Source organism: Enterobacter cloacae complex sp. P18RS (assembly GCF_014982105.1).
GTDB classification, from domain to species: domain Bacteria; phylum Pseudomonadota; class Gammaproteobacteria; order Enterobacterales; family Enterobacteriaceae; genus Enterobacter; species Enterobacter hormaechei_C.
This window is the reverse complement of the sequence record NZ_JADCKV010000015.1, coordinates 1-57,671: the sequence shown is the minus strand read 5'-3', so window position 1 is coordinate 57,671 and position 57,671 is coordinate 1. Positions and strand designations below refer to the sequence as shown.

The window sequence follows — 57,671 nt, the reverse complement described above, 5'->3', positions numbered from 1 at the left end:
TGCCCTGCGCCGGGTCATGGTTTTCCCAGAACACCTGGAGCAGCTGTTCATAGCTAATGACGCTCGGGTCATACACCACACGCACCGCTTCAGCATGACCGGTCTCACCGGAACAGACTTCGCGGTAGGTTGGGTTAGGCGTATATCCTCCGGTGTAGCCCGCAGCGGTGCTGTACACGCCCGGCAGTTGCCAGAACAGGCGTTCTACGCCCCAGAAGCAGCCCATGGCAAACAGGGCGATCTCCATTCCATCAGGAACGTTTGTCATTGAATGGTTGTTTACGGCGTGTAATGTTGCCACTGGCATAGGGGTGTTGCGTCCCGGTAACGCATCGGCTTGTGATACCAGATGCTTTTTATCGAATAAACTCACGGTGGGGCCTCCCGGGTAGCGTTGTTTCGGTTAAGGTTGTCACGAAGCGTTTAATTGAACACAATAAATGCGATGAATGAGTCTAGATTTAATCATAAGAAATATTTGGGTGTTACACCCTTTTTCAACCCGTAATTTGGGTTTTTGGCTTTCAGGCCGTATTTTGCCGCGGAGCGGCACTGCATTTGCTTCCAGGGTGGAAACAGGGATATTCAGGAGAAAACGTGACAAAGATCCGCCAGTTATGTTTAGTCAGTTTAATGCTGACCAGCGGGATTGCCAGCGCGGCGAATGTCCGTTTGCAGGTTGAGGGGTTATCCGGGGCGCTGGAAAAAAACGTGCGTGCGCAGCTTTCTACCATCCAGAGCGATGAGGTCACGCCGGATCGGCGTTTTCGCGCGCGCGTGGATGACGCCATCCGCGAAGGCTTAAAGGCGTTGGGGTACTACGAACCCACCATCGATTTCGATTTACGCCCGCCGCCGGCGAAAGGACGCCAGGTGTTGATTGCCCGCGTCTCGCCGGGCGAACCCGTCCTGATTGGCGGCACGAACGTGGTGTTGCGCGGCGGTGCGCGCACCGATCGGGACTACCTGGATCTGCTCAGCACCCGTCCGAAAGTGGGCACCGTGCTCAATCACGGGGATTACGATCGTTTTAAAAAATCCTTAACCAGCGTTTCGCTGCGCAAAGGCTACTTCGACAGCCGGTTCAACAAAAGCCAGCTGGGCGTTGCGCTTGAGCGACGTCAGGCATTCTGGGATATCGATTACGACAGCGGCGAGCGCTACCGGTTTGGCGATGTGACCTTCGAAGGATCGCAAATCCGTGACGAGTATCTGCAAAATCTGGTGCCGTTTAAAAAGGGCGACTACTACCAGTCCAGCGACCTGGGCGAGCTGAACCGTCGTTTGTCCGCGACGGGCTGGTTTAACTCCGTGGTGGTAGCGCCGGAATTTGATAAATCCCGTAAAACGAAAGTGTTACCGCTGCATGGCGTGGTCTCTCCGCGCACCGAGAACACCATTGAGACCGGTGTCGGCTACTCCACGGACGTCGGCCCGCGCGTGAAAGCCTCATGGAAAAAACCGTGGATGAACTCCTACGGCCACAGCCTGACCACCAGCGTCAGCCTGTCTGCGCCTGAACAGCAGCTGGACTTCAGCTATAAAATGCCGCTGCTGAAAAATCCGCTTGAGCAATACTACCTCGTGCAGGGCGGCTTTAAGCGTACCGATTTGAACGATACCGAGCAGGACTCGACGACGCTTGCGGTATCACGCTTCTGGGATCTCTCCAGCGGCTGGCAGCGCGCCATTAACCTGCGCTGGAGCCTCGACCACTTTACCCAGGCAAACGTCACCAACACCACCATGCTGCTTTATCCGGGCGTGATGATCAGCCGTACCCGCTCGCGCGGTGGCCTGATGCCGACCTGGGGCGATTCTCAGCGCTACTCCATCGATTACTCCAACACCGCCTGGGGCTCCGACGTAGACTTCTCCGTCTTTCAGGCGCAAAACGTCTGGATCCGCACGCTGTACGACAAACACCGCTTTGTGATGCGCGGTAATCTCGGCTGGATCGAAACCGGTGATTTCGAACGCGTCCCGCCGGATCTGCGCTTCTTCGCCGGGGGCGACCGCAGCATTCGCGGGTATAAGTACAAATCGATCTCACCTGAAAACGACAAAGGCCAGTTGACCGGGGCGTCAAAACTGGCGACTGGCTCGCTGGAGTACCAGTACAACGTCAGCGGCAAGTGGTGGGGAGCGATGTTCGTTGACGGCGGTGAAGCGGTGAACGATATCCGCCGCAGCGATTTCAAAACCGGCGCGGGCGTAGGCGTGCGCTGGCAGTCACCGGTCGGGCCCATCAAGCTCGATTTCGCCGTTCCGGTGGGCGACAAAGACGAACACGGTTTACAGTTTTACATCGGTCTGGGGCCTGAATTATGAGTTTATGGAAGAAGATAAGCCTCGGGGTGCTGATTTTTATCGTATTACTGCTCGGTACGGTGGCGTTTCTGGTGGGCACCACCACGGGCCTGCATTTGCTGTTTAACGCCGCGAACCGCTGGGTGCCGGGGCTGGAAATCGGCCAGGTAACGGGCGGCTGGCGCGATCTGCGCCTGAAAAATATCCGTTATGAACAGCCCGGCGTGGCGGTGAACGCGGGCGAGTTTCATCTGGCGGTCAAGCTCGGCTGCCTGCGGGACAGCCAGCTGTGCGTAAACGATCTGTCGCTAAAAGACGTTAACGTGGCGATAGATTCCAAAAAAATGCCGAAGTCCGAGCCTGTCGAAGAAGAGGACAGCGGCCCGCTGAACCTCTCCACGCCGTACCCGATTGCGCTTTACCGGGTCGCACTGGATAACGTGAATATCAAAATCGACGACACGACGGTATCCGTAATGGATTTCACCTCTGGTCTGCGCTGGCAGGAGAAAAACCTCACTCTGACCCCAACCTCCCTGCAAGGGCTGCTGATTGCGCTACCGAAGGTGGCCGACGTGGCGCAGGAAGAGATCGTCGAGCCGAAGATCCAGAACCCGCAGCCGGAAGAAAAACCGCTGGGCGAAACGCTGAAAGATCTCTTCTCGAAATCGGTTCTGCCGGAGATGACCGATGTGCATCTGCCGCTGAACCTCAATATCGAAGAGTTTAAGGGCGAGCAGTTGCGTCTGACCGGCGATACCGATCTGACGGTCTTCAACATGCTGCTTAAAGTCAGCAGTATCGACGGCAACATGAAGCTCGACGCGCTGGATATTGATACTAACCAGGGGTCGGTCAACGCCTCAGGCAATGCGCTGCTGCGCGACAACTGGCCGGTAGATATTACGCTGAACAGCGCCCTGAACATCGATCCGCTGAAAGGCGAAAAGGTGAAGGTGAAAGTCGGCGGCGCGCTGCGCGAGAAGCTGGAGTTCGGCGTGAACCTCTCCGGACCGGTGGATATGGTGCTGCGCGGGCAAACCCAGCTGGCAGAGGCCGGTTTACCGCTCAACCTTGAGGTTGTCAGCAAGCAGCTTTACTGGCCGTTCACCGGCGAAAAACAGTTCCAGGCTGACGATCTGAAGCTGAAGCTGAGTGGCAAAATGACCGACTACACGCTGTCGTTCCGCACAGCAGTGAAGGGGCAGGGGGTACCGCCCGCCGATATCACCCTGGATGCGAAGGGTAACGAGTTGCAGGTTAACCTCGACAAGCTGACCGTGGCGGCGCTGGAAGGAAAAACCGAGCTGACCGCGCTGCTCGACTGGCAGCAGGCGATCAGCTGGCGCGGCGAGCTGAAGCTGACCGGGATCAACACCGCTAAAGAGGTCCCGGACTGGCCGTCAAAACTGGATGGCCTGATCAAAACCCGCGGTAGCCTGTACGGTGGCACCTGGCAGATGGACGTGCCGGAACTCAAGCTCACCGGCAACGTGAAGCAGAACAAAGTCAACGTAGAGGGCTCGCTTAAGGGCAACAGCTATCTCCAGTGGGTGATCCCGGGCCTGCACGTGGCGCTGGGTCGCAACACGGCGGATATTAAAGGCGAGCTGGGCGTGAAAGACCTCAATCTGGATGCCACCATCGACGCGCCAAATCTCGATAACGCCCTGCCGGGTCTTGGCGGCACGGCGAAGGGGTTAGTGAAGGTTCGCGGTACGGTGGAGGCGCCGCAGCTGCTGGCGGACATCACCGCCAATAACCTGCGCTGGCAGGAACTTTCTATTGCCCGCGTACGTGTCGAGGGAGACGTGAAATCCACCGATCAGATCGGCGGAAACCTGAATCTGCGCGTGGAGCGTATCTCTCAGCCGGACGTGAACATCAGTCTGGTCACGCTGGCGGCAAAAGGTAACGAAAAGCAGCACGATCTCCAGCTACGCGTGCAGGGCGAGCCGGTCTCCGGGCAGCTGCACCTGACGGGCAGTTTTGACCGCCAGGCGACGCGCTGGAAAGGCGTGCTGGATAACACCCGCTTCAGCACGCCGGTCGGCCCGCTGGTGCTGTCGCGGTCTGTCGCGCTGGATTACCGCAACGCGGAGCAAAAGATCAGCATTGGGCCACACTGCTGGACCAACCCGAATGCTGAGCTGTGCGTGCCGCAGACCATTGATGCGGGCGCGGAAGGACGCGCGCAGATCAACCTCAACCGTTTCGACCTGGCGATGCTGAAACCGTTTATGCCGGAAACCACCCAGGCCAGCGGGGTCTTCAGCGGTAAAGCGGACGTCGCGTGGGACACCACCAAAGAGGGACTGCCGCAGGGCAGCGTTACCCTCTCCGGGCGTAACGTGAAGGTGACGCAGGAGGTCAATGACGCGCCGCTGCCGGTGGCGTTCGACACCCTGAATGTGAACGCTGACCTGCGTAACAATCGTGCGGAACTGGGATGGCTGATCCGCCTGACCAACAACGGTCAGTTTGACGGACAGGTGCAAATTACCGATCCGCAAGGGCGGCGCAATCTCGGCGGCAACGTCAATATTCGCAACTTCAACCTGGCGATGGTGAATCCGATCTTCTCGCGGGGAGAAAAGGCGGCGGGGATGCTCAGCGCCAACCTGCGTCTGGCGGGGGACGCGCAAAGCCCGCAGCTGTTTGGCCAGATGCGGTTAAACGGTGTGGACATTGACGGTAACTTTATGCCGTTCGATATGCAGCCAAGCCAGCTGGCGATGAACTTTAACGGCCAAAGCTCAACCCTCAGTGGCTCAGTACTGACGCAGCAGGGACAAATCAACCTGAGCGGTGACGCAGACTGGAGCCAGCTCGACAACTGGCGCGCCCGTATTGCGGCCAAGGGCAGCAGGGTGCGTATCACGGTACCGCCGATGGTGCGCCTGGACGTGTCGCCAGACGTGGTCTTTGAGGCAACGCCGAGTCTCTTCACCCTGGACGGCCGTGTTGACGTACCGTGGGCGCGCATCGTGGTTCACGAGGTGCCGGAAAGCGCGGTTGGCGTCTCCAGTGACGAAGTTATGCTCAATGAAAATCTGAAACCTGTTGAACAGAAGAGCGCTGGCATACCGATCAATAGTAATCTTATCGTGCACGTGGGGAATAACGTGCGTTTGGACGCGTTTGGGCTGAAGGCGAGACTCACGGGTGACCTGAAAGTGGCGCAGGATCAACAGGGACTTGGCCTCAATGGACAAATCAATATTCCTGAAGGGCGCTTCCATGCCTACGGGCAGGATTTGATTGTGCGTAAAGGCGAGCTGCTGTTCTCCGGTCCACCGGATCAGCCGGTACTCAATATCGAAGCGATCCGTAACCCGGAAGCCACCGAAGATGATGTGATTGCAGGCGTGCGCGTGACGGGCTCCGCCGATGAACCTAAGGCAGAGATCTTCTCTGACCCGGCCATGTCGCAACAGGAAGCGCTCTCTTACCTCCTTCGCGGCCAGGGTCTGGATAGCCAACAGGGCGATGGTGCGGCAATGACATCAATGTTAGTCGGTCTGGGGGTTGCACAAAGTGGTCAGGTTGTGGGTAAAATCGGCGAGACGTTTGGCGTAAGCAATCTGGCGCTGGACACTCAGGGCGTGGGTGACTCTTCGCAGGTAGTGGTCAGCGGCTATGTACTGCCGGGTCTACAGGTAAAATATGGCGTGGGGATCTTTGACTCACTGGCTACACTCACGTTACGTTATCGCCTGATGCCTAAGCTATATCTGGAAGCAGTGTCCGGCGTAGACCAGGCACTTGATCTGCTCTATCAGTTTGAGTTTTAGCAATGCGAATATTTGTTTACGGCAGTTTACGAACCAGGCAAGGCAACAGCCACTGGATGACCAACGCCCAGTTGCTGGGAAATTACACAATCGAAAACTACCAGTTGTACAGTCTGGGCCACTATCCAGGCGCGGTTCCGGGGAACGGAACGGTACAGGGTGAGGTTTATCGTATTGATAATGCCACGCTGGCCGAACTTGATGCCTTGCGCACCAGGGGCGGTGAATACGCTCGCCAGTTGATCCAGACGCCTTACGGCAGTGCATGGATGTACGTGTACCAACGTTCGGTCGACGGGTTAACGTTGATTGAAAGCGGTAACTGGTTAGACAGAGACCAGTTCTGAAAAACGACAACGCCACCGTAAGGTGGCGTTGTCGTTTTGCGCCGTAGGCCCGTGCAAGCGTAGCGCCGCCGGGCGATACTCCTCAATCGCACGGGTTACCAGGAGCGACAGGCACAAAAAAGCCCCGACGCGCGAGGCTTAGTCTCAGCAGTAAGAATTACTTCTTAGCAGCACGTTCGAAAGAGGCGATGATTTCTGCTTTCGCCGCTTCTGCGTTATCCCAGCCTTCAACTTTAACCCATTTGCCTTTTTCGAGATCTTTGTAGTGCTCGAAGAAGTGGGCGATCTGCGCTTTCAGCAGCTCTGGCAGGTCGTTCACATCTTTAATGTGATCGTACTCTTTGCTCAGCTTGGTGTGCGGTACGGCAACCAGTTTCGCATCTTCACCCGCTTCGTCAGTCATTTTCAGCACGCCAACAGGACGGCAGCGAATGACGGAACCTGGCTGCAATGGATATGGCGTTGGGACCAGTACGTCAACCGGGTCACCGTCCAGAGACAGAGTGTGGTTGATGTAGCCGTAGTTGCACGGATAGAACATGGCGGTAGACATGAAACGGTCAACGAACAGCGCACCGGTGTCTTTGTCGATTTCGTATTTGATTGGATCTGCGTTGGCCGGAATTTCGATCACAACGTAGATGTCTTCTGGCAGTTCTTTACCCGCAGGGACGTTGAGTAAGCTCATGTCGGTGTCCTTTAAAATGGATGGTAAACAAGTGGCAGGTATTATAGCCAACTGGCGCTGAAAGTCTCCGCCTGTTTTCGTCTTCTCTCCCTCGCGCCTTCACTTTTCAGACCGTTTCCATGACAGGATAATCCATAAACTCAGCCGCATTTTAAATGTTGAAATGAAAGCGATTACAAACTTGTGATTAACGTTTTATTCACTTTTCTGAAGTGTGATGTAACGCAATCCGTAACATATTCCATTGGCTATAGTTCATCCGCGGAACATCTTTTAACCAACAATAACCTACCCTACGAGGACGTTCATATGTGGAAGCGCTTACTTCTTGTTACAGCAGTTTCGGCAGCCATGTCGTCTATGGCGATGGCCGCACCCTTAACCGTTGGATTTTCGCAGGTCGGATCTGAATCTGGCTGGCGCGCCGCTGAAACGAATGTGGCGAAAAGTGAGGCCGAAAAGCGCGGTATTACGCTGAAAATCGCCGATGGTCAGCAAAAGCAAGAGAACCAGATTAAAGCGGTGCGCTCGTTTATCGCTCAGGGCGTGGATGCCATCTTTATTGCCCCGGTTGTCGCCACGGGCTGGGAGCCGGTGCTGAAGGAAGCCAAAGATGCTGAAATTCCGGTCTTCCTGCTTGACCGTTCCATCGACGTAAAAGACAAATCTCTCTATATGACCACCGTCACCGCCGATAACGTGCTGGAAGGCAAACTGATTGGTGACTGGCTGGTGAAGCAGGTGGATGGCAAGCCGTGTAACGTGGTTGAGTTGCAGGGCACCGTCGGGGCGAGCGTGGCTATCGACCGTAAGAAAGGTTTCGCGGAGGCCATCGCCAAAGCACCAAACATTAAGATCATCCGTTCTCAGTCCGGCGACTTCACCCGTAGTAAGGGTAAAGAGGTCATGGAAAGCTTCATCAAGGCAGAAAATAACGGCAAAAATATCTGCATGGTTTACGCCCACAACGACGACATGGTGATCGGCGCCATCCAGGCCATCAAAGAAGCGGGCCTGAAGCCGGGCAAAGATATCCTCACCGGCTCGATCGACGGCGTACCGGACATCTACAAAGCGATGATTGACGGCGAAGCGAACGCCAGCGTGGAGCTGACGCCAAATATGGCGGGCCCGGCATTCGATGCGCTGGAGAAATTCAAGAAAGACGGCACCCAGCCTGAGAAGTTGACCATCACCAAATCCACGCTCTACCTGCCGGACACGGCGAAAGAAGAGTTAGAGAAGAAGAAAAATATGGGCTACTGATCCAGTGAAATTGCCGGGTGGCGCTGCGCTTACCCGGCCTACGATACGCTCTTTTGTAGGCCGGATAAGCGTAGCGTCATCCGGCCTGATGCAGGGGGAAACCATGACCACCGAACAACACCAGGAAATCCTCCGCACAGAGGGCCTGAGTAAATTTTTCCCTGGCGTTAAGGCGCTGGATAACGTTGATTTCAGCCTGCGGCGTGGGGAGATCATGGCGTTGCTCGGCGAAAACGGGGCGGGGAAGTCGACGCTGATTAAAACCCTGACCGGGGTCTATCACGCCGATCGCGGCGCTATCTGGCTGGAAGGTAACGCCATTTCGCCCAAAAACACCGCGCATGCCCAGCAACTGGGGATCGGCACGGTCTACCAGGAAGTGAACCTGCTGCCAAACATGTCGGTAGCGGATAACCTGTTTATTGGCCGCGAACCCAGACGTTTTGGCCTGCTGCGCCGCAAAGAGATGGAAGCGCGCGCCGCGAAGCTGATGGAATCGTATGGCTTCTCTCTCGACGTGCGCGAACCGCTGAACCGTTTTTCCGTAGCGATGCAGCAAATCGTCGCGATCTGTCGCGCTATCGATCTCTCGGCGAAAGTGCTGATCCTCGATGAACCCACCGCCAGCCTCGATACCCAGGAAGTGGAGATGCTTTTTACCCTGATGCGCCAGCTGCGTAATCAGGGCGTCAGCCTGATTTTCGTGACGCATTTCCTCGATCAGGTTTACGAGGTGAGCGACCGTATAACGGTGCTGCGCAACGGCAGCTTTGTCGGCTGCCGGGAAACCCGCGAGCTGCCGCAGATAGAGCTGGTCAAAATGATGCTGGGCCGCGAGCTCGAGACCAACGCGCTTCAGCGCGCGGGCCGTACGCTGCTGAGCGAAAAACCGATCGCCGCGTTTCACGATTACGGCAGAAAAGGGACCATCGCGCCGTTTAACCTCGAGGTACGCCCCGGTGAAATTGTGGGTCTGGCGGGGCTGTTAGGCTCCGGGCGCACCGAAACCGCCGAAGTCATCTTCGGGATCAAACCTGCCGACAGCGGAACGGCGCTGATCAAAGGCAAACCACAAACGCTACGTTCACCGCATCAGGCGTCGTGCCTCGGCGTGGGCTTCTGCCCGGAGGACAGGAAAACGGACGGGATTATTGCCGCCGCCTCGGTGCGGGAAAACATCATTCTGGCGCTACAGGCCCAGCGCGGCTGGCTGCGTCCGATCCCTAAGCGCGAGCAGAACGCGATTGCCGAGCGCTTCATCCGCCAGCTCGGTATACGTACCCCGAGCGCGGAACAGCCCATCGAGTTCCTCTCGGGCGGTAACCAGCAGAAGGTTCTCCTCTCGCGCTGGCTGCTCACCAGGCCGCAATTCCTGATCCTCGACGAGCCCACGCGCGGTATCGACGTGGGCGCGCACGCCGAAATCATCCGGCTTATCGAAACGCTCTGCGCCGACGGTCTGGCGCTGCTGGTGATCTCATCTGAGCTGGAGGAGCTGGTCGGCTATGCCGATCGCGTCATCATCATGCGCGATCGCAGGCAGGTGGCAGAGATCCCGCTGGATAAACTGTCGGTTCCGGCGATCATGAATGCCATCGCGGCGTAAGGAGTCAAATGTGATGTCCCGTTCTCTTTCGCAAACTGGCGAAGCGAAGCGCCGCTTCACCTGGCCGACCGGCACGCCGCAAATCGTGGCGCTGCTGCTGGTGCTGCTGGTGGATAGCCTGGTGGCTCCGCATTTCTTTCAGATCGTCGTGCAGGATGGCCGCCTGTTTGGTAGCCCGATCGACATCTTAAACCGTGCCGCGCCCGTGGCGCTGCTGGCGATTGGTATGACGCTGGTCATTGCCACCGGCGGGATCGACCTCTCCGTCGGTGCGGTAATGGCGATTGCGGGCGCTACCGCCGCCTCGATGACCGTCGCCGGGCACAGCCTGCCGGTGGTTCTGCTGGCCGCGCTGGGCTCCGGTGTATTAGCCGGGCTATGGAACGGCATTCTGGTCGCAGTGCTCAAGATCCAGCCGTTTGTCGCGACGTTGATTTTGATGGTGGCCGGGCGCGGTGTGGCGCAGCTTATCACCTCCGGTCAAATCGTCACCTTTAACTCCCCGAGCCTGGCGTGGATAGGCAGCGGTAATTTTCTGTTCTTCCCGACGCCGGTGATCGTCGCGCTGGTGACGCTGGTGGTGTTCTGGCTTTTCACCCGCAAAACGGCGCTCGGGATGTTCATCGAAGCGGTGGGGATTAACATTCGGGCCGCGAAAAACGCCGGGGTAAATACGCGGCTGATGGTGATGCTGACTTACGTGCTGAGCGGCGTCTGTGCTGCGATTGCCGGGGTGATCGTGGCCGCCGATATTCGCGGAGCGGATGCCAATAACGCCGGACTCTGGCTCGAGCTGGATGCGATCCTCGCGGTGGTTATCGGCGGTGGATCGCTGATGGGCGGACGTTTTAATCTGCTGCTCTCGGTGGTGGGGGCGTTGATTATTCAGGGTATGAATACCGGTATTTTGCTCTCCGGGTTCCAGCCGGAGCTGAATCAGGTCGTCAAAGCGGTCGTGGTGCTTATCGTACTTATCGTGCAGTCGCCGCGCTTTATCACTCTCATTAAGGGGAACCGCGGTCATGATAAAACGTAATTTGCCGTTAATGATCACGCTGGGCGTGTTCGTGCTGGGGTACCTCTATTGCCTGACCCAGTTCCCGGGCTTCGCCTCCACGCGGGTGATTTGCAACATCCTGACCGACAATGCCTTTTTAGGCATTATCGCCGTCGGCATGACGTTTGTGATCCTCTCCGGCGGGATCGACCTCTCCGTTGGGTCGGTGATCGCCTTTACCGGCGTGTTCCTTGCCAAGGCGATTGGCTTTTGGGGGATTTCGCCGCTGCTGGCTTTTCCGCTGGTGCTGGTCATGGGTTGTGCGTTCGGCGCCTTTATGGGGCTTTTGATCGATGCGCTGAAAATTCCGGCCTTTATCATCACCCTCGCCGGGATGTTTTTCCTGCGCGGCGTGAGCTATCTGGTGTCGGAGGAGTCAATTCCGATTAACCATCCGATCTACGACACGCTCTCCAGTCTGGCGTGGAAAATCCCCGGCGGGGGGCGCCTGAGCGCAATGGGGCTGCTGATGCTGGGCGTGGTGGTGATCGGGATCTTCCTCGCCCACCGTACCCGATTTGGTAACCAGGTTTATGCCATTGGCGGCAGCGCCACGTCCGCGAACCTGATGGGAATTTCCACGCGCAGCACGACTATTCGCATCTACATGCTTTCGACCGGGCTGGCCACCCTCGCGGGGATTGTATTCTCGGTTTATACCCAGGCAGGCTATGCCCTGGCGGGGGTGGGCGTTGAGCTGGACGCCATTGCCTCGGTAGTGATTGGCGGTACGCTGCTCAGCGGCGGAGTGGGGACAGTCCTCGGCACGCTGTTTGGCGTGGCGATCCAGGGGCTGATTCAGACCTATATCAACTTCGACGGCACGCTCAGCTCCTGGTGGACCAAAATCGCCATCGGCATTCTGCTGTTTATTTTTATCGCGCTCCAGCGCGGCCTGACGGTGCTGTGGGAGAACCGCCAGAGCTCGCCTGTTACCCGGGTGAATACATCTTTAACAGAGCGATAACATGCTGAAATTGCTTGAACTCTAAACATTTTCCGGTAGCGGCCGATATTCTTTTTTTATGCCCAGAAATATCTCGCTACCGGAAATAACATCATGCTTAAAACGCTATCGATTCGTACCGGCTTGCTCTCTTTACTGGCCGTTATGACCCTTCTGCTGCTGATTGTCAGCGGCATCGGCATTTATGCCCTTACACAAAGTTCCGCTTCTCTCCAGCGCATCAATCATCTTCAGGGTGAACAGATGGTGCAGCTGAATGCCGGCTATACGCTGATCCTGCGCGCGCGTAACGAAGCGGGGCAGGCCGTCCGCATGATGGAGGTCGGCCTGCTGGACGATGCGGCCAGGGCGGTCAAAACCATTAACCAGGAAGTGGCGCTGGCACAGAAAACGCTGAAGGACGTGATCGGCAGCGGCGTGGCGGATGAGCAGGGGCAAAAGCTGCTGGATAACGTTGCCGCGAGTCTGGCGGTGTACAACCAGCAGGGTATCAGCCCGATGCTGAAAGCCCTGAACGAGCAAAGCGCGGACAGCTATTACGATCTGCTGGAAAACAAGCTGGTCCCGGTGGCGAAGCAGTTTGATAACGATATGCAGGCGTTCCAGGCATGGAGCGAGGCGCGCGGTAAAGCGGAGGTGAGCGCCGTGCAGGCGAGTAAAACCCGCGTGCTGATCCTGATTATCGTCGCGGCGCTGCTGACGGCTGGCATTATCGTGCTGGCCTGGCTGGTGCTGCGCCATATGCTGCTCAAGCCGCTTTCAGCCTCGATTGCCCAGCTGGAACATGTGGCGGCCGGGGATTTAACCCATACCCTGAACGCGCCGGCCAGCCAGGAATTTAATCGCCTTAACGCGGCGATCGAAGGGATGCGCCAGTCGCTGATGGACTCGGTTCTGCGGGTGCGTGACGCCAGCTCGCAGATTGATACCGGCAGCCGCGAGCTGACGGCCGGGAATATGAACCTGGCCCAGCGCACGGAATCCACCGCCACCTCGCTGGAGCAGACGGCCGCCAGCATGGAAGAGATCACCGCCACGGTGAAACTTAACGCCGATAACGCCGAGCAGGCGCACCAGCTGGCGAAGTCGGTCTCCGATACCGCCGATCACGGCAGTGAAATGGTCTGCTATGTCATTGAGAAGATGCGCGACATCTCCGGCAGTTCGGCGCGCATCGCCGATATCCTGAGCGTCATCGACGGCATTGCCTTCCAGACCAATATTCTGGCGCTGAACGCCTCCGTTGAAGCGGCGCGTGCGGGTGAGCAGGGGCGAGGTTTTGCGGTCGTGGCGGGTGAGGTGCGTAATCTCGCCAGCCGCAGTGCTGATGCGGCGAAAGAGATCCGCTCGCTTATCAGCGATTCGCAAACCCACGTGAACGAGGGCAGCGAGCTGGCGCAGCAGGCCGGTGAGACGATGGACGAGATCGCCACCGAAGTACTGCGTATGACCAAACTGATGCGTGAAATTGCGACGGCGTCCCAGGAGCAGAGCCGCGGTATTGAGCAGGTGAATATCGCCGTCAATCAGATGGATGAAACGGCGCAGCAAAATGCGGCGCTGGTCCAGCAATCATCTGCGGCAACTCGTTCCCTGGAGGAACAGTCGCGCGAGCTGATGGAAGCGATGGCCTCCTTCAAGCTGACGATGCAAACGGCCTGAAAAAAAGGGGAGCCTGCCTGGCTCCCCTTTTCGTGCGTTACGCGTCCGGGAATTCGCGGATCATGCGTTCAACGTCATCCACCATATGGCGGTTGCCGACGAAGAATGAACGGCGCTGGTGCAGGCTTTCCGGCACGATATCCAGAATACGCTCTTTACCGTCGCTCGCCTTGCCGCCTGCCTGTTCGGCCAGGAACGCCATCGGGTTGCATTCGTACAGCAGACGCAGTTTTCCGTCCGGGTGGCTGGCGGTGCTTGGGTAGAGGTAAATACCGCCCTTCAGCAGGTTACGGTGGAAATCCGCCACCAGCGAGCCGATGTAGCGCGAGGTGTATGGGCGCTGGGTGGCTTTATCCTCTTCCTGGCAGAATTTGATGTACTTCTTCACGCCGTTCGGGAATTTGATGTAGTTGCCTTCGTTGATGGAGTAGGTGTTGCCCTTCTCCGGGAAGCGCATACGCTCCTGGCACAGGCAGAACACGCCCAGGGACGGATCGTAGGTAAAGGCATGTACGCCGCAGCCGGTGGTGTACACCAGCATGGTGGACGAGCCATACACCACATAACCGGCAGCAACCTGTTTACTGCCCGGTTGCAGGAAGTCTTCTTCCGTCACCGGTGTGCCAACCGGCGTGACGCGACGGTAGATGGAGAAAATGGTACCGACAGAAACGTTAACGTCGATGTTGGAGGAGCCGTCCAGCGGATCCATCAGAACAACGTATTTCGCGTGTTCACACCCTTCGAATACGACGATCTCATCTTCTTCTTCAGAGGCGATACCCGCAACGATGTCGCGCGCGCGCAGTGCAGCTTTCAGTTTTTCATTGGCGAACAGGTCGAGTTTCTGCTGAACCTCACCCTGAACGTTCTCGGCACCGCTGGCACCCAGGATATCGACCAGACCGGCCTTGTTGATATCGCGGTGGATGATCTTAGCGCCCAGCTTTATTGCCGACAGCAAAGCAGTGAGCTCACCCGTAGCATGAGAGAACTCGTGCTGCTTCTCGACAATAAATTCACCTAACGTTTTCATAACACTTTCCCTGCATCTTATGTTGAGTAAAGCGGTTGATGTCCAACAATCTTAACAAACATTCAAATATTAGCGCAGAGGTGAATCGCGCCAGCAAAATACGGATTTACCTGAAATGCGTTTCACAGCCGCTGACATGTGAGTAAAATGTGCGCCACATTGAAGAAGGATATTGACGTATGCGCATTCATATATTGGGGATTTGTGGCACTTTCATGGGCGGACTGGCAATGCTGGCGCGCTCGCTGGGCCATGAAGTGACAGGTTCGGACGCCAATGTGTATCCGCCGATGAGCACGCTGCTCGAGAAGCAGGGAATTTCTCTGATTCAGGGATATGACGCCAGCCAGCTGGAGCCGCAGCCGGATCTGGTGATCGTGGGTAACGCCATGACCCGTGGGAATCCATGCGTTGAAGCGGTGCTGGAACGCAATATCCCGTACATGTCTGGCCCGCAGTGGCTGCATGATTTTGTCCTGCGCGACCGCTGGGTTGTCGCCGTTGCCGGGACGCACGGCAAAACCACCACCGCCGGTATGGCGACCTGGATCCTCGAAGCCTGCGGCTACAAGCCGGGCTTCGTGATCGGCGGCGTACCGGGGAATTTCGACGTCTCCGCGCGTCTGGGCGACAGCCCGTTCTTTGTGATTGAAGCGGATGAATACGACTGCGCGTTCTTCGATAAGCGCTCCAAGTTCGTGCATTACTGCCCACGCACGCTGATCCTCAACAACCTTGAGTTCGATCACGCGGATATCTTTGACGACCTGAAAGCGATTCAGAAACAGTTCCACCATCTGGTGCGCATTGTTCCGGGTCAGGGCCGCATTATCCTGCCGGAGAACGACATCAACCTGAAGCAGACTATGGCGATGGGGTGCTGGAGCGAGCAGGAGCTGGTTGGCGAGCAGGGGCACTGGCAGGCGAAAAAGCTCAACGCGGATGCCTCCGAATGGGAAGTGCTGCTCGACGGTGAGAAAGTGGGCGAGGTGAAGTGGGGCCTGGTGGGCGAGCACAACATGCACAACGGCCTGATGGCGATCGCCGCGGCGCGTCACGTGGGCGTACTGCCTGCGGATGCCGCCAATGCGCTGGGCTCGTTTATCAACGCCCGTCGCCGTCTGGAGCTGCGCGGTGAAGCCCACGGCGTTACCGTGTATGACGATTTCGCGCACCACCCAACGGCCATTCTGGCGACGCTTGCCGCATTGCGTGGCAAAGTTGGCGGCACCGCGCGCATTCTGGCCGTGCTGGAACCGCGTTCGAACACCATGAAAATGGGTATTTGCAAAGACGATCTCGCACCGTCCTTAGGGCGTGCCGACGAGGTCTTCCTGCTGCAACCGCAGCATATTCCGTGGCAGGTGGCCGAAGTGGCAGACGCCTGCATTCAGCCGGCGCACTGGAGTGCGGACGTGGATGTCTTAGCGGATATGGTGGTGAAAGCCGCACAGCCTGGCGATCACATTCTGGTGATGAGCAACGGTGGGTTTGGTGGGATCCATCAGAAGCTGCTGGACGGTCTGGCGAAGAAAGCCGCAGCCGCAGAGTAAAAAAAGCCCGGTGGCGCTAGCGCTTACCGGGCCTACATTTTTTCGCACGACCTTGTAGGCCGGATAAGGCGTTTACGCCGCCATCCGGCGCAAACCCGCACAGATTACTCTTCGTTCTCAGACAGCTCGCGCAGATACTGGAAAATCAGGCGCGCAGACTTCGGCGGCTTATTCCCTTCTTTCTCTTTCTTCGCGTTGCGGATAAGCGATCGCAGCTGCTGGCGGTCGGCATTCGGCCACAGGTTCAGCACTTCAGGTACCGCGTCATCACCTTGGTCGATCAAACGATCGCGGATCTGCTCCAGCTTATGGAACAGCGCAACCTGCTGATTGTGGCGGTTTTTCAGTTTGTCCAGCGCCTGACGGATCGGCTCCACGTCGCGCTGACGCAGCAGTTTACCGATAAGCTGAAGCTGGCGGCGACGCCCTTCTTTCTTGATTTTCTGTGCCAGTTCAATGGCATCACGCAGATCCTGGTCGAGCGGGATCTTATCCAGCGCGTTTTTACCCAGTTCTACCATTTCTGCGCCAAGCTGTTTTAACTCTTCGGCGTCACGTTTAATTTCACTTTTACTGACCCAGATGATCTCATCATCTTCGTCTTCGATGTCATCACCGGGAACGTCGTCGAGCCAGTCTTCGGGCTGCTTAGTCATGTCAGGCTCCTTAAAAAAAGAGGCTAATGTTACCAGTTAAGACGCGCACTGAAAAACGGTTCTCTGTTAGACTTCACTTAACTCTCTCTTACAGTATGGCATTTGCGATGAAAGTAACCTCACAAGTTGAAGCGCAGCGTAAGATCCTGGAAGAAGCCGTCTCCACCGCGCTGACGCTCGCTTCAGGTAAATCAGATGGCGCCGAAGTGGCGGTCAGCAAAACCACCGGCATTAGCGTGAGCACCCGCTATGGCGAAGTGGAGAATGTAGAATTTAACAGCGATGGCGCGCTGGGGATCACGGTGTATCACCAGAATCGTAAAGGCAGCGCGTCGTCTACCGATCTGAGCCCGGATGCCATCGCCCGTACGGTGCAGGCGGCGCTGGATATCGCGCGTTACACCTCCCCGGACCCTTACGCTGGCGTGGCCGATAAAGAGCTGCTGGCGTTTGACGCGCCGGATCTCGATCTGTTCCATCCCGCGGAAGTGACGCCGGATGAAGCCATTGAGCTGGCCGCGCGAGCCGAGCAGGCCTCTTTGCAGGCTGACAAACGCATCACCAATACCGAAGGCGGCAGCTTTAACAGCCACTACGGCATTAAAGTGTTTGGTAACTCCCATGGCATGTTGCAGGGGTACTGCTCAACCCGCCACTCGCTTTCCAGCTGCGTCATCGCCGAAGAAAACGGCGATATGGAGCGTGATTACGCGTATACCATTGGCCGCGCGCTGGGAGATTTGCAGTCTCCGGAGTGGGTGGGAAAAGCGTGCGCCGAACGCACGCTGTCACGCCTTTCGCCGCGTAAACTCTCCACCATGAAAGCGCCGGTCATTTTTGCCAACGAAGTGGCAACCGGCCTGTTTGGTCATCTGGTGGGAGCGATTGCGGGCGGTTCGGTGTACCGTAAATCGACCTTCCTGCTCGACTCGCTGGGCAAGCAGATCCTGCCGGAATGGCTGACCATCGAAGAGCACCCACACCTGCTGAAAGGGCTGGCCTCTACGCCGTTCGACAGCGAAGGCGTGCGCACGGAACGTCGTGATATCGTGAAAGACGGCATTCTGACCCAGTGGCTGCTGACCAACTACTCCGCGCGTAAGCTGGGGCTGAAAAGCACCGGGCACGCGGGCGGCATTCATAACTGGCGCATTGCCGGACAGGGCCTGAATTTTGAACAGATGCTGAAAGAGATGGGCACCGGCCTGGTGGTCACCGAGCTGATGGGGCAGGGCGTGAGCGGTATCACCGGCGACTACTCTCGCGGTGCAGCGGGCTTCTGGGTCGAAAACGGTGAAATTCAGTATCCGGTGAGCGAAATCACCATCGCCGGCAACCTGAAGGACATGTGGCGCAATATTGTTACGGTCGGTAACGATATTGAAACACGCAGCAATATTCAGTGTGGTTCTGTATTACTGCCGGAGATGAAAATCGCCGGGCAATAATCCCCGTAAAAGCGTGATTAATAATAAAAAAAGGAAGTGAGCAATGCGTAAACACCTGTTAGCGATCGTCGCGGCTTCAACGCTGGTTCTTGGCTCGTCTGCGTTTGCTGCCGATCTCGAAGACAACATGGACATCCTCAGTGAAAACCTGAAGGTGGTGCAGAAAACGGACAATGCGGCGGACATGAAAGACGCATTGACTAAAATGCGTGAAGCCGCGCTGGATGCGCAAAAAGCGACGCCGCCGAAGCTGGAAAGCAAAGCGGCAGACAGCGCCGAGATGAAAGACTACCGCCACGGTTTTGACGTGCTGGTCGGCCAGATTGACGGCGCGCTGAAGCTGGCGAACGAAGGCAAAGTGAAAGAAGCCCAGGCGGCAGCCGATCAGTTTGTCGCGACCCGCAACACGTACCACAAAAAGTATCGTTAATTGGGTGCCTGAGCTGTACGTCCTCTCCCCGTATGCGGAGGCGCATAATGCGCCCCCGCATCGTTGCTCCCTACTTGCCGGAGCGACAATCCATCCGCGCTGTCACTTCAAGCGAGCCGTTACGAAAACGGATCTCGCACAGTGTTTTCCTCGTCACCAGCGTTAAGATGATTATTGTCAAAGAAATAATCATCAAAACCCCGATACTTGGGTTTCTGCGTTTCATGGATGCCTCCTTGCTTTTAAGCGGGCGAGGTAGCGAACTCCACGGTGTGACGTGTCGTTTCGAGCCCCCGCCCTGATTTTTTATCAGGCGGGGCTTTCCACTTTCCGTCCCATGCCTGAGACGGTCAGTCTCAAGCACCCGCCGCCACTCTAGCGGATCCCCATAAGAAAACCTTATCCACGTCACATTTCTACGAGCCTGCTCGTAATCTTTTCCACTCCGCTTACCAGACTAATGCCGCGTAATAGCGTGATATTCATCACGTAAATCCAGCGATTTATACAGATTCACCGCATTTATGTGGCACAGATCACTGCCGCTGCTCGCCTTTCCACTTCGAAGTGGAAAACAACTCGCTACAAACAATTCCCCCTCGACGTTAGTTTTATTCCAGAGCCATTAACGGGGTAAGACGAGTGATTAACGGAGCGGTAATGAACGACGTTGGGGAACAGGCGGTGCAAACAGAACAGCTCGCGAACACCATGCTTCAGCAGGTCTACGCCCTGCTGGCCCGGCACAACATCATTCCCAACGCGGTACAGGAGCAGATGCTGACCTCCCACGTTCGCGCAATGGCGCACCGGTCCGTGACCGGCGAGCCGCTGCCAGAGGTTGAAGCAGAGCTGTTTGACGAAATTTCACCAGATTCAATGCAACTCGCCCGTGAAGTGGTAGCGCAGTTCGGCAACCTTCCTGATGAAGAGGCCTGGCTGCTCTCCGTTCACTTCGAAGTCGCGAAAGACAACCTTTAAGGAGCAACACATGGAACAGATTACAGTCGTGATTGGCGATCGCCTGGGTAAAGGTCAGAAAGTGGCTGCGGGTGTGGAAAAAGCCGGCGGACGCGCGGTTGTCGTACCGGGCATGGCAGCGGATATGAAGCTCGGTGACGTGATGAAAGCAGAAAACGCCACCTTCGGGATCTCCTTCTGCGGCAGCGGCGGCGCGGGCGCCATCACCGCTCAGACCAAATATGGCTACAAGGCCAAATACGGCATGCGCTCCGTGGATGAGGGGGTGACCGCCATAAACGAAGGCTGCAACGTGCTGGGCTTTGGCTTTATGGATAAAGAAGAGCTGGGCGAGCGTCTGGTACAGGCGTGGCAGAAGAAATACGGCGCGTAAGCATGAAAGAACAGTTCACAACCACGGTGAGAGTGAAGGGGAAGGGCGACGCCAAAGCGCGCGCCTTTGCCGACGCCCTCAACCACGTTCAGGCTGCGGTGATGAAAGCCTCACCGCATATCTTACTGCGTATTGAGCCACAGGATGTGCAGGTTGTTCAGGCGCAAGAAGCGGTGCGAAAAGAAGCGTTTCTGTTCTTCTTTTTGCGCCGGGAAAGACGCACCTACAGCGTGGAGCTGGATGTGACCGTCAACGTGACCGCCATCAATCTCGACCAGGTGGATTTCGTCACGCAACGCTGATTATTCATAAAAGGGCAGACTGATGTTCTTAATTATATTAATAAAATCGCTCATCATTGGCGGCCTGGTTGGCGTCGGTGTTGGCGCCGGGGCTGCACGCATGTTTCATGCGCCTACCACTCAGGGTATGGGCGCGTTTCGTACGTTGGGGGAACTGAACTCCTGCGAAGGGGATCCGGCGTCCCACTTCTCCTTTGGGTTAGGTTTCTTCTTTAACGCCTGGGCCTCTTCCGTGGCCGCAGGTGCCTTCACACAGGACGTTGACCACCGCATCATCCCGAACTGGGGTGCTGCTGCACTGATGATTAAAAACCGTAACGTCGGTGAAACGCTGCATGACCCGCGCAAAATGGCGATTGCCTGCGGCATCATCGGCATGATTGTTGTGACCTTCCTTAACCTGACCGCCTCCTCCGTTCCGGCAGCGCTTCAGGTGACCGCCGTGAAGGTGCTGGTACCGGCGGCGAACCTGCTGGTCAACACCGTGATGCCGGTGATCTTCTGGCTGGCGGCCATCGACGCGGGTAAAAAATCGGGCTTCTGGGCCACCATCTTTGGCGGCGCGGCACAGCTGATCATGGGTAACGCCGTACCGGGTCTGGTACTGGGTATTCTGATTGGTAAAGGTGTTGAAGAGAGTGGCTGGAACCACGTCACCAAAGTGATGATGGCGGCGATCGTTCTGCTCTTCGTGCTGAGCGGCTTCTTCCGCGGCTTCGACATGAAGATGATCGAATCCTTCCATCTGACCGTGCCGAACTGGCTCGACATGATCCACAACTCGCTCAGCGGTAAATAACAGGAGCCTCTAAATGGAACAGAATAAAGGTTTTTGGTATGCCGACTGGTCGTTCCCGATCTTCGTTGGCCTGCTCTCCTCCGGCGTCTTCGCCGGGACGCACATGTACTACCTCTACGGCATCGGCGCGTTTAACGAAGTGGCCTTCGTGGCGATGCTGAAAGCGGGAATCGATACCGGCGTCTACGGCGCGGTGGCGGCGTTCGGTGCTAGCTTCCTGTTCGCCCGTATTATCGAAGGCTCGCTGGTGGGTATTCTCGATATCGGCGGTGCGATCCAGACCGGCGTGGGCCTCGGCGTTCCGGCGCTGCTGCTGGGCGCGGGGATCATGTTCCCGGTGACCAACTTCATTGCCGCGCTGATTACCGGCCTGGTGATTGGCCTGGCGATTGGCTACGTCATCATCCTGGCGCGTAAGTTCACCATCAATCAGAGCAACTCCACCTACGGCGCAGATGTGATGATGGGCGCGGGTAACGCCTCCGGCCGCTTCCTCGGGCCGTTGATTATCCTCAGCGCCATGACCGCCTCCATTCCAATCGGCGTCGGTTCCCTGGTAGGCGCGCTGCTGTTCTACATCTGGCAGAAGCCGATTACCGGTGGCGCCATCCTCGGCGCAATGATTTTGGGCTGGCTGTTCCCGGTCGCCCTTTAATACCCGCGGGCGCTTCGGTGCCCGCTTTATCAGGAGATCCTCATGTTTGATTTACTCCTGCGCCGTGCGCGCCTCGCCGACGATACCCTGACCGATATCGCCATCCAGGACGGGAAGATTGCCGCGACAGGCGACATTGACGCTCCCGCCCGCAAAACGGTTGAGCTGAACGGCGACGTGTTCGTCAGCGCGGGCTGGATTGACTCCCACGTCCACTGCTACCCGAACTCCCCGATTTACCACGACGAGCCGGACAGCGTGGGCATTGCCACCGGCGTCACCACCGTGGTGGACGCGGGCAGTACCGGAGCCGACGACGTGGACGATTTTTACGCTATCACCCGCAAGGCTTCCACCGAGGTGTTTGCCCTGCTGAACATCTCCCGCGTGGGGCTGATCGCCCAGAACGAGCTGGCCAACATGGCGAACATTGACGCCGATGCGGTGAAGCAGGCGGTGACGCGCCACCCGGATTTTATCGTTGGCCTGAAGGCGCGCATGAGCAGCAGCGTGGTCGGTGAAAACGGCATCACCCCGCTGGAGCGCGCGAAAGCGATTCAGAAAGAGAACAGCGACCTGCCGCTGATGGTGCACATCGGCAACAACCCGCCTAACCTCGATGAGATTGCCGAGCTGCTGAGCTCCGGCGACATCATCACCCACTGCTACAACGGCAAGCCTAACCGCATTCTGACGCCCTCCGGCGAGCTACGCGCCTCCATTACGTCTGCGCTGAAGCGCGGCGTGCGCCTGGACGTCGGTCACGGCACGGCGAGCTTCAGCTTTGAAGTGGCGAAGCGCGCCATTGCGATGGGCATTCTGCCGCATACCATCAGCTCGGATATTTACTGCCGCAACCGCATTAACGGCCCGGTCGGCTCGCTGGCGAGCGTGATGTCGAAATTCCTCGCCATCGGCATGTCATTGCCGCAGGTGATTGACTGTGTCACGGCCAACGCCGCCGACGGCCTGCGCCTGACGCGCAAAGGCCGCATTCAGCCTGGCCTCGACGCCGATCTGACGCTGTTTACGCTCAAGCGCCAGCCGACGGTGCTGACGGATGCCGAAAACGACAGCCTACAGGCTGAACACATTCTGATGCCGCTTGCCGCGATCCGCGCGGGCAAGGGCTACATGACCGAACAAGGGAGCACGGAACATGCCTTCGATTTATGAGAAGTACAACTTAAAGCAGGTTATCAACACCTCTGGCCGCATGACGGCGCTGGGTGTCTCCACGCCGCGCCCGGAAGTGGTGCAGGCGGCGATGGACGGCATGAATCACTATTTCGAGATGAAGGATCTGGTCAATAAAACCGGGGAATACATCGCGAAGCTGCTGGAGGTGGAAGGGGCGACGGTGGTCTCCTGCGCGTCGGCGGGCATTGCCCAGTCCGTGGCGGCGGTGCTGGTGAAAGACAGCGACTGGCTGCTGGAAAACCTGCACGTCACACCGATTGAAAACAACGAAATCGTCCTGCCGAAAGGCCACAACGTGAACTTTGGCGCGCCGGTGGGCACCATGGTGGCGCTGGGCGGCGGCAAGCTGGTGGAGGCGGGCTACGCCAACGAATGCTCTGCCGATCAGCTGGCGGCGGCGATCACTCCGCGCACGGCGGCGATCCTCTACATCAAATCGCACCACTGCGTGCAGAAAAGCATGCTCAGCGTCGAGCAGGCGGCGGTCGTGGCGCGCAAGCACGATCTCCCGCTGATCGTCGATGCGGCGGCGGAAGAAGATCTGCACGCCTACTACCGCTCCGGTGCCGATCTGGTGATCTACAGCGGCGCGAAGGCGATCGAAGGGCCAACCAGCGGGCTGGTGATCGGCAAAACCCAGTACGTTGAGTGGGTGAAGCGCCAGACGGCGGGCATTGGTCGCGCGATGAAAGTGGGCAAAGAGGGTATCCTGGGCCTGACCTGCGCCATCGAACACTACCTGACGGCGACCAAAGAGAGCGGGGCCGAGATGGTGGCGAAGATGACGCCGTTTATCGACGCGTTGAACACCCTGAACGGCGTGACCGCGCGCGTGGTCTGGGACAGCGCCGGTCGCGATATCGCCCGTACCGAGATTAAGTTCGACGAAGCCGCTACGGGCGTCGGCACGGGCGATCTGGTGGCGAAGCTGAAACAGGGCGAATACGCCATTTACTTCCGTGGCTATAAGGCCAACGAAGGGATTATCGAGGCGGACGTGCGCAGCGTGAATGCTGACCAGCTGAACATCGTGTACCGCCGCATTAGCGAAGTATTAGGACAGGAGAAAAACGCATGAAACTGACCCCCAACTTTTACCGTGACCGCGTCTGCCTGAACGTGCTGGCAGGCTCAAAGGCCAACGCCAGCGCCATTTACGAGGCGGCGGAAGGTCATGTGCTGGTGGGCGTGCTCTCCAAAAATTACCCGGACGTGGCGAGCGCGGTTGCGGACATGCGTGAATACGCAGCCCTGATTGATAATGCGCTCTCCGTGGGGCTGGGCGCGGGCGACCCGAACCAGTCGGCGATGGTGAGTGAAATCTCCCGCCAGGTGCAGCCGCAGCACGTTAACCAGGTCTTTACCGGCGTGGCCACCAGCCGCGCGCTGCTGGGGCAGAATGAGTCCGTGGTCAACGGTCTGGTCTCCCCGACCGGCACCGTCGGGATGGTGAAAATCTCCACCGGCCCGCTGAGCAGCGCAGCTATGGACGGCATAGTGCCGGTTGAAACCGCTATCGCCCTGCTGAAAGATTTCGGCGGCAGCTCCATCAAGTACTTCCCGATGGGCGGCCTGAAATGCCGTGACGAATACCAGGCGGTGGCGGAAGCTTGCGCCCGTCACGACTTCTGGCTGGAGCCGACCGGGGGAATCGATCTGGAGAACTTCGAGGCGATCTTGCAGATCGCCCTGGATGCGGGCGTGAGCAAAATCATCCCGCATATCTACAGCTCGATTATCGATAAAGCCAGCGGTGATACGCGTCCGGAAGATGTGCGCACGCTGCTGGCGATGACGAAGAAGCTGGTTAAGTAGAACCTGCCCCTCACCCTAACCCTCTCCCACCGGGAGAGGGAACCTTTACCCCCTCTCCCTTTGGGAGAGGGGTGGGGTGAGGGGAAACAAACCGCACACACCCGAAGGAGCCACCATGCACACCCGTACCCTGCTTGTCGCTTCACTCTCTTTACTTGCTACCTCTGCAATCGCTCAAACCCAGTACGCCTGGGTGGGTACCTATAATCCGAACGGTGAAGGGCTGTACCGCTTTACCGTCGATCCGCAAACCGGTGCGCTGAACGATAAAACACTGGTGAGCAAACTGCCGAACGCCGCGCAGTTAACCGTCTCACACGACGGCAAAACGCTGTATCTGGCAAGCGAAGTGGAGCAGGGCGTGGTGCAGGCGCTGCGCATCGGTGATAACGGCGCGCTGAACGAGCTGAATCAGGTGTCCTCCGGCGGCGCGGGGCCGGTGTATCTTTCCCTGACGCCGAACGGCAAACATCTGCTGGTGGCAAACTACATCAGCGGAACTGTCGCGGTGCTACCCGTTAACGCAGACGGCAGCCTGGGCGATGCTACGGACACCCATCAGGACAAAGGCGAACCGGGCGCGGCGAAGCCGGAAGCTGCCGTCGAAGGCAGTTTCGCCATCAGCGATCATAACGGCCCACATGCGCACATGATCGCCGCCGATCCGGGCGGGAAATACGTTTTTTCCACCGATCTGGGGCTGGATCGCATCTATCAGTACCGTTTTGACGATCAAACCGGGAAGCTGACTCCGAACGATCCGCCATTTATCAGCGCCTCCTCAAAAGGGGCCGGGCCGCGCCACTTCGTCTTTACGCCGAAAGGCGATGCCCTGTGGCTGATTAACGAAGAGGCGTCTACGCTCACCCATTATGCGCTGGACAGTAATGGCAGGTTGAAAGAGGGTAAAACGGTTTCAGCCCTGCCGGACGGTTATAAAGGCACCAGTTTTGCTGCCGGGCTGGCGCTAAGCGCCGACGGGAAACAGCTGTATGTCGCTAACCGTTTGCATAACAGCATCGGGCACTTTACCGTAACGGCGGAGGGTACGCTGACGCATCAGGATGATGTCTGGACGCGCGGCGACTATCCGCGCACCCTGACGCTCGATAAGCAGGGTCGCTGGCTGTACGTCATGAACCAGCGCAGCGACAACATTACCCGTTTCCGCGTGGCGCCGGACGGCAAGCTGAGCGCCGAGCCAGACTATACCCCGGTCGGCAGCCCATCCCAGATGGTCATTTCACCCTGAGCAGTAAGAGGACAACGACGTGCGATTTCCGAACCAACGTTTAGCGCAACTTTTCGATCTGTTGCAAAACGAGACGCTGCCACAGGACGAGCTGGCGCAGCGGCTGTCGGTCTCCACGCGAACCGTCCGGGCGGATATCACCGCCCTGAACGCGCTGCTGGCCAGCCACGGCGCGCAGTTCATTTTGAGCCGGGGCAACGGCTATCAGCTCAAAATTAATGATGTGGTGCGCTATCAACAATTGCAGGCGTCCCACCCGCGCGCGCTGCGTATTCCGCGAACCGGACCGGAGCGCGTGCATTATCTGGTGGTGCGTTTTCTGACGTCAGCCTTTTCCCTCAAGCTGGAGGATCTGGCCGATGAGTGGTTCGTCAGCCGGGCCACGTTGCAGAGCGACATGGTGGAAGTGCGTGAGTGGTTTCACCGTTACAACCTGACGCTGGAAACCCGCCCGCGCCACGGGATGAAGCTGTTTGGCAGCGAGATGGCGATCCGCGCCTGCCTGACCGACCTTCTGTGGGAGCTGGCGCAGCAGGACAGCCTGAACCCGCTGGTGACCGACGTGGCGTTGAACGCGGGCGTGGCGGAAAAGATGGTGCCGGTGCTGCACGATGCGCTGACGCGCCATCACATTCGCCTGACCGATGAAGGCGAGCTATTCCTGCGCCTGTACTGCGCGGTGTCGGTGCGGCGCATCAGCGAGGGGTATCCGCTGCCGGAATTCCACGCGGAGGACGTGGAAGAGAACGTGCGTGAGGCGGCGAAAGATATCGCGGTGGCTATCCAGGAGCTGGCGGGCAAAGCGCTTTCGCCGTCAGAAGAGAGCTGGCTGTGCGTGCACATTGCGGCGCGGCAGATCCAGGAGATCGCCCCCAGCGCCATTAACGCCGACGACGATGAAGCGCTGGTCAACTACATTCTGCGCTACATCAACACCCACTATAACTACAACCTGCTGAGCGATGAGCAACTGCATGCAGATCTGCTCACGCACATCAAAACCATGATTACCCGCGTGCGGTATCAAATCATGATCCCCAATCCGCTGCTGGATAACATCAAGCAGCACTACCCGATGGCGTGGGATATGACCCTCGCGGCGGTGTCGAGCTGGGGCAAATACACCCCGTATGTGATCAGCGAAAACGAAATTGGTTTTCTGGTGCTGCATATCGGCGTCGGGCTGGAGCGCCATTACAATATCGGCTACCAGCGCCAGCCGCGGGTGCTGCTGGTGTGCGACGCCGGTAACGCGATGGTGCGCATGATCGAGGCGGTACTTCAGCGTAAATATCCGCAGATTGAGGTGACGCGCACGCTCACCCTTCGTGAGTACGAGCTTGCCGATGCCATTGGCGAAGACTTCGTGATCTCCACCGCCCGCGTGAGCGAAAAATCCAAACCGGTGGTGATGATCGCCCCGTTCCCGACCGATTATCAGTTAGAGCAGATCGGCAAGCTGGTGCTGGTGGATCGCACCCGCCCGTGGATGCTGGAAAAATACTTCGACGCGGCCCATTTCCGCATTCTCGACAAGCCTGTCGACCAGCAAACGCTGTTCCGCGAACTGTGCGGGCAGCTTGAAGGGGAAGGTTTTGTCGGCGCGGAGTTTCTGGAATCGGTTATCGAGCGTGAAGCCATCGTCAGCACCATGCTCGGCGACGGCATCGCGCTGCCGCACTCCCTCGGGCTGCTGGCGCAAAAAACGGTGGTCTACACCGTGCTGGCGCCGCAGGGCATTCAGTGGGGAGATGAAACCGCCCATGTCATCTTCCTGCTCGCCATCAGCAAAAGCGAGTACGAAGAGGCAATGGCGATTTACGACATCTTTGTCACCTTCCTGCGTGAACGCGCGATGGCGCGCCTGTGCCAGTGCGAGAATTTTGCGGCGTTTAAGGCTGAGGCGATGGAGAGTTTGAGTCGGTTTTGACGTTCAGGCGGACAGAGGATATCCGCCTTCATTCAACGCAGATGATGCACAACCTGGTTGCTGCTGCCGCGCCAGATAAGCATAGGATCTTTTAGATCCTGCACGAACTTGCCGTCGACCAGGACGTTAATCAGATCCACCACTTCCATCTGCTGTGCATTTAGTTCATCCAGCTTATAGCCCGTCCAGACCCAGACGTCTTTTCCTGCGCACTCGCGGCGGATGCGTTTTACCAGCTTCAGGATCGCCGGCACGTTTTTCGGATGGAGCGGGTCGCCGCCGGAGAGCGAGATCCCCTGGCGTTTGATGCGCGTGTCGTTCAGGTCGTTGATGATGCGGTCTTCCATCTCAGCGGTAAACGGCATACCCGAGTTCAGGCGCCAGGTGCTTTTGTTGTAGCAGCCGGGGCACTCGTGAACGCAGCCTGATACAAACAGGGTACAGCGGGTGCCGGGGCCGTTGACGATGTCGACGGGGTAGTACTGGTGATAGTTCATCGCGAATAACCACGCCGGGTGGCGCTGCGCTTACCCGGCCTACAAAAGAGAGCGGTCCGTAGGCCCGGTAAGCGCAGCGCCACCGGGCATTAACGTGGCAGCGGATTACCCGATCTGCCCATTCCCCAGATGTTTCACCCTGCGCTTCACCTCTTCCTGCTTACCGGCGTTAAACGGACGGGCGTCCGGGCTGCCGAGGTAGCCGCACACGCGGCGGGTCACGGAAACACGGGCTGCATCGTGGTTACCGCATTTCGGGCAGGTGAAGCCTTTGCTGGTGCACTCGAACTCACCGGTAAAGCCGCACTCGTAGCACTCGTCAATTGGCGTGTTGGTTCCGTAGTACGGCACGTGCTGATAGCTGTAATCCCACACGTCTTCCAGCGCCTTCAGGTTGTGCTGAATGTTCGGGTACTCGCCGTAGCAGATAAAACCGCCGTTCGCGATGGGCGGATAGGCCGCTTCAAAGTCGATCTTGTCGTACGGGTTCACCTTCTTCTCCACATCGAGGTGGAAGCTGTTGGTGTAGTAACCTTTGTCGGTCACGCCTTCCACGATGCCGAACTCGGCGGTGTCCAGACGGCAGAAGCGATCGCAGAGGTTTTCGCTCGGCGTGCTGTACAGGCTGAAACCGTAGCCAGTTTCCTCTTTCCACTGGTCTACCGCATCGCGCAGGCGCTGCACAATCGCGATACCTTTCTCACGCAGGGCGTCGTTGTCATAGATGTGCTTGTCGCCAAACAGCGCGTTAATCGTTTCGTGAATGCCGATATAGCCAAGAGAGATCGATGCGCGACCGTTTTTGAAGATCTCCGACACATCATCGTCCGCCTTCAGGCGCACGCCGCAGGCTCCTTCCATATAGAGAATTGGCGCGACGCGGGCTTTCACCCCTTCAAGACGGGCGATGCGGGTCATCAGCGCCTTACGTGCCAGCTGTAAACGTTCATCCAGCAGCGTCCAGAAGGCCGCTTCATTCCCTTTAGCTTCCAGCGCGATGCGCGGCAGGTTCAGGCTGATGACGCCCAGATTGTTGCGCCCGTCGTGGATCTGCTCGCCGTTCTCATCTTCGTACACGCCGAGGAAGCTGCGGCAGCCCATTGGCGTTTTAAACGAACCGGTGACTTTCACAACCTGATCGTAGTTGAGGATGTCCGGGTACATACGCTTGCTCGCGCACTCCAGCGCCAGCTGCTTGATGTCATAGTTCGGATCGCCAAACTTGTGGTTCAGGCCGTCGCGAATGGCGAACACCAGTTTCGGGAACACCGCCGTTTTACGGTTTTTACCGAGGCCGGAGATGCGGTTGCGCAGAATAGACTGCTGGATCAGGCGTGATTCCCAGCTGGTGCCGAGGCCAAACCCGAAGGTCACAAACGGCGTCTGGCCGTTGGCGGTGTGCAGCGTGTTTACCTCATATTCCAGCGACTGGAACGCGTCGTAGCACTCTTTCTCGGTGCGGGAACGGGCGTAACCGTCGGCATCCGGGATCTGCCACTCTTCCGCCGTTTTACGGTGTTTGTTGAAGCTCTCGGCCACGAACGGGGCCAGTACTTCATCGATGCGGTTAATGGTGGTGCCGCCATAGATGTGGCTCGCCACCTGGGCGATGATCTGCGCCGTGACCGCCGTCGCGGTGGAGATGGATTTCGGCGGCTCAATCTCGGCGTTACCCATTTTAAAACCGTGGGTCAGCATGCCTTTCAGGTCGATCAGCATGCAGTTAAACATCGGGAAGAACGGCGAGTAGTCGAGATCGTGATAGTGGATCTCACCGCGCTCGTGCGCAGACACCACGTCGCGCGGCAGCAGGTGCTGGCGGGCATAGTGCTTGGCGACGATACCGGCCAGCAGGTCGCGCTGGGTTGGGATCACTTTGCTGTCTTTGTTGGCATTTTCATTGAGCAGCGACGAGTTGGTTTGCTCTACCAGGCCGCGGATCTCCTGGTTCAGGCGACCGCGTTTCTCACGCTGGACGTCACGGTCGTGACGATACTCAATGTAGGCGCGCGCCAGCTGCTTGTACGGACCAGACATCAGCTGGTTTTCAACCGCGGTCTGGATCTCGTTGATATCCACCTGGCTGCGTTCATGCATCTGGCTGCTAACGACTTCTGCGACGGTGGCGCAGTAATCTGCGTCATCGACTCCCGCTGCTTTAGCTGCACGCAGAATGGCTTCTTTGATGCGCTCTGATTTAAACGGCACTTTACAGCCATCACGTTTCATCACATGCGGTGTCATGATCACTCCATTTTAAAAACAGGTTATCCACAAAGGTGGAGAAGTATTCACCGGACGTATTCCTCGCCGCGGCAAAGACTTCCCGCGTGCCCAGCTCGTGTTATCCACAATTCCGGCCAGCGTTCGCGCCGTCTTGTTGTTGGAATAGTAGACGATAAATACAAGATGTTGGGTCGGCGTGCATTTTAAGTGCTACATATAGTGATTTGCATCAAACAAGTTTGCGATTTTTTTGATGCAGAACAAAGTAAAAAGACGAGAGTACAAACGGCGGGCGCTGGGGCAATTGTAAAGACTCGAAGGAAAAATCTGATTAATTATTCAACAAAAACAAGCGCTCAGCAGAGCCTGTGCTGAGCGCTGCTCGATTAACTCACCCCGCAGGCCCAGCTCAACCCTGCCTGCAAAAAGGCTACGGTAACGATGCAGCCCAGTACCAACGGGATGAGAAGAGAGCTTTCGGGGGCATCGTCCTGTTTTTGAGAACCTTCATTACTCAGCGCAAACATCGCCTCTTCCCGCGTACGTGCCGCCAGCAATTGCTCACGCACCCGCTCATCCGTGAGTCTGCTGGTCAGCGTCGTCAGCAGGTGCATATGCGTACTGCCTGCTTCCGCTGGCGGAATGGCGAGCAGGAAAACCATCCTCACCTCTTCATCACCCTCCAGCCCCGGCCAGCATATCGGATCGTCAAAGAGCGCCAGACAAAATGCCGCCTGTTGCACCGCCTCGGTTTTACCGTGCGGGACGGCGAGCGCTTCACCCAGCGCGGTAGGGCCTTCACTTTCGCGTTGTAAAACGCTTTCGATAAATGCCTCTCGATCGTTGATGACATTCCGCCTGGCGAGCGGCTCGGTGAGCCAACGGATCACTGCTTCCGGCGTACGTTGGGGCGGGTTGATAAACACCAGATCGGGATGCGTCAATGCCAGCAAGTTCATATTAAGCCTCAATCAAAAAATCGCAGGTTGCGGAGGGGAGGATCGCCGTTACCGGTTGCATCGGCTCTTCCAGATAGTTGATCTGCCGTAACACTGCCAGACTTTCCGGGACGGGAGCCGGTTGTGTCCCGGCGTTAAATACGCGTAAGACGGTGCCATGCAGCAGCTGCGCATGGGGCAGAGCGGAAAGGATGAGCGGCTCCGGCACGGTCAGTAGCGAGAACTCTGCCGGAAGCCTGCGCTCGGGCAGACGCAACGAAAAGCGCTCAAGACGGTGATCGAGCGTGTGTAGCGTTTGCCGTTGGTAGGTGAAGGGCTGTCCAGCCGCCTGATTTTCCAGCTGGCGCAGCGTGAGGTGGTCGGCGTTGTCGGCCAGCGCGACGGTGAATGAAAAGCGCAACGGTTTCAGCAACTGGGCATCAGGAGTCTCAACCACCGTATTATTGATGCCGGAGGCCCGACCCGGTCGCCATTCGAGATCGCTGCGTCCGAGCACGCCCGTCGATTTAAACATCGTCAGGGCAATAGCAGCGGGTTCGCTGCCGATAATCTGAAATTCTTTCATGCCACGGCTAGTCACAACCAGCGCTTTACCCGGTTCCGTGACAGCGATAATGCCCTCGCTGGTTTCGATATCCACGGGCTTCTCGCGATAGCGTTCTTGCCAGTGTTCACCGTCATATCCCGTTTCGCGCTGGATGATTGCGAAGGGCTGTGAGGCGATAGCGTGACGGGTGTGAACATCGCTGCCGATCAGTAAACGTAGCCGGTGATCGCAGTGGCTGTTTTCCAGCGAAGCCTCGACATACAGATTCGGATCGTCGTGGCGTAATTCGCAGACCAGACGAATGGATAACGGCGTTCGGGCCGTATCCTGACGGCTGGCGAGATCCTGCGGAAGACGCATTGTGGCCTCGACGGTCAGCTTTTCGACAAGCGGCGTTTTTACGCCGTCGACGAGCGTAAAATGCGAACAGCGCGTCGGCGCGTCGCCCGCAAGCGGTGAGAAATCGTAGCTGTCGCCCGCATCCACGCAGTCTTCAAAGGTAAAGAAAGAGGGGATACGTCTGCCGCTGCGTTTGTCATGCAGGGTAAGCGTTCCGGCATCCAGCGACAGCCGATAATGCGCATTCTCAATCTCGCTGCCCTTTATCTTTTCAGACGCCAGGAAAGGCGCAGGGTCTTCTTCAACGTTAACGGTGAGATAGCCGATCGGCGGCAGAACCGGTGTCTTTACCGCAACGTGCCAGCGGTAATAAGGGAGAAGGGGCGTCTCGCACTCGCCCTCGGCGGTAAGGGAGATCGCCGTTCCGCCGGGCAGAATGTCTCTTTCCAGGACGTCGAAAGGGATGGGCTGCCCCTGATGCGTCAGGGCGATATTATCCGCCCGGCTATACAGGGTGGTTATCACCACGCGCTGCGTTGGGGTAGCCAGCGAGTTAAAAATCAGCAGGTCGCCATCCTGAACGCAGGCGGCGGCCAGGGTTTTCACCACCAGATTCCACAGGCTATGGCACAGCTGTTCGGTTTGTTCCATACGATGCAGAATGTCGCGGTTGGTGGCATCGCTATTACAGCCGCCAATGGAATCGTGGGCATGGTTTCGCAACAGCTTTTTCCAGAGGGTGTCGACTACCGCGAGGTTGACCGGAATCCCCTGGTGACGCGCCATTGCGATTGTCGGCTCCAGCTGTCGCAGGATGAACTGTTCAACCTCATCGTTTTTCTTTTTGATGTCGTAGCGCACGGAGCCGATCGTTTTATGGATGCGGGTGTAGCGCGGCGATTTCAGCTCTCCTTCCAGGAGCTCAAACTGTTCACGCTGCGCGCGAAGGGTTTCTACATAACGCTCCAGAGAGCTGATGAAGTAACGGTCCTGATCCGGGGACTGTGCGCTGGCGACCTCCAGGATTTTCGGCAGCGCCGGGTCGATGCTGACCTGATCGCCGCCGCAGGGCAGGAGCAGGTCGTTTAGACCGGCCCGTGAACGCAAAAGTGTGGTCATCGGGTAGATTTTTCCCCGGAGATGGGAGGCTTCCGAACGCATGTTTTTAGCCGCGCCATAACCGAGCGCCATCGCACAGGCGATGACGGTCGCACCTGAGGGTGCGCGCCAGAGGAACTGGCTGCTTTTGGCGTGCCTGTCGTGATCGATACCGCGCCAGAAGACGATATTGTCGATATTGCAGCCCTGCAAGATCGTGGGCATTTGCGCATTGTGGCCAAAGGTATCCGGAAGATACCCAACCTGCATCGCATGCCCCAGCGTCCGGGCAGAAAAAATGCCGTACTTCAGGTTGCGGATAATCGATTCGCCATGCACGTTGTAGGTGTCCGTCTGGGTATACCATGGCCCTACGAAGATCCTTTTTTCTCTGACCAGCTTTTCCAGCCTGGCGCGATAATCAGGATTGATGGCGAGAAAGTCCTCCACTACCGCCATCTGTCCGTCAAGGTGATAGCAGGTGTAAGCGGAGTCCTGCTCCAGCGTGTTGATGACGTCCGCAAAATTATATGACGCCAGCACCATGCTGTCCTGACGGGTGAAATACCACTCCTGATCCCAGTGCGTATGGGCAATGACGTGGATCTGATTCATGACGTTCCCCTTATCTGGCGTTCTTTGGGCTGACATAGAGTACGCCCAGGGCGCAAATCAGTGCGCCAATAAAGACGCTCGCCAGGTAGCCCGCCACGTTGGTTGCCAGCGGCCAGCCCCAGACGGCTGGCAGAGGCAGCGTCTGCTTCACGCCAAGGGTAATGGCGACCAGCGCGCCGGCGACGGCACCGGTCATGAACACCGGGATCAGACGTGGGTTTTTCAGGATGAACGGGATCGCGCCTTCGGAGATCCCAATCACGCCCAGCAACAACGAGGTGCTACCGACGGTTTTCTCTTCCTGGCTAAAGACATCCGGTAATCCAAAGCGGCCGTTGAGGAACGCAGCAAAGCCGACGCCAATGGAGGGGATCACGATGGAGAGTTCGCGGGCGGTTAAATCAAACGTCTCGCTCATGCCATTCAGGCCGAGCGCGACCGAGCCTGCCGCCTTGTTGACCGGACCGCCCAGGTCGAACGCGGTGCCCGCGGCAATCATCGCGGAATAGAACCCGCGCCCGGTGTCACCTGCCGAGGTAAAAAAGACCACCATCAGCTGGTTAAGCGAGCCAAAAATCGGGTTAATCAAATATTCCATGACCATCACCAGCGTAATGCCGGTGATCAGCGGGACGAGCAGCATGGTTTTAATGGTGGTGAGCTGCTGGCGGACGTGAATCGAATCATTGAGCCAGCGCACCAGATAGCCCACAAAAAAGCCGATACCAATGGCGCCGAAAAAGCCGGATGGCATAAAGCCTTCGATATCAAAGAAGCGCTTATAGACTTCGTCTGACATGATGCCGCCAATAAGACCGGGGATGAGTGCCGGTTTACCGGCAATGGAAAACGCCAGATACATCGCAAAAACGGGATACATGAACTTAATGGTCATAAAGCCCACTTTATCCAGCACGCTGAACGGCGAATGTTCGATGTTAATAAACTGCCCGGTTATTTTGGCCGTCGCCATCATCAGCCCGCCCATCACCACCACCGGCAGCATATAGCTGATGGCCGCCATAATATGGCCAATAAAAATCTGGTAAGCCGAACGCTGAAGATCGTCTTCTTGTGCGACAGTGGTGACGTTTTTTTCCTTTGCCAGCGCCTGACGCAGATAGCGATCGGTATGTTTGATCAGCTCTTGTGTGCGGGTTTGAAGGTGAGGGATGTTTTCAAAACGCTCGGCATCCTGAATGGGAACGTCGGTTGCCAGAATAATGGCCGTGGCGGAGGCGATATCCTGTTTTGTTAAACGGTTTTTAACGCCGTCGCTGCCCTGCGTTTCGACCTTTACCTCGATATTGTGCTCGTTAGCCCATGCAATAATTTTATTCGCCGCCATAAAGGTGTGTGCGATACCTGTCGGGCAGGCCGTTACCGCGACAACTTTTTGTTTCGTCATTGTCATAATTCCCTGGATGTGAAAACAGGGGAAGTATAAAGAGAACCTAAAACAGTTTTTAATGTTTGCTAATACTAATTACGTATCGTGATACGCGTAAATGCAATGTGTGAAGCGCCTTCCAGAGACTATTTCTCTTTTGTGTTAATATCATCTCGGGATTAAACGGGGCGTAATAGATGAATTCATTCCAGGGAAGTGAACGTTTGATATTTGAATACATTCAGCATCATGCGTGTAATATTTCTAATATATCGGCAAAAGAGATTGCCCGTGATACCTTTACCACGACAACATCCGTTAATCGTGTATGTAAAAAAATGGGCTATAAAAGCTATACCGAGCTTCGGTACCGTTTTTTACGCGACCATTTTACACCTGCACCTGCTACACCCGACGTGGGGCCGCAGCCGGATGATATTGTGACAGACGTGTCCAGGTTGCTTACGCATTCCAGCCATATCTATCTTTACGCACGGGGAGCCTCGCTCACCAGCCTCAACTACCTGTCGCGCTTTTTGTCGCTGGCGAGCCTGCCGCACCTTATTTTGAATGACATGCACCAGTTGACACGCGTATCGAAGGGGACGCTGGTGTTGATCAGTAAATCCGGGGAGACGCAGTCGCTGATTGAAATGGCGCGTAACGCGCTGCGCAAAGGGTTGAAGATTATTGCGATTACCCGTCAGGGGTCGACACTGGCGTCGATCTCAACGCTATGCTGGCCGTTACCAATCGACATTAACGCGGTTTCGCTGTATCAGCGGGAAGGGCAGCTTGAACTGTTAAGCGCCGTGGACCGTATCGGCTGTAGACTGCTACAGCACGATACGGTGTAGTCAGGCCGTCAGAGCTGCTTCACTATTCCCAGACGTACGGCATAATCATTTTCATGGTTGCCGTCATTATTGATGTACGTTTTATCCAGTGAAACCAGTTCGACGTATGGCGTCCAGCCATCGTCGAGCTTGTAGTTGAACGCGACGGTATGCTCCCAGTAGGTGTCATCCCCGGTTCCCTGATCGACGTTATCCTGCCAGCGAAAGCGCGGGTTATAGGACATACCGAATTTGCCGATGTTATACGCGAACCAAATGTCGAACTGGTGTGACTGGCGGCGAGTATAACCGCTGCCGTCGAGTTCTTTATCGCTGTGCGCGTCATTGACGGTGTTATAGCGGTAACGGGCGGAGAGATTCAGACCGTTATCGAAGGCTTTCCAGCCCTGAATGAAGGGGCGGTAATGCGTATTGCTGGCGGTGAAAACCGTCACCATGCCAGGCGCAACGGCGAAACCATTTCCCAGATCAAAACGCCAGCGCGTTTCGATTTCCTGTGCCGCTTCCGTTAACCCCTTGTCGTCGGGATTATATCTGTCGGTATCACCAAAAAACGTATCATTATGGTTTTGTGCGGCTTCAACGGAGAAGTAAAAACCGTTATTCGCCTGATGCATGACCTTAATGCGTGAATCATTTACGTCTGAGCGCGTATTATGACCAAAGCGAAGGTCGACGGACGTATTCCCGCACCATCCCTGTGTGCTCAATAATAATGCGCTAATACACGTTGCTTTAATAATTATCTTTTTCATAATATCCTGCCGAGGTTATTTAATTGGCAGGCTATTTTTATTTTGAGTGCGCCATATTGTAAAAGTTATCGTCGTACATTTAGCGTATCGCTAAACATAAAAAAAGAGATACAGCATGCTGTATCTCCTGAGGTTTATTCCTGCACCCACCAGATAGCTTCAAACGGGCGCAATAGCAACGTATCGGGTCGGAAGGCAACCTCGTCATAGTTGCTGAGTGCCACCCGCCATGCTCCCTCTACGGGGGCGGGCTGCCACTGCTGGCGCGCGTGGCTCAGGTTCGCCACCACCATCAGCGTTTGTCCCTGCCACTGGCGGCGGTAGCACCACAGGGAAGGGTGATCCGGAAGCAAATCTTCATAGTCTCCCCACGTCAGTACCGACAAGGTTTTGCGCAGGCGAATCAGCGACTGATAGGTGTAAAACACCGAATCGGGGTCGTCCAGCGCCGCGCGGGCGTTCACGGTTTCGTAGTTGTCGCAGACGCCAATCCACGGCTCGGCCTCGGTAAAGCCCGCATTATGCGAGGCGTCCCACTGCATCGGCGTGCGGCCATTATCGCGTGACTTACTCGCCAGAATCACCAGTAGTTCATCCGTATCGCGACCGTTAGCCCGCTGTTCGGCGAACATGTTCAGGCTTTCCACGTCGCGGTAGTCGGTGATACGGCTGAAATGCGGGTTGGTCATACCCAGTTCTTCACCCTGGTAGATATACGGCGTGCCCTGCATCCCGTGCAGCACCATGCCGAGCATTTTCGCCGCCGCCACGCGGTGTTCCCCTTCGTCACCAAAGCGCGACACGATGCGCGGCTGGTCATGGTTACACCAGAACAGCGCGTTCCAGGCTTTGTTGTGCATCCCCTGCTGCCAGTGGCGGAAAAGGGTTTTTAGCGCCACGAAGTCCGGCTTCGCCTTCGTCCATTTTTCGCCGCCGGGGTAGTCTACCTTGAGGTGGTGGAAGTTAAAGGTCATCGACAGCTCGCGGCCGTCAAGAGACGCGTACTGTTGGCAGTTCTCCAGCGAGGTGGAGGACATCTCGCCCACCGTCATCAGATTACGCGGCGTAAAGACGTCGCGGCTCATCTCCTGGAGATATTCGTGGATGCGCGGCCCGTCAGTGTAGAAGCGGCGACCGTCGCCGAGGGTATCGTCCGGGAAATCCTGATCTTTTGAAATCAGGTTAATCACGTCCAGACGCAAGCCGTCCACGCCGCGATCGGCCCAGAACTCGCACACTTTTTTCAGCTCGGCGCGCACCGCCGGGTTTTCCCAGTTGAGATCCGCCTGCTCCGGTGCGAACAGGTGCAGATAATACTGCTCGCTTTCGGCGTGCCAGCGCCAGGCGTTGCCGCCAAATTTGGAGCGCCAGTTGTTGGGAAGCGTATCCGGCGTACCGTCGCGCCAGATATAGAACTGGCGGTACGGACTCGCTTTATCCAGCGACTCACGGAACCAGGCGTGCTGCGTGGACGTGTGGTTAAAGACCATATCCAGCACGATGCGGATGCCGCGTTCATGCGCCCGGGCAACCAGCTCGTCAAAGTCGTCCAGCGTGCCGTAGGTCGGGTCGATGGCAGTGTAGTTCGCCACGTCGTAGCCGTTATCCACCTGCGGGGAGATATAAAACGGCGTCAGCCAGATGGCGTCAATGCCGAGGGTTTTCAGGTAGTCCAGGCGCTGCGTTACGCCGCGCAGATCGCCCGTGCCGCTGCCGGTGGTGTCCTGGAAACTCTTTGGGTAAATCTGATAGATGACGCCGTTCTGCCACCAGTGAGGAAGGGTATTCATAGTACGTTCCTGCAAATGCGAAGGGGCGCAACTGCGCCCCGAAAGAGAGAATTAAACAATCTGCAACGTGCCCTGACGGAACTTACGCTGGTAAACCACAGTAGTCAGCGCCATTGGGATGATAATCGCCACCGCCATCGCCAGCGCAAATACCTGCCAGAACGCGGGCTGAATGGAGAGGATACCCGGCAGGCCGCCGACGCCGATCCCGTTCGCCATCACGCTGTTCAGGCCGCACAGCAAGCCCGCCAGGCCGGAGCCGATCATCGCGCAGAGCATCGGGAAGCGGTATTTCAGGTTGATACCGTACATCGCCGGTTCAGTGACGCCGAGGTAAGCGGAGATGGCAGCCGGAACGGAGATCTCTCGCTCGTTGTGCTTACGGCTGACGATGATGATGCCGGTTACCGCCGAGGCCTGCGCAATGTTAGACAGGGCGATGATCGGCCAGACAGGCGTACCGCCGAGGCTCTGGATCATCTGCATATCAATCGCCAGCGTGGTCTGGTGCACGCCGGTGATCACCAGCGGAGCGTAGAGGAAGCCAAACAGCGCGGCACCGATTGGCGCGAAGCTGCCGGTCATCAGGTGACGGACCGCGAAGGCCACGCCGTCGCCAATCATGCGGCCAAACGGACCGATAAAGGCGTGCGCCAGGAACACCGCCAGGATCAGCGAGCAGACCGGGACCACAACCAGATAGAGGTAATCCGGCACGATGCGCTTCAGACGCGTCTCAATGAAGCCCAGCGCCAGGCCCGCCAGCAATGCCGGGATCACCTGCGCCTGATAGCCCACTTTGGCGATGGTAAACAGGCCAAAGTTCCACACCTCTGGCGTTTGCTGACCAAGTAAGTAAGCGTTCATTAACTGCGGAGAGACCAGCGTCACGCCGAGCACGATACCGAGAATTGGCGTTCCGCCCATCTTGCGCACCGCGGACCAGCAGATCCCGACTGGCAGATAGAAGAAGATCGCTTCGCCAATCAGCCACAGGAAGTCATAGATGCTTTGCAGCGCCGGGTACATCTGCGCCAGGGTTTTGCCGTCGCTCATTGGCACATCGCCGATGACGTTACGGAAGCCCAGAATTAAGCCCCCGCTGATCAGCGCTGGCAGCAGCGGGAAGAAGATCTCCGCAAAATGGGAAATCAGCTGCTCATGCCATTTCATATTCTGGCGCGCGGCCTTCTTCGCCTGCTCTTTATCGGCGGAAGAGTGCCCGGTAGTCGCCAGCAGAGCCTGATAGTAATCGCCCACTTCGGTACCAATCACCACCTGGAACTGCCCGGCGTTGGTGAAGCAGCCTTTAACCATGGAAAGCTCTTCAATGGCCTTCGGGTTGGCTTTGGCCGGATCGTTCAGCACGAAGCGCAGGCGGGTAATGCAATGGCTGACGGTGGCGATGTTATCGCGTCCGCCGACCAGGACGATCAGCTGATCGATATCTGTTTGTTTGACTTTACTCATCATGAAACCTCATGACAGATGGTGATAGGGGTTATGACCTGTGCGCAAGCCTACTCCTTCAACGTGACGGCGAAAATGGGAACGTTCCCGAAATCGGGCGAAGATCACAATAATCTATTCAAAAGAATTATGAGAGATGGGCTGGAATAACGATCTGACGGGGCTCGGTACGCCCGGTAATCTGCTCGATCAGCTGCGCGGCAGCCTGCCGGCCAGACTCGGCGTAACCCGGATCAACGCTGATAATCTCCGGGTGTAAGAACTTCATCAGCGGCGTGCTTCCCACGCTCGCTAATTGCAGTTCCCCGATGCGCTGCTCCTGCAAATATTTGCTCGCACCCAATGCAAGGGTATCCGTGGCGCATACCAGGGCGGTGGTTTGTGACGTCAGCACGCTGGCGACCTGTTCATATCCCTGTTTCATACCCAGACCAGGCAGCGCGGCCACGGCGGGGAGATTGTGTTTTTTACAAAACGCCAGGTACGCTTCGTGGCGACGCTTGCCGGTGGTGATGTCGGCATGCGGCACGCCGAGATAGCTAATATGCCGATGGCCCTGTTCATACAGGCGCTGCATCAGGATCACGATCGCCCCTTCGTCATCGTAACAGACAGAGGCAAACCCGCTGGCGTCGCGCGCCAGCAGCACCAGTGACGGCTGCCAGGGTTTAAGCACGTCCTCTTTTAGGCCGGTAAATCCGAACAGCACCACCCCATCAATATTACGGCGCTGAAGCATGCCGAGATGCTCCTCCACCATTTGCGCGGAGAACTTGCTCTCCATCATGATCGGATCGTAGCCCTGCTCGTAGAACGCGGGCAGCATCGTCTGTACGGCAAGGTTTTCGGAGAGGGAATCCAGACGCGAGACAATAATGGCGACCACTTTATCGCTCTGCCCGCGCATGGCGCGCGCGGAGCGGGAAGGGGAAAAACCGTGCTGATTCATCACCGCCTCGACGCGCTCGCGTGTGCGCTCGCTGACACCGCTTTCGTTGTTCAGCACGCGTGAGACAGTCGATTTCCCCACGCCGCTTAAACGCGCGATATCTTTAATCGTAAGGCGGTTCTGCATGCTGTATTCCCTGTAACAACGATAAAATAATCAATTGAGCCTAATGCTATCCTGCGAATTCGCTATGGGCAAAGTCTGGTTTACGTTCGGTTTATTTGCAGGGCGTTATAATACCGCCCGATTAGTCACAAACGGTATGGATAAATCACTATACTGCGTGCCGATACCCAACTTTTTACTTACCGGAGGCCACATGGATCCCGATCCCACACCTCTCCTGACCAGGAGAAAACCTTCTTTCCGGTAAGCCAGCCTTTTACTGTCTCACCGGCGTGAGGCAGCAACGTTCATACGTTCCTGCTTGATAAATTAAGTGCCTGACAGGTACGGCTTTGCCACGCCTGCGGGAAAACTGCGTCCGCCTTTGCGGATGCGGGGGAATGACTATGCTGAAGAATATCACCCGGCAGCTGCAAGCGCTGCTGAGCCGTCACCTGCCACATCGCCTGATTGCGCGCGATCCGCTGCCAAATGCCAACACCATGGCGGGAGCGGCAATCCCCGCTTCCCTGACCGAGCGCTGCCTGAACGTGGCGGCGATGGATGAAAATGAAGTCTGGCGCGCCTTTGGCGGCCACCCGGAAGGGCTGAACGCGCAAGAAGTGTTAAAAATCCGCGCGGAACATGGCGATAACCAGATCCCGGCGCAGAAACCCTCTCCCTGGTGGGTCCACCTGTGGCTCTGCTACCGCAATCCGTTCAACCTGCTGCTGACGGTGCTCGGGATTATCTCTTACGCCACTGAAGATCTGTTTGCCGCAGGCGTGATTGCCCTGATGGTGGGCATCTCCACGCTGCTGAACTTTATTCAGGAAGCGCGCTCCACCAAAGCGGCGGACGCCCTGAAAGCGATGGTCAGCAACACCGCCACCGTGTCGCGCGTGATTAACGACCTCGGCGAAAACGCCTGGATTGAGCTTCCCATTGACCAGCTGGTGCCGGGCGATCTGGTGAAGCTGGCGGCGGGGGACATGATCCCGGCGGATTTACGCGTCATCCAGGCGCGGGATCTGTTCGTCGCGCAGGCGTCACTCACCGGTGAGTCCCTGCCCGTAGAGAAGGTAGCGCGGACCCGCGATCCGCAGCAGATGAACCCGCTGGAGTGCGACACCCTGTGCTTTATGGGCACCACGGTGGTCAGCGGCACCGCGCAGGCGATTGTCACCGCCACCGGCGGCAATACCTGGTTTGGACAGCTTGCCGGACGCGTCAGCGAGCAGGAGAGCGAGCCGAATGCGTTCCAGAAAGGCATTGGCCGCGTCAGCATGCTGCTGATCCGCTTTATGATGGTCATGACGCCGATTGTCCTGCTGATCAACGGCTACACCAAAGGCGACTGGTGGGAAGCGGCGCTGTTCGCGCTCTCCGTGGCCGTTGGCTTAACGCCGGAAATGCTGCCGATGATTGTCACGTCCACGCTGGCGCGCGGGGCGGTCAAACTCTCTAAACAAAAGGTGATCGTTAAACACCTCGACGCCATCCAGAACTTTGGCGCGATGGACATCCTTTGCACCGATAAAACCGGCACCCTGACGCAGGACAAAATCGTGCTGGAGAACCACACCGACATCGCCGGAAAAACCAGCGAGCGCGTGCTCCACAGCGCCTGGCTGAACAGCCACTATCAGACCGGGCTGAAAAACCTGCTCGACGTGGCGGTGCTGGAAGGGGTGGACGAGGAGTCTGCCCGCACGCTCTCCGGTCGCTGGCAGAAGGTGGATGAAATCCCGTTCGACTTCGAGCGCCGCCGCATGTCGGTGGTGGTCAGCGAGCAGGCGGACGTACATCAGCTGATCTGCAAAGGGGCATTGCAGGAGATCCTGAATGTTTCCACGCAGGTGCGCCATAACGGCGAGATCGTGCCGTTGGATGAGACCATGCTGCGCCGCATCAAACGCGTCACCGATAACCTGAACTGTCAGGGGCTGCGCGTGGTGGCAGTAGCCAGCAAGTTCCTGCCTGCGCGGGAAGGTGACTACCAGCGTATCGATGAATCCGATTTGATCCTCGAAGGTTACATCGCATTCCTCGATCCGCCGAAAGAGACCACCGCGCCGGCGCTAAAAGCGCTGAAAGCGAGCGGTATCACCGTCAAAATCCTCACCGGCGACAGCGAGCTGGTGGCGGCCAAAGTGTGCCACGAAGTCGGCCTGGACGCGGGCGACGTCGTCGTGGGGAGCGACATTGAGCACCTGTCCGACGATGAGCTGGCCGAGCTTGCCCAACGCACCACGCTGTTTGCCCGCCTGACGCCGCTGCATAAAGAGCGCATCGTCACTCTGCTGCGTCGCGAAGGGCACGTAGTGGGCTTTATGGGCGACGGCATCAATGATGCGCCAGCCCTGCGTGCGGCGGATATCGGTATCTCCGTGGACGGCGCGGTGGATATTGCCCGTGAAGCGGCGGATATCATTCTGCTGGAAAAGAGCCTGATGGTGCTGGAAGAGGGCGTCATCGAAGGGCGTCGCACCTTCGCCAATATGCTCAAATACATCAAAATGACCGCCAGCTCCAACTTCGGCAACGTCTTCAGCGTGCTGGTGGCGAGCGCGTTTCTGCCGTTTCTGCCGATGCTGCCGCTGCACCTGCTGATCCAGAACCTGATGTACGATGTCTCTCAGGTGGCGATCCCGTTTGATAACGTGGACGACGAGCAGATCCAGAAGCCGCAGCGCTGGAACCCCGCCGATCTGGGGCGCTTTATGCTGTTCTTTGGGCCGATCAGCTCTATCTTCGACATTCTGACCTTCTGCCTGATGTGGTTTGTGTTCCATGCGAATACGCCAGAACACCAGACGCTGTTCCAGTCCGGCTGGTTCGTGGTGGGACTGCTGTCTCAGACGCTGATTGTGCACATGATCCGCACCCGTCGTATTCCGTTCATCCAGAGCCGTGCCGCGTGGCCGCTGATTGTGATGACGGGGATTGTGATGGCGCTCGGGATCGCGCTGCCGTTCTCGCCGCTGGCAAGCTACCTGCAACTTCAGGCGCTGCCGCTGAGCTACTTCCCGTGGCTGGTGGCGATCCTCGCGGGCTACATGGTGCTGACGCAGATGGTGAAAGGGTTCTATGCGCGCCGGTATGGATGGCAGTAACGGCAAGCCCGGTGGCGCTGCGCTTACCGGGCCTACGATCCGAACGTAGGCCGGGTAAGGCGAAGCCGCCACCCGGCAGCTGGCTTTCCTCCCAAATTCAACAACCTGTGATCTCCGTCGGCGCATTCGCTTGACGACAATTTGAGCGCATGTTAACAGAATGTTTTGCCTGTATTTGGCCCGTCAGATAAGGAACATTCATGTTACGGTACAGCCTCTTAACCGCCGGGCTCATGCTCGGCGCCTCCGCCTTTGCCGCCCCGGCAGGCGACCTTCCCTTAATGCCCTGGCCTGCGAAGGTTGAACGCCCGACCACTCAGGGCGCGCTGGTGCTTAACAATCAACTCTCTGTGAGCGTCAGCGGCGACGATCTGGGGGATGCGGTCAACCGCCTGCGCCAGCGCATTGCGCTGCAAACCGGCTGGACGCTACAGCCGCAGGCCGAAAAACCTGACAAGCCGACCATCCGCATCGCCATCGCCAAAAAGGTGAAGCCGCAGCCGCTGCCTGACAGCGATGAGAGCTATAAACTCACGGTGGACGCCAACGGCGTAAACATCTCCGCCAACACCCGCTTTGGCGCGCTGCGCGCCATGGAAACCTTGCTTCAGCTGATGCAGAACGGCGCCGAAAACACCTCGATCCCGTGGGTGACCATTGAAGATTCGCCGCGCTTCCCGTGGCGCGGGCTGCTGCTCGATTCGGCGCGCCACTTCCTCCCGATTCCGGATATTAAACGCCAGATCGACGGCATGGCCGCGGCCAAACTCAACGTCCTGCACTGGCATTTGACGGACGATCAGGGCTGGCGCTTTACCTCGAAACGTTATCCAAAATTAACCCAGCTTGCCAGCGATGGGCTGTTCTACACCCCGGAGCAGATGCGCGAGATTGTGCGTTACGCTACCGAGCGCGGCATACGCGTGGTGCCGGAAATTGATATGCCGGGCCACGCCTCGGCGATTGCCGTCGCCTACCCGGAGCTGATGAGCGCGCCGGGGCCGTACGCCATGGAGCGCCACTGGGGCGTGCTGAAGCCGGTGCTGGATCCAACCAAAGAGGCAACTTATACCTTTGCCGACGCGATGGTCAGCGAACTGGCGGCGATCTTCCCGGATCCGTATCTGCATATTGGCGGCGATGAGGTTGACGACAGCCAGTGGAAAGCGAACGCTGCGATCCAGACGTTTATGCGTGACAACAAACTGGCGGACAGCCACGCGTTGCAGGCGTATTTCAACCGCAAGCTGGAGACGATCCTTGAGAAGCACCACCGGCAGATGGTTGGCTGGGATGAGATCTACCATCCCGATCTGCCGAAAAGCATTCTGATCCAGTCCTGGCAGGGACAGGACGCGCTGGGGCTGGTGGCGCAGAACGGTTATAAGGGCATTCTCTCAACCGGTTTCTACCTCGATCAGCCGCAATCCACCGCCTACCACTACCGCAATGAAATTGTGCCGCAGGGGCTGAACGGCGTGGATGTGATAGCGGACACCGACAGCGTCCAGAGCTGGGCTTTCTCCATGCCGCGTCTGAAAGGCAAGCCGGTGGAAGGCAGCTTTACGCTGGTGAAAGGCGATGCCGGGTGGCGTGGATTTATTGATTTTGCCGGGAAATCGCGTCGGGCGGTGGATAACATTCAGTGGCGGGACGACAACCAGGTAACGTTTACCGTTGATACCTGGATGGGTGAAACGCGTCCGGTCGTTTCTGTTGAGAACGATAAGCTCAGCGGCTATTTCCTGGTGGGTAACGCCCGCTACCCGATCGACGGCACGCGTCTGGACGCGGTGCCAAAAGGCATACCGCCGGTGGTGCCGGACCCGGCGAACGAGGCCAATCTGCTCGGCGGTGAAGCCGCGCTGTGGGCGGAAAACGTGGTCGCGCCGGTGCTGGATATCCGTCTGTGGCCGCGCGCCTTTGCGGTGGCGGAGCGGCTATGGTCGGCAAAGGACGTCAACGACATTGACAACATGTATACCCGGCTCCAGGCGATGGACAGTTGGTCCACGGTGTCGGCTGGACTACAGCAGCATACCCAGCAGCAGGTGCAGTTCACGCGCCTCGCCAACAATGCGGATACCCTGCCGCTGCAAATTCTCGCCCAGGCGCTTGAACCGGCGCAGTATTACACCCGCCAGCATCTTAAGTTCCAGGCCGGAAACTATCATCAGTTTGAGCCGCTCAACCGGCTCGCTGACGCGCTAAACGCGGAAAGTGCGACCGTGCGTCAGATGAATAAATGGGCGGACCGTCTGGTGAGCGACGCGGAAGACACGGAAAGCGCCGACGCGCTGCGCCACGTCTTTAACCGCTGGCAGAACAACACCAGCGATGCGCTGGCCTTGAGTGAAAACAGCTATCAGCTGAAGGCCATTAAGCCGGTGATCCAGGAGGTGGATAAACTGGCCTCGATTGGCCTGAGGCTGACGGATCTGGTGGCGCGTCAGGGCACGCTGGACGACAACGAGATCGCGTCGATCCAGAGCGAACTGGATAACGCGGCGACGATCCAGGACGAGGTGGTGATTGCGGCGGTGTACCCGCTGGAGACGCTGCTTAGGGCGACGCGGAATCAGTAACAAATGCGCCCGGTGGCGCTACGCTTACCGGGCCTACGTGACGTGTAGGCCCGGCAAACGAAGTGCCGCCGGGCGTGAAGGCAACTCAGTTCTTCAGCACCCACGCCTCTTTCCAGTGCGCGCCCACGCCCGGCTCAAACTGGTTTGCGGTTGGGCTGTACTGCACGCAGTAGCCGCTATACGGGAACGGTTTACACTCGTAGGTCTTACCGTTTTTAGGCTGTAACACCACGGTGCCCGGTTTGTAGGAGGCAATGCTGTCCGGGAAGATAAAGTCATGCGGGCCGCTGCTGTCCGCCGCGTCGCTTTCCAGCATCAGGTTTAGCACGTCCTGCGCGAACAGGGTGCCGTCTTTGTTGGTGGCGTAGTATTTCAGCATATGGTGGCCCGCCGTGACGTCAGTCAGCGTCATGGTCACGTTTTGATTGACGTTATTCATATCCTGCTTCAGGTAACCTTTTTCGGCACCGTGGTGGTTCATCACGTGCGCTTCAAAATTAACGTCACCCTGCGTGTTCACATGGAAGGTCACAATCACATTGCCATGTTCGATTTTGCTGTATTGCAGATCGGAAACGGCGATGGTCTCGCTCACCTGCGCCTTTTGCTCTTCATAAGAGATGGCAACGGATCTCAGCGTGCTGCCGTCTTTCACGAATACGCTGTTGGCGCCGTGAATCGGGCTGATTTCACCGGCTTCATCTTTCACACCGACGCGGACATCGCTATGAGCGGTGTTGATCTTCTGCGCCAGATCGTAGGACCACTGGTTAGCGTCGCCTTGTTCTGAAGAGCCGATGGTCATTTCAGTACGCAGGGCGGCAACTTCCCCGTTGGCGTCGAAGAAGCGTGCAATCACTTTATCGCCCACGTTCAGGTTATTCCCGGCAATCTGTCCGCTCAGGGTTTTACTCCACTGGGATATTACCGCTGGGGTATCGTCCGGCGTGACGTTGCCGCCGTTACCGAAATCAACGTCAATGGCCTGATAGAAACTGTTTGTGGTATCCGCAATTTCCCACACGCCATAAATAACCTGGTAGCCCGTACGTTCCGGGACATTACAGGTCATGGATTTTGTCATGGACGGTGCCTGACCATTCCCGTTAATAGTACAGAACGGCGTTAATTCGAACTGGTCACGGGTCAGCGGTTTATTGGGGTCCCAGTTTTGTTTGGTGATGTAATAACGCCAGTTGGCGGTTTTATGCGGCGCGGTATGGTGCCAGACAAATTCATGCGGGCCTGCCGTCATGGGGCTTTTAGTCCAGGCGTTCAGGCTCTGCTTATCAAGCTGGGAGTAGCTGGCAATACCGGCGCTGGCAAGCTGGCCGTCAGGCGGCATTGCGCCCGTCGGGAAGCCGGAGGTCTTTTCTACGCTCTGCGGTTCATATTGTACAGAGCCACAGTCAATATTCTGGCCGAGCTTACACATATAAGCGCGGCTGGCGGGGGATTCTATATATCCGTGTGCAAGTGCGGAAGACGCAACCGCTAATGTGGCAATGGCCAGCGCGATCTTAGAGAGTTTCATTCTTCATCCATTAATTAGAATATAACAAGGCAGCGTCAGTCTATTAATGGAGTGGGGGATGCGTCATTGCCTGGAGAGAGTAAAAATGGTCGCAATAAAAAAGGCAGCCTGAGCTGCCTTCTCTTTATTGAAATAAATTAGCGACGTACGGCAATCGCTTCAATTTCAATTTTTACGTCTTTTGGCAGACGCGCCACTTCCACACAGGAGCGCGCCGGGAAGTTGGCGTTGTGCTCGGTGAAGAACGCTTCATAAGTGGCGTTAACGGTGGCGAAATCGTTCAGATCTTTCACGAATACGGTGGTTTTGACGATATCGCCCACTTTCAGGCCGGCAGATTCGACGATCGCCTGCACGTTTTCCAGCGACTGACGCGCCTGCGCCGCTACGTCGGCTGGCACTTCACCGGTTTTTGGGTTCACCGGGATCTGACCAGAAGTGATGATCATGCTGCCCAGATCAACGCCCTGAACGTATGGGCCGATAGCCGCTGGTGCATTTTCCGTCGCGAGTACTTTGCTCATTTTTTCTCCAGAATTACAGCGTTAAGAATGTTCCCGGCCATTATAACAGCCGGGATTTCATTACCAACCTCAATTAGTTGGCCAGCACCACATAATGAGAAAACTCTTTTTCGCAGTATTTGCATTTGAGTGCAATGTCATTGGCGCGTTTTTTCACTGCGAAACTGGAGGAAACCGGCTCAGCATGACTGATGCAGTTGCTGTTCGGGCAGACCAGCACGCTTTCGATGCGATCCGGCAGGCTTGGGCGGGATTTGCCCACCACGTCGTAATCGTCGATGCGGTTAACCGTGGCGTCCGGCGCGTACAGAGACAGCTGGTTGACCTGCTCGTCGGTCAGGAAAGTGTTCTCGATCTTGATCAGGTCTTTACGGCCCATTTCGCCCGACGGCAGGTTCAGGCCGATGGTGATGCGCTGGTCGGTTTCAGTCAGTTTGAACAGCGTCAGCAGCTTAAAGCCCACCTGCGCAGGGATGTGGTCAATCACGGTGCCACACTTGATGGCTTCAACCTGGAGTTTGTTATCGTGTGTCATGGTCGTCTCCCCTTACAGAGCTAATTCGCGATTCAGAACCAGTGCCAGTAACGCCTGGCGGGCGAAGATGCCGTTTCCGGCCTGCTGGAAGTACCAGGCGTGCGGCGTTTTATCCACGTCTGTGGTGATCTCATCGATGCGCGGCAGCGGGTGCAGCACCTTCATGTTGTCGCGCGCGCCCTCGAGGTCGCTGGCGCGCAGCACGAACTGCGCCTTCACGTTGGCGTACTCGGATGGGTCAAGACGCTCTTTCTGCACGCGGGTCATGTAGAGAATATCCACGTTGCCCATCACCTCTTCGATGCTGGCGTGCAGGCTCCACGCGATGCCTTTTTCGTCCAGCATATCGAGAATGTACTGCGGCATCGCCAGCGCGTCCGGCGCGATGAAGAAGAAGCGGTTGCCGTTAAATTTCGCCAGCGCCTGGGTCAGGGAGTGGACGGTGCGGCCATATTTCAGGTCGCCGACCATGGCGATGTTCAGGTTCTCAAGCGTGCCCTGCGTCTCCCGAATGGTGAACAGATCCAGCAGGGTCTGCGTCGGGTGCTGGTTGGCACCGTCACCGGCGTTCAGCACCGGAATGCCGCCGGAAAACTCGGTCGCCAGGCGCGCCGCGCCCTCCTGCGGGTGGCGCATCACAATCGCGTCCACGTAGGTACTGATAACCGAAATGGTATCCGCCAGGGTCTCGCCTTTTTTGCCCAGCGACGTGTTGCTGCTGTCCGAGAAGCCCACCACGCTCGCCCCGAGGCGGTGCATGGAGGTTTCAAAGGAGAGGCGGGTGCGGGTGGAGGCCTCGAAGAAGCAGCTCGCAATCACCTTGTGCTTCAGCAGCTCCGGTTGCGGATTGGCCTTCAGTTTTGCCGCGGTTTCCAGAACCAGTTCCAGCTCTTCGCGGCTGAGGTCGTTTATGGAAATGATGTGTTTTTGATAAAGCGGATTCATGTTTATCTCCTGACGCCGGGCAAAAAAAAGCCCCTCAAATGAGGGGCTCTGGGAATAGGTTTAGCAACGGGAAGAAAAACGGCAGGCCAGCGTCTGATTTCAGACGCGGTAAGACGATATGTCGTACACGCTTGACCATGCTTCCTCCCGGCAAATTGTCGGGCATTATACGCAGCTCGCTTTTGGGATCAAGCGATTTAATGCACGCTTTACTCAATGCAAACGGTTCTTTATGAATATTAATGCGTTCTGAGTAAATAATTAATTTGCTTATGCACCAGCGCGGTGCGCTTCACCACGCGGGGCGCGACCCAGACAATACTGCTTCCGGCCACCACGCCTAAAATTTCCGGTAACTGGTGATAATCCAGAATACGCGCCACCGCGCGGCCATATCCGGCGACGGTATGGATAAGGATAAATTCGCTGTTGTGCTCCACGCTCACCACCATTTCAGAGACGGTACGCGCCGCGTCGGGGGCCGGGCGCAGCTGGGGATTCAGCGAATAAATCTTTAGCCCTTTGGCATTGCGAATTTTTATGACACCGAGCAACTTGAGCAGACGTGAAACGGTGGACTGGCTGATGGTCTCAAAACCCCGCTCCTGTAAGTCGCGGCGGATCTCCTCCTGGGAGAGATAGCTCTTTTCCGCGATCAGACGCTGGCAGACCGTTAGCTGTAGTTGCTCTTTGGGAGAGTACTCTTCGTAATCCATCATAGTTCCCATATCAGTTCCCGAAATAACCGGTGGCACCGCACCGATCCGTAGGCCGGATAAGCGCAGCGCCATCCGGCAAATTACAACAGGGCGCCCAGGCTTAACGCCACCATAATCACCACCGTTAAAATCCCCAGCAGCGGCGCGACCCATTTCAGATAGCGCACGTAGGGCACGCGGGCGATAGCCAGCCCGCCCATCACGACGGCAGAGGTGGGAGTGATCAGGTTAACGATGCCGGACGCCGACTGGTAAGCCGTAACCACCAGGTCGCGGTTGACGTTAGCGAAATCGGCAAGGGGCGCCATGATCGGCATCGTCAGAACGGCCAGGCCGGACGAAGAAGGCACAAGAAACGACAGCACCACTTCCAGCCAGTACATCACGTTGATGAACGCCACCGTCGACAATCCGGTGACCATTCCCTCGGCGCTGTGCAAAATGGTGTGGGTAATCATGCCCTTATCCATGATCACTACGATACCGCGCGCGATGCCGATAATCAGCGCGACGCCCAGCAAATCTCGCGCGCCGTTGATAAAGGTTGAGGTCAGCTCCTCTTCGCTCATGCGGGCGATCAGCCCGACGATAATCGCGCTGGCGAGGAACACCGCCGAGATCTCCGCCATCCACCAGCCCAGCACCGCCACGCCGTAGATCATCACCGCGAAGGCGAGGGCGAAGATCACCAGGATGAGTTTGCGCACCGGGGTAAACTCCAGCGACTGCTCGCCCTTGTTGCCGAGGAAGTGGGCGAGATTCTCTTCCTGCTTATCCGCCACGATCGACAGCGACGGATCCTTGCGCACCTTGCGGGCATAGCGCATTACCCACGCCACGCAGATGATCCAGCCGATCACCAGCAGCGCGATGCGCAACATGATGCCGTTGGTGAAGGGGATCCCGGCGGCGTTGGCGGCGATCACCGTGGCGAAAGGGTTGATGGTGGAGCCGAGGGTGCCGATCCCCGCGCCGAGCAGCACGGTGGACGCAGCAACCACCGGATCGAACCGCGCCGCCAGCATCACCGGCACCAGTAAGGTATAGAAGGGCAGCGACTCTTCTGCCATGCCGTAAATCGTGCCGCCTGCGGCAAACAGCGCCATCAGGATCGGGATCATCCACTCTTCGCGGCCGCGTAGTCGGGTGGTGACGCGCTCGATCCCGGCGTCTATCGCCCCGGTTTTAGTGACGATCCCGAGGAATCCCCCGATGATAAGGATAAACAGCGCCACGTCGATGGCCCCGGCCTGGCCGGATTCTGGATCGTACAGGCCGGCAATCGGCGCCATCAGCACCGAAACCAGCCCCTGCGGGTGCGCTGCCACGTGCGCGTAGGTGCCAGCAACCGGCACTTCTTTACCGAGCGCCTCGTTCATTGCCATATGGTACTGCCCGGCCGGAACAATCCACGTCAGCACGGCAACCACGGCAATCAGAAAAAAGAGAATGGTGTAAGCGGAGGGAAACTTGAACTTGCCCATGATGTTCTCCTGAACCCGGCGCACCCCGCGGCGCGCCGGGCGGTGATTAGTCGCCGAGTGTCGCCACCATGACCGCTTTAATGGTGTGCATGCGGTTCTCTGCTTCGTCGAAGACGATGGAGTTCGGTGATTCGAAGACCTCTTCCGTCACTTCCAGTCCCTTCAGGCCGTACGCCATTTCGATTTCGCGGCCCACTTTGGTGTGCTCGTTGTGGAACGCTGGCAGGCAGTGCATGAACTTGACGTTCGGGTTACCGGTGGCCTTCATCACGTCCGCGTTAATCTGATATGGCTTCATCAGGCTGACGCGCTCGGCCCAGGCCTCCTTCGGCTCACCCATGGAAACCCACACGTCGGTGTAGAGGAAATCGGTGCCCTGCACGCCTTCCTCCACGTCGTCGGTGAGGGTGATGCGCGCGCCGGTCTCTTTGGCGATGGCGCGGCACTGCTCAACCAGGCCCGCCTCCGGCCAGAAGGATTTCGGCGCCACAAGGCGGATATCCATCCCCATTTTGGCCGCGCCGACCATTAGCGAATTACCCATGTTGTTCCGCGCGTCGCCGAGATAAGCAAAGCTCAGCTCCGGCAGGGTTTTGCCCGGAGAGTGCTCCAGCATGGTCATCAGATCGGCGAGAATTTGGGTGGGGTGGAACTCGTCGGTCAGGCCGTTCCACACCGGCACGCCCGCGTACTCGCCCAGCTCTTCAACGATGGCCTGGCCGTAGCCGCGATACTCGATGCCGTCATACATGCGGCCCAGCACGCGCGCGGTGTCCTTCATCGACTCTTTGTGGCCGATCTGCGATCCGCTTGGGCCGAGGTAGGTGACCTGCGCGCCCTGGTCGAACGCACCCACTTCGAAGGCGCAGCGGGTGCGGGTGGAGGTTTTTTCAAAGATCAGGGCGATGTTTTTCCCGACCAGGGTTTGTTTTTCGCGTCCGGCTTTTTTGGCGGCCTTCAGCTCGATGGCGAGATCGATCAGGTACTGGATCTCCGCCGGGGTGTAGTCCAGCAGTTTCAGGAAGTTGCGGTTTTTCAGGTTAATGGTCATGGGGAAATCCTTTTTAAAATTTAGCTGTCTGATGCCCTCACCCCGGCCCTCTCCCGCAGGGAGAGGGGGCGTACATTCCCTCTCCCTTTGGGAGAGGGTTAGGGTGAGGGGAAAACGACTCAGTTACGAATCAATGTGCCTTTCTCGCCCGCCAGGATCTCCGCGCCGTCATTCAGCGCGCCGATCCCGGCAATGCCGTTGCAGGCCTCAACAAACTCGCGGCAGGCGGCCACTTTCGGCCCCATCGATCCGGCGTCGAACTGCATGCCTCTGAGCAGCTCCGGCGTCACCTGCGCCAGCGGACGCTGGGTTGGCTTGCCCCAGTCGAGGTACACCGCGTCGGCATCGGTGAGGATCAGCAGGGCATCGGCCTCGATCTGGCGCGCCAGCAGGGCGGCGGAGAGGTCTTTGTCGATCACCGCCTCAATGCCGCGATAGCCGTTGGCGTTTTCCACTACCGGCACGCCACCGCCGCCGTTGCAGATCACCAGGTGGTCGCGCTGGATCAGCGCCGTGATGGCGTCACTCTCGACGATGCGCTTCGGCTGCGGCGACGGCACCACGCGGCGGAAGTAGCTGCCGTCGGCCTTAAACACCCAGCCTTTTTCCGCGGCCAGCGCTTTAGCCTGGGCTTCGCTGTAGACCGGGCCGATGTACTTGGTCGGGTTGCTGAACGCCGGGTCGGCGGCGTCCACTTCCACCTGCGTGAGCAGGACGCTGACCTCGCGCTGGGGCAGATTGTTTTTCAGCGCCTGCTGGAGCATGTAGCCGATCATTCCCTGGCTTTCGGCGCCAAGAACGTCCAGCGGGTAGGGAGTGACTTTGTCGTAGGCGCTGTTTTGCAGCGCCAGCAGTCCGACCTGCGGGCCGTTGCCGTGCACCAGCACCACGCGCCACTGTTCCGTTAAGCCGGCGATGGTGCGGGCGGCCTGCTCGATGTTCTGGCGCTGGATCTCCGCTTCCAGCGGCTCGCCGCGCTTGAGCAGCGCGTTGCCGCCAAGGGCCACAACCAGAGTAGGTTTTCGTTCCATGATGGCTCCTTTAAATTCCGTCGCGTTCCAGTGGGCAGCTCATGCAGCGCGCGCCGCCGCGTCCGCGTCCCAGTTCGTCGCCTGGGATAGGCAGCACGGTAATGCCTGCTTTGTCGTACTTCTCGTTGGTCCAGACGTTGCGCTCGTAGCCGATCACCACGCCCGGGCGGATGGTGAGGACGTTGTTGGCATCGTTCCACTGTTCGCGCTCGGCTTCAAAGGCGTCGCCGCCGGTGGTGATCAGGCGGACGTGGTTTATGCCGAGGGCTTTCTCGATGGCGTGCAGCAGGTCGGTTTCCTGGGTACGCAGCAGGCCGCCGCGTCCGTCCGGGGTGAGCGTCCAGCACTGGGCATCCTTGCGCACCACTTCCGGATAAACGGAGAAGGTGTCCACGTCGATGTGGGTCATCACGGTGTCGAGGTGCATGCAGGAGCGGTGTTTTGGCAGCTCAATGGCAATCACGCGCTCGGCCTGGCGATGTTTAAACAGGCTGTTGGCGAGGAACTCCACGCCCTGCGGCGTCGTGCGCTCGGACATGCCGATCAGTACCGCTCCGCGGCCAATCACTAATACGTCGCCGCCTTCCAGAGTGGCGTGGTCGTAATTAATATTCTCGTCGCCGAAATACTTAATAAACTCGCCGTCGGCAAATGCGGGGTGCCAGCGATATATTGCCCGCAGGTTATTGGTTTCACGCTGGCGGGCGGGTTTCGCCATCGGATTAATGGAGACGCCGTTATATATCCAGCAGGAGGTATCGCGGGTAAATAAGTGGTTCGGCAGCGGCTTCATAATAAAATCATTCGCCGTGTGGGTATCAACCACCATATTTTTAATGGCCGCCGGAATTTCACCGTAGGTTAATCCGCCGCTTAATCTGCGCGCCAGTTCGCGGTGCGGCATATCCGCCAGCCAGCCGCGCACGTCGGCGGCAAAGGTTGGCCCCAGGCGATAGTCGGAGATTTGTGTTTCAAGAAGCCAGGCTTTTGCTTCAGCAATATCAAGCGTTTGCGTAAGAAGGTCGGTCAACAGCAGGACTTCCACACCCTGCTCGCGCAGCGTGTTTGCGAAGATGTCATGCTCTTCACCCGCCCGTTCAACCGAGAGCACGTCATCAAATAGCAGCTCCTGACAGTTTGAGGGGGTTAACCGTTTCAGACTTAAATTAGGACGGTGCAGCATAACGCTACGCAATTGACCAATTTCAGAACCGACGTAATGCTTTTCCATAATTATTCCTTTAACTTTTTTTCAGAATAAAAAGGGCATGCGCCATGTGATGTGTTTAATTTCATGGCGGCTAAGCTCAATTGATTTCGTGATTTATAGTAGGCGCTTAAATAATGGTTATTGTGACATTGCTCACGCGAAAACCGATATTGAGCAGTTTATTTTCAATTGCATGATTCGTATCAGATAATGATTAATTTCATATTATTAAGGGATGAATAGCTAAGCAGGAACGGGTGGCAATATTTGAAGTTGTTATTATTTTGTAGAATCACACGCTTTGAAATATTTAGTTATATTGTTGATTTTAATGGATAAAATGTTGTCACGGGAATAGCTATGCAATAATGACAGTTAACTATTTTTCACTTAAGAGAAATCAATAAATAATTATGGATTTTTAAAGGAAATAACCAAAGTGATAAAGTGTGATACACCAACAGGTTTTGTGAGTTATGTTTTAAATTCAGTGAGTTAGATCCTGTGTGCAAAGTGCATGAAATGAGGTTATGCATAACCACTGCATAAATGCCTGTGTGCAATTAACAGTGGATTAACACATTTCCCGATAAACATGCGCTGACGCAAATCTTGTCAAAAAAGGGCTGGTATGGAAGAGGCAATTCTCGTATAAAACATAAAAATGAAACAATGTTTTAATCTGAGGGTTGTATCATGATTATTGGCAATATTCATCATCTCCAGTCCTGGTTGCCAGAAGAGCTGCGCCAGGCCATTGAGCACGTTAAGGCCCACGTCACCGACGCAACGCCGACCGGTAAGCACGACATCAATGGCAACAGCCTGTTTTATCTGGTTTCGGAGGACATGACCCAGCCGTTCGCCGAGCGCCGCGCTGAATACCATGCGCGCTATCTGGATATTCAGATTGTGCTAAAAGGTCAGGAAGGGATGACCTTCAGTACCCTGCCGCACGGTACGCCGGACACCGACTGGCTGGCGGACAAAGACATCGCGTTCCTGCCGGAAGGCGAGCAGGAGAAAACCGTGGTGCTGAGCGAAGGGGATTTTGTCGTGTTCTGGCCGGGCGAAGTGCATAAGCCGCTGTGCGCGGCGGGAGCGCCGGCGCAGGTGCGTAAGGTTGTGGTGAAGATGCTGGTAGAGTAACCCCTCACCCCGGCCCTCTCCCAAGGGGAGAGGGTGTAAAAGTTCCCTCTCCCCTTGGGAGAGG

49 protein-coding genes and 1 pseudogene (1 of these 50 running past the window's edge) are annotated in these 57,671 nt (G+C 57.3%); 26 read left to right on the top strand and 24 right to left on the bottom strand.

Features of this window, described 5'->3' with window-relative positions:
* A protein-coding gene (gene msrA, locus INF61_RS12125) for a peptide-methionine (S)-S-oxide reductase MsrA (RefSeq protein ID WP_006810351.1) crosses the window boundary here: on the bottom strand, positions 1 to 373 show its 5' portion. It extends 269 nt beyond the left edge of the window; only the first 373 of its 642 coding nucleotides appear in the window; the start codon lies at positions 371 to 373; its stop codon lies off the left edge, out of view.
* Between the two features lie 224 nt (positions 374 to 597).
* Between msrA and tamA the strand changes: the two genes are divergently transcribed.
* From tamA to INF61_RS12110, 3 genes are read left to right on the top strand one after another with little or no spacing between them, the layout of a single operon-like run.
* Positions 598 to 2,331 carry an autotransporter assembly complex protein TamA gene (tamA, locus tag INF61_RS12120; RefSeq protein ID WP_017694656.1) on the top strand — a complete coding sequence of 578 codons (1,734 nt, stop codon included), beginning with the start codon at positions 598 to 600 and terminating at the stop codon, positions 2,329 to 2,331.
* The gene (tamB, locus tag INF61_RS12115; RefSeq protein WP_193547787.1) at positions 2,328 to 6,104 is read left to right on the top strand and encodes an autotransporter assembly complex protein TamB; all 3,777 of its coding nucleotides are present in this window, start codon (positions 2,328 to 2,330) and stop codon (positions 6,102 to 6,104) included. The genes tamA and tamB overlap by 4 nt, the downstream gene beginning before the upstream one ends.
* Positions 6,105 to 6,106: 2 nt before the next feature.
* Positions 6,107 to 6,451 carry a gamma-glutamylcyclotransferase gene (locus INF61_RS12110; protein WP_017383925.1) on the top strand — a complete coding sequence of 115 codons (345 nt, stop codon included), beginning with the start codon at positions 6,107 to 6,109 and terminating at the stop codon, positions 6,449 to 6,451.
* A gap of 157 nt (positions 6,452 to 6,608) precedes the next feature.
* Here the strand turns inward: INF61_RS12110 and ppa are convergent, their stop codons facing one another.
* Positions 6,609 to 7,139: an inorganic diphosphatase gene (gene ppa / locus INF61_RS12105; RefSeq protein ID WP_006810347.1), complete on the bottom strand. Its 531-nt coding sequence runs from the start codon at positions 7,137 to 7,139 to the stop codon at positions 6,609 to 6,611.
* A gap of 309 nt (positions 7,140 to 7,448) precedes the next feature.
* Here ppa and ytfQ point away from each other — a divergent pair, with 309 nt between their 5' ends.
* From ytfQ to INF61_RS12080, 5 genes are all read left to right on the top strand, one after another.
* Positions 7,449 to 8,405, top strand: coding sequence for a galactofuranose ABC transporter substrate-binding protein YtfQ (gene ytfQ / locus INF61_RS12100; RefSeq protein WP_017383924.1), 957 nt, complete (start codon positions 7,449 to 7,451; stop codon positions 8,403 to 8,405).
* Positions 8,406 to 8,508: 103 nt separating this feature from the next.
* The gene (ytfR, locus tag INF61_RS12095) at positions 8,509 to 10,011 is read left to right on the top strand and encodes a galactofuranose ABC transporter, ATP-binding protein YtfR (RefSeq protein ID WP_047637823.1); all 1,503 of its coding nucleotides are present in this window, start codon (positions 8,509 to 8,511) and stop codon (positions 10,009 to 10,011) included.
* Between the two features lie 10 nt (positions 10,012 to 10,021).
* On the top strand, positions 10,022 to 11,047 hold the full coding sequence (gene ytfT, locus INF61_RS12090; RefSeq protein ID WP_017383922.1) for a galactofuranose ABC transporter, ATP-binding protein YtfT: 1,026 nt from the start codon (positions 10,022 to 10,024) through the stop codon (positions 11,045 to 11,047).
* Positions 11,034 to 12,035, top strand: a complete 1,002-nt coding sequence (gene yjfF, locus INF61_RS12085) for a galactofuranose ABC transporter, permease protein YjfF (protein WP_017383921.1) — start codon at positions 11,034 to 11,036, stop codon at positions 12,033 to 12,035. The genes ytfT and yjfF overlap by 14 nt, the downstream gene beginning before the upstream one ends.
* A 93-nt stretch (positions 12,036 to 12,128) precedes the next feature.
* On the top strand, positions 12,129 to 13,697 hold the full coding sequence (locus INF61_RS12080; RefSeq protein ID WP_015572503.1) for a methyl-accepting chemotaxis protein: 1,569 nt from the start codon (positions 12,129 to 12,131) through the stop codon (positions 13,695 to 13,697).
* Between the two features lie 37 nt (positions 13,698 to 13,734).
* On the opposite strand, the gene fbp is transcribed toward INF61_RS12080, so the two are convergent.
* Positions 13,735 to 14,733 (bottom strand): class 1 fructose-bisphosphatase, encoded by a 999-nt coding sequence (gene fbp / locus INF61_RS12075; RefSeq protein WP_003856070.1) that lies wholly within the window; start codon positions 14,731 to 14,733, stop codon positions 13,735 to 13,737.
* Positions 14,734 to 14,912: 179 nt separating this feature from the next.
* Between fbp and mpl the strand changes: the two genes are divergently transcribed.
* Entirely contained in the window at positions 14,913 to 16,286 is a 1,374-nt protein-coding gene (gene mpl, locus INF61_RS12070; RefSeq protein WP_017694649.1) for a UDP-N-acetylmuramate:L-alanyl-gamma-D-glutamyl-meso-diaminopimelate ligase, read from the top strand.
* 104 nt (positions 16,287 to 16,390) lie between these two features.
* Here mpl and yjgA read toward each other — a convergent pair whose 3' ends face one another.
* On the bottom strand, positions 16,391 to 16,942 hold the full coding sequence (yjgA, locus tag INF61_RS12065) for a ribosome biogenesis factor YjgA (RefSeq protein WP_017383918.1): 552 nt from the start codon (positions 16,940 to 16,942) through the stop codon (positions 16,391 to 16,393).
* Between the two features lie 95 nt (positions 16,943 to 17,037).
* Here yjgA and pmbA point away from each other — a divergent pair, with 95 nt between their 5' ends.
* On the top strand, positions 17,038 to 18,390 hold the full coding sequence (pmbA, locus tag INF61_RS12060; RefSeq protein ID WP_015572506.1) for a metalloprotease PmbA: 1,353 nt from the start codon (positions 17,038 to 17,040) through the stop codon (positions 18,388 to 18,390).
* Positions 18,391 to 18,433: 43 nt separating this feature from the next.
* Positions 18,434 to 18,820 carry a cytochrome b562 gene (gene cybC, locus INF61_RS12055; protein ID WP_010427378.1) on the top strand — a complete coding sequence of 129 codons (387 nt, stop codon included), beginning with the start codon at positions 18,434 to 18,436 and terminating at the stop codon, positions 18,818 to 18,820.
* A 70-nt stretch (positions 18,821 to 18,890) separates the two neighbouring features.
* On the opposite strand, the gene INF61_RS12050 is transcribed toward cybC, so the two are convergent.
* Positions 18,891 to 19,046: a Hok/Gef family protein gene (locus tag INF61_RS12050; protein WP_017383916.1), complete on the bottom strand. Its 156-nt coding sequence runs from the start codon at positions 19,044 to 19,046 to the stop codon at positions 18,891 to 18,893.
* A 416-nt stretch (positions 19,047 to 19,462) separates the two neighbouring features.
* On the opposite strand from INF61_RS12050, the gene INF61_RS12045 reads away from it, so the two are divergent.
* The 10 genes from INF61_RS12045 to INF61_RS12000 all read left to right on the top strand — a co-directional run bounded on the left by INF61_RS12045 (position 19,463) and on the right by INF61_RS12000 (position 28,127).
* The gene (locus INF61_RS12045; protein WP_026080657.1) at positions 19,463 to 19,801 is read left to right on the top strand and encodes a PRD domain-containing protein; all 339 of its coding nucleotides are present in this window, start codon (positions 19,463 to 19,465) and stop codon (positions 19,799 to 19,801) included.
* A gap of 10 nt (positions 19,802 to 19,811) precedes the next feature.
* Positions 19,812 to 20,174 (top strand): SFCGS family glycine-rich protein, encoded by a 363-nt coding sequence (locus INF61_RS12040; RefSeq protein ID WP_006810339.1) that lies wholly within the window; start codon positions 19,812 to 19,814, stop codon positions 20,172 to 20,174.
* Positions 20,175 to 20,176: 2 nt separating this feature from the next.
* Positions 20,177 to 20,476: a DUF4312 family protein gene (locus INF61_RS12035; RefSeq protein WP_006810338.1), complete on the top strand. Its 300-nt coding sequence runs from the start codon at positions 20,177 to 20,179 to the stop codon at positions 20,474 to 20,476.
* Positions 20,477 to 20,498: 22 nt separating this feature from the next.
* A complete protein-coding gene (locus INF61_RS12030) occupies positions 20,499 to 21,275 on the top strand; it encodes a DUF4311 domain-containing protein (RefSeq protein ID WP_006810337.1) in 777 nt (258 codons plus the stop codon).
* A gap of 13 nt (positions 21,276 to 21,288) precedes the next feature.
* The gene (locus tag INF61_RS12025; RefSeq protein WP_015572508.1) at positions 21,289 to 21,930 is read left to right on the top strand and encodes a DUF4310 family protein; all 642 of its coding nucleotides are present in this window, start codon (positions 21,289 to 21,291) and stop codon (positions 21,928 to 21,930) included.
* A 42-nt stretch (positions 21,931 to 21,972) separates the two neighbouring features.
* Positions 21,973 to 23,106 carry an amidohydrolase/deacetylase family metallohydrolase gene (locus INF61_RS12020; RefSeq protein ID WP_039271920.1) on the top strand — a complete coding sequence of 378 codons (1,134 nt, stop codon included), beginning with the start codon at positions 21,973 to 21,975 and terminating at the stop codon, positions 23,104 to 23,106.
* Entirely contained in the window at positions 23,090 to 24,208 is a 1,119-nt protein-coding gene (locus INF61_RS12015) for a DgaE family pyridoxal phosphate-dependent ammonia lyase (protein WP_015572510.1), read from the top strand. The genes INF61_RS12020 and INF61_RS12015 overlap by 17 nt, the downstream gene beginning before the upstream one ends.
* Positions 24,205 to 24,945 (top strand): KDGP aldolase family protein, encoded by a 741-nt coding sequence (locus tag INF61_RS12010; protein ID WP_015572511.1) that lies wholly within the window; start codon positions 24,205 to 24,207, stop codon positions 24,943 to 24,945. Before INF61_RS12015 ends, INF61_RS12010 begins: the two co-directional genes overlap by 4 nt.
* A gap of 115 nt (positions 24,946 to 25,060) precedes the next feature.
* Positions 25,061 to 26,197 carry a lactonase family protein gene (locus tag INF61_RS12005; RefSeq protein WP_045911372.1) on the top strand — a complete coding sequence of 379 codons (1,137 nt, stop codon included), beginning with the start codon at positions 25,061 to 25,063 and terminating at the stop codon, positions 26,195 to 26,197.
* Positions 26,198 to 26,216: 19 nt separating this feature from the next.
* The gene (locus INF61_RS12000) at positions 26,217 to 28,127 is read left to right on the top strand and encodes a transcription antiterminator (protein WP_017383912.1); all 1,911 of its coding nucleotides are present in this window, start codon (positions 26,217 to 26,219) and stop codon (positions 28,125 to 28,127) included.
* Between the two features lie 32 nt (positions 28,128 to 28,159).
* On the opposite strand, the gene nrdG is transcribed toward INF61_RS12000, so the two are convergent.
* The 5 genes from nrdG to INF61_RS11975 form a co-directional block, all read right to left on the bottom strand.
* Complete coding sequence (gene nrdG / locus INF61_RS11995) at positions 28,160 to 28,624, bottom strand: anaerobic ribonucleoside-triphosphate reductase-activating protein (protein ID WP_193547786.1); 465 nt, start codon at positions 28,622 to 28,624, stop codon at positions 28,160 to 28,162.
* A gap of 105 nt (positions 28,625 to 28,729) precedes the next feature.
* Positions 28,730 to 30,868 (bottom strand): anaerobic ribonucleoside-triphosphate reductase, encoded by a 2,139-nt coding sequence (nrdD, locus tag INF61_RS11990; protein ID WP_015572514.1) that lies wholly within the window; start codon positions 30,866 to 30,868, stop codon positions 28,730 to 28,732.
* 368 nt (positions 30,869 to 31,236) lie between these two features.
* Entirely contained in the window at positions 31,237 to 31,809 is a 573-nt protein-coding gene (locus INF61_RS11985; RefSeq protein ID WP_045350194.1) for a PTS sugar transporter subunit IIA, read from the bottom strand.
* Between the two features lies 1 nt (position 31,810).
* Positions 31,811 to 34,408, bottom strand: a complete 2,598-nt coding sequence (locus INF61_RS11980; RefSeq protein ID WP_193547785.1) for a glycoside hydrolase family 38 C-terminal domain-containing protein — start codon at positions 34,406 to 34,408, stop codon at positions 31,811 to 31,813.
* A 10-nt stretch (positions 34,409 to 34,418) separates the two neighbouring features.
* The gene (locus INF61_RS11975) at positions 34,419 to 35,816 is read right to left on the bottom strand and encodes a PTS fructose transporter subunit IIC (protein WP_071842881.1); all 1,398 of its coding nucleotides are present in this window, start codon (positions 35,814 to 35,816) and stop codon (positions 34,419 to 34,421) included.
* A 179-nt stretch (positions 35,817 to 35,995) separates the two neighbouring features.
* On the opposite strand from INF61_RS11975, the gene INF61_RS11970 reads away from it, so the two are divergent.
* Positions 35,996 to 36,655, top strand: a complete 660-nt coding sequence (locus INF61_RS11970; RefSeq protein WP_015572516.1) for a MurR/RpiR family transcriptional regulator — start codon at positions 35,996 to 35,998, stop codon at positions 36,653 to 36,655.
* An 8-nt stretch (positions 36,656 to 36,663) separates the two neighbouring features.
* Here INF61_RS11970 and INF61_RS11965 read toward each other — a convergent pair whose 3' ends face one another.
* From INF61_RS11965 to treR, 4 genes are all read right to left on the bottom strand, one after another.
* Positions 36,664 to 37,410 carry an oligogalacturonate-specific porin KdgM family protein gene (locus INF61_RS11965; RefSeq protein WP_017694639.1) on the bottom strand — a complete coding sequence of 249 codons (747 nt, stop codon included), beginning with the start codon at positions 37,408 to 37,410 and terminating at the stop codon, positions 36,664 to 36,666.
* A 134-nt stretch (positions 37,411 to 37,544) separates the two neighbouring features.
* A complete protein-coding gene (gene treC / locus INF61_RS11960) occupies positions 37,545 to 39,200 on the bottom strand; it encodes an alpha,alpha-phosphotrehalase (RefSeq protein WP_032671485.1) in 1,656 nt (551 codons plus the stop codon).
* 51 nt (positions 39,201 to 39,251) lie between these two features.
* Positions 39,252 to 40,670, bottom strand: coding sequence for a PTS trehalose transporter subunit IIBC (gene treB / locus INF61_RS11955; RefSeq protein ID WP_020480548.1), 1,419 nt, complete (start codon positions 40,668 to 40,670; stop codon positions 39,252 to 39,254).
* Positions 40,671 to 40,797: 127 nt separating this feature from the next.
* A complete protein-coding gene (gene treR, locus INF61_RS11950) occupies positions 40,798 to 41,745 on the bottom strand; it encodes a trehalose operon repressor TreR (protein ID WP_017383908.1) in 948 nt (315 codons plus the stop codon).
* Positions 41,746 to 42,131: 386 nt separating this feature from the next.
* On the opposite strand from treR, the gene mgtA reads away from it, so the two are divergent.
* Together mgtA and INF61_RS11940 are read left to right on the top strand one after the other, a co-directional pair.
* Entirely contained in the window at positions 42,132 to 44,840 is a 2,709-nt protein-coding gene (mgtA, locus tag INF61_RS11945) for a magnesium-translocating P-type ATPase (RefSeq protein WP_193547784.1), read from the top strand.
* Positions 44,841 to 45,040: 200 nt separating this feature from the next.
* Positions 45,041 to 47,425 (top strand): family 20 glycosylhydrolase, encoded by a 2,385-nt coding sequence (locus INF61_RS11940; RefSeq protein WP_193547783.1) that lies wholly within the window; start codon positions 45,041 to 45,043, stop codon positions 47,423 to 47,425.
* A gap of 85 nt (positions 47,426 to 47,510) precedes the next feature.
* Here the strand turns inward: INF61_RS11940 and gbpA are convergent, their stop codons facing one another.
* From gbpA to INF61_RS11915, 5 genes are all read right to left on the bottom strand, one after another.
* On the bottom strand, positions 47,511 to 48,959 hold the full coding sequence (gene gbpA / locus INF61_RS11935; protein ID WP_193547782.1) for an N-acetylglucosamine-binding protein GbpA: 1,449 nt from the start codon (positions 48,957 to 48,959) through the stop codon (positions 47,511 to 47,513).
* 137 nt (positions 48,960 to 49,096) lie between these two features.
* Positions 49,097 to 49,483 (bottom strand): 2-iminobutanoate/2-iminopropanoate deaminase, encoded by a 387-nt coding sequence (gene ridA / locus INF61_RS11930; RefSeq protein ID WP_126543197.1) that lies wholly within the window; start codon positions 49,481 to 49,483, stop codon positions 49,097 to 49,099.
* Positions 49,484 to 49,556: 73 nt separating this feature from the next.
* Positions 49,557 to 50,018: an aspartate carbamoyltransferase regulatory subunit gene (gene pyrI / locus INF61_RS11925; protein ID WP_193547781.1), complete on the bottom strand. Its 462-nt coding sequence runs from the start codon at positions 50,016 to 50,018 to the stop codon at positions 49,557 to 49,559.
* Positions 50,019 to 50,030: 12 nt separating this feature from the next.
* Positions 50,031 to 50,963, bottom strand: a complete 933-nt coding sequence (pyrB, locus tag INF61_RS11920) for an aspartate carbamoyltransferase (RefSeq protein ID WP_033487898.1) — start codon at positions 50,961 to 50,963, stop codon at positions 50,031 to 50,033.
* Positions 50,964 to 50,997: 34 nt separating this feature from the next.
* On the bottom strand, positions 50,998 to 51,102 hold the full coding sequence (locus INF61_RS11915; RefSeq protein WP_071524139.1) for a pyrBI operon leader peptide: 105 nt from the start codon (positions 51,100 to 51,102) through the stop codon (positions 50,998 to 51,000).
* On the opposite strand from INF61_RS11915, the pseudogene INF61_RS11910 reads away from it, so the two are divergent.
* Positions 51,082 to 51,199 (top strand): annotated as a pseudogene (locus tag INF61_RS11910) (hypothetical protein). The gene INF61_RS11915 and the pseudogene INF61_RS11910 sit on opposite strands and share 21 nt — an antisense overlap.
* A 3-nt stretch (positions 51,200 to 51,202) precedes the next feature.
* Here INF61_RS11910 and INF61_RS11905 read toward each other — a convergent pair.
* The 5 genes from INF61_RS11905 to arcA form a co-directional block, all read right to left on the bottom strand.
* Entirely contained in the window at positions 51,203 to 51,682 is a 480-nt protein-coding gene (locus INF61_RS11905; RefSeq protein ID WP_003863366.1) for an arginine repressor, read from the bottom strand.
* Between the two features lie 80 nt (positions 51,683 to 51,762).
* Positions 51,763 to 53,166, bottom strand: coding sequence for a YfcC family protein (locus INF61_RS11900; RefSeq protein WP_022646882.1), 1,404 nt, complete (start codon positions 53,164 to 53,166; stop codon positions 51,763 to 51,765).
* Between the two features lie 46 nt (positions 53,167 to 53,212).
* Positions 53,213 to 54,217: an ornithine carbamoyltransferase gene (gene argF, locus INF61_RS11895; RefSeq protein WP_003863360.1), complete on the bottom strand. Its 1,005-nt coding sequence runs from the start codon at positions 54,215 to 54,217 to the stop codon at positions 53,213 to 53,215.
* A 119-nt stretch (positions 54,218 to 54,336) separates the two neighbouring features.
* Positions 54,337 to 55,248 (bottom strand): carbamate kinase, encoded by a 912-nt coding sequence (gene arcC / locus INF61_RS11890; RefSeq protein ID WP_017383904.1) that lies wholly within the window; start codon positions 55,246 to 55,248, stop codon positions 54,337 to 54,339.
* Positions 55,249 to 55,258: 10 nt separating this feature from the next.
* Positions 55,259 to 56,479, bottom strand: a complete 1,221-nt coding sequence (gene arcA / locus INF61_RS11885; protein ID WP_047726448.1) for an arginine deiminase — start codon at positions 56,477 to 56,479, stop codon at positions 55,259 to 55,261.
* Positions 56,480 to 57,154: 675 nt separating this feature from the next.
* Between arcA and INF61_RS11880 the strand changes: the two genes are divergently transcribed.
* The gene (locus INF61_RS11880) at positions 57,155 to 57,607 is read left to right on the top strand and encodes a YhcH/YjgK/YiaL family protein (RefSeq protein ID WP_015572526.1); all 453 of its coding nucleotides are present in this window, start codon (positions 57,155 to 57,157) and stop codon (positions 57,605 to 57,607) included.
* The last annotated feature ends 64 nt before the right edge of the window (positions 57,608 to 57,671 follow it).

Coding starts and splice junctions, on each gene's coding strand:
- tamB (WP_193547787.1), top strand. CDS start 2,328: ATGAGTTTATGGAAGAAGATAAGCCTCGGGGTGCTGATTTTTATCGTA.
- INF61_RS12110 (WP_017383925.1), top strand. CDS start 6,107: ATGCGAATATTTGTTTACGGCAGTTTACGAACCAGGCAAGGCAACAGC.
- ppa (WP_006810347.1), bottom strand. CDS start 7,139: ATGAGCTTACTCAACGTCCCTGCGGGTAAAGAACTGCCAGAAGACATC.
- ytfQ (WP_017383924.1), top strand. CDS start 7,449: ATGTGGAAGCGCTTACTTCTTGTTACAGCAGTTTCGGCAGCCATGTCG.
- ytfR (WP_047637823.1), top strand. CDS start 8,509: ATGACCACCGAACAACACCAGGAAATCCTCCGCACAGAGGGCCTGAGT.
- yjfF (WP_017383921.1), top strand. CDS start 11,034: ATGATAAAACGTAATTTGCCGTTAATGATCACGCTGGGCGTGTTCGTG.
- INF61_RS12080 (WP_015572503.1), top strand. CDS start 12,129: ATGCTTAAAACGCTATCGATTCGTACCGGCTTGCTCTCTTTACTGGCC.
- fbp (WP_003856070.1), bottom strand. CDS start 14,733: ATGAAAACGTTAGGTGAATTTATTGTCGAGAAGCAGCACGAGTTCTCT.
- mpl (WP_017694649.1), top strand. CDS start 14,913: ATGCGCATTCATATATTGGGGATTTGTGGCACTTTCATGGGCGGACTG.
- yjgA (WP_017383918.1), bottom strand. CDS start 16,942: ATGACTAAGCAGCCCGAAGACTGGCTCGACGACGTTCCCGGTGATGAC.
- pmbA (WP_015572506.1), top strand. CDS start 17,038: ATGGCATTTGCGATGAAAGTAACCTCACAAGTTGAAGCGCAGCGTAAG.
- cybC (WP_010427378.1), top strand. CDS start 18,434: ATGCGTAAACACCTGTTAGCGATCGTCGCGGCTTCAACGCTGGTTCTT.
- INF61_RS12050 (WP_017383916.1), bottom strand. CDS start 19,046: ATGAAACGCAGAAACCCAAGTATCGGGGTTTTGATGATTATTTCTTTG.
- INF61_RS12040 (WP_006810339.1), top strand. CDS start 19,812: ATGGAACAGATTACAGTCGTGATTGGCGATCGCCTGGGTAAAGGTCAG.
- INF61_RS12035 (WP_006810338.1), top strand. CDS start 20,177: ATGAAAGAACAGTTCACAACCACGGTGAGAGTGAAGGGGAAGGGCGAC.
- INF61_RS12030 (WP_006810337.1), top strand. CDS start 20,499: ATGTTCTTAATTATATTAATAAAATCGCTCATCATTGGCGGCCTGGTT.
- INF61_RS12025 (WP_015572508.1), top strand. CDS start 21,289: ATGGAACAGAATAAAGGTTTTTGGTATGCCGACTGGTCGTTCCCGATC.
- INF61_RS12020 (WP_039271920.1), top strand. CDS start 21,973: ATGTTTGATTTACTCCTGCGCCGTGCGCGCCTCGCCGACGATACCCTG.
- INF61_RS12015 (WP_015572510.1), top strand. CDS start 23,090: ATGCCTTCGATTTATGAGAAGTACAACTTAAAGCAGGTTATCAACACC.
- INF61_RS12010 (WP_015572511.1), top strand. CDS start 24,205: ATGAAACTGACCCCCAACTTTTACCGTGACCGCGTCTGCCTGAACGTG.
- INF61_RS12005 (WP_045911372.1), top strand. CDS start 25,061: ATGCACACCCGTACCCTGCTTGTCGCTTCACTCTCTTTACTTGCTACC.
- nrdG (WP_193547786.1), bottom strand. CDS start 28,624: ATGAACTATCACCAGTACTACCCCGTCGACATCGTCAACGGCCCCGGC.
- nrdD (WP_015572514.1), bottom strand. CDS start 30,868: ATGACACCGCATGTGATGAAACGTGATGGCTGTAAAGTGCCGTTTAAA.
- INF61_RS11985 (WP_045350194.1), bottom strand. CDS start 31,809: ATGAACTTGCTGGCATTGACGCATCCCGATCTGGTGTTTATCAACCCG.
- INF61_RS11980 (WP_193547785.1), bottom strand. CDS start 34,408: ATGAATCAGATCCACGTCATTGCCCATACGCACTGGGATCAGGAGTGG.
- INF61_RS11975 (WP_071842881.1), bottom strand. CDS start 35,816: ATGACGAAACAAAAAGTTGTCGCGGTAACGGCCTGCCCGACAGGTATC.
- INF61_RS11970 (WP_015572516.1), top strand. CDS start 35,996: ATGAATTCATTCCAGGGAAGTGAACGTTTGATATTTGAATACATTCAG.
- INF61_RS11965 (WP_017694639.1), bottom strand. CDS start 37,410: ATGAAAAAGATAATTATTAAAGCAACGTGTATTAGCGCATTATTATTG.
- treC (WP_032671485.1), bottom strand. CDS start 39,200: ATGAATACCCTTCCTCACTGGTGGCAGAACGGCGTCATCTATCAGATT.
- treB (WP_020480548.1), bottom strand. CDS start 40,670: ATGAGTAAAGTCAAACAAACAGATATCGATCAGCTGATCGTCCTGGTC.
- treR (WP_017383908.1), bottom strand. CDS start 41,745: ATGCAGAACCGCCTTACGATTAAAGATATCGCGCGTTTAAGCGGCGTG.
- mgtA (WP_193547784.1), top strand. CDS start 42,132: ATGCTGAAGAATATCACCCGGCAGCTGCAAGCGCTGCTGAGCCGTCAC.
- INF61_RS11940 (WP_193547783.1), top strand. CDS start 45,041: ATGTTACGGTACAGCCTCTTAACCGCCGGGCTCATGCTCGGCGCCTCC.
- gbpA (WP_193547782.1), bottom strand. CDS start 48,959: ATGAAACTCTCTAAGATCGCGCTGGCCATTGCCACATTAGCGGTTGCG.
- ridA (WP_126543197.1), bottom strand. CDS start 49,483: ATGAGCAAAGTACTCGCGACGGAAAATGCACCAGCGGCTATCGGCCCA.
- pyrI (WP_193547781.1), bottom strand. CDS start 50,018: ATGACACACGATAACAAACTCCAGGTTGAAGCCATCAAGTGTGGCACC.
- pyrB (WP_033487898.1), bottom strand. CDS start 50,963: ATGAATCCGCTTTATCAAAAACACATCATTTCCATAAACGACCTCAGC.
- INF61_RS11915 (WP_071524139.1), bottom strand. CDS start 51,102: ATGGTCAAGCGTGTACGACATATCGTCTTACCGCGTCTGAAATCAGAC.
- INF61_RS11905 (WP_003863366.1), bottom strand. CDS start 51,682: ATGATGGATTACGAAGAGTACTCTCCCAAAGAGCAACTACAGCTAACG.
- INF61_RS11900 (WP_022646882.1), bottom strand. CDS start 53,166: ATGGGCAAGTTCAAGTTTCCCTCCGCTTACACCATTCTCTTTTTTCTG.
- argF (WP_003863360.1), bottom strand. CDS start 54,217: ATGACCATTAACCTGAAAAACCGCAACTTCCTGAAACTGCTGGACTAC.
- arcC (WP_017383904.1), bottom strand. CDS start 55,248: ATGGAACGAAAACCTACTCTGGTTGTGGCCCTTGGCGGCAACGCGCTG.
- arcA (WP_047726448.1), bottom strand. CDS start 56,479: ATGGAAAAGCATTACGTCGGTTCTGAAATTGGTCAATTGCGTAGCGTT.
- INF61_RS11880 (WP_015572526.1), top strand. CDS start 57,155: ATGATTATTGGCAATATTCATCATCTCCAGTCCTGGTTGCCAGAAGAG.